Below are 57,671 nucleotides of genomic sequence, written 5' to 3' on the forward strand. Positions count from 1 at the left end.
GCCAACGGGCAATACTCGGTTTTACTGATGTCGCGTACTTTTACTTTGCTCGCTTCATATTTTCCGCCGGCGCCCATACTGCTGATGACTTTTACCTTCTTGCGCTTAGAAGCAATCAATAAGTTGAGTTTAGGCGTTACGCTGTCAATACAATCTAAGACATAATCAAAGTCGGGTGTCACCAATTCATAAGCTCTTTCCGGAGAAAGAAATTCTTCCAATCGGGTTAAGTTTAATTCCGGATTAATATCCATTAACCTATCGCCCACTATGTGAACTTTGGGTTGGCCTACGGTAGAATGCAAAGCCGGTAACTGACGGTTTACATTGGTAATATCTACCACATCGCCATCAACTATAGTCATATTGCCCACACCGGCACGTGCCAAAAACTCAGCCGCAAACGAGCCTACGCCACCAAGTCCTACGACCAGTACATTGGCATTCTTTAAATTGTTTAATCCTTCTTCTTTAAATAAAAGCGCTGCTCTTTCTTGCCACTTTGCCATTTTAGATTATTAAATTGTTAGATTATTAGACTAAAAATAAGGTGCAAAAATAAGCAAAAAGGAATAGGTATTTGTTAAGTTTTGTGACTCGTACTTACTGCACTTTTACATAACGTTACCATGACGTTACCATGACGTTAATATGACGTATATATGACGTTACTATGACGCAGTAGTTTTTAAAAGGTCTTGCATAACCTTATCATGGCTTACCATAACTTATCTATGGCTTATCTATGGCTTTAGTATGGCTTATCTATGACTTATCTATGACTTAGTAGGCATTAAAATTGGCGGTTAAAATGTATTTATAAGAATTTTATGTTAATAACTTGGCTACAATTCCCTATTGATGGGATTGGTTGGCAGGAAGAAATTTGGTAGATTTGGAAAGAGTGATTTTGATAAAAGACGTTAAAATGAGTTTTGTTACAATTCATCAGAACGTAGCCACATTGGCAATAAAACTGTATAAAGATTAAAAATGAATGTACTAGCTGAAATAGGAAAGAAAAATACAATACTAATCTCAATCAGTATTGTATTGGTTTCAATTCACACCATATATTTTTATCATTCGGTAAGACCGGAAATAGAAACAGAAAAATTAATCCAACAATTAGTAAGGCTTTTATTGACTATTGGTCTTTTAATAGCGGTTTATAAAGGAAAGAATTGGGCTAGAATTTTATCAATTGTTTTATTTTCTATAGCTCTTTTAGGAGCTTTAATTGGTTTAGGAACATTCGCAACACCTTTTATAAATAAAATTCCACTTTTGGTTATGATTTTTGTTTATTCAATGGCTATTTATCATTTTGGTTTTGCTAAAAGTTTTAAAGAGTTTTTTGAACATCAAAATGCTGATACTACATTTAAAGAGTCTGTTCAAGATTCTAAACAATTAATGGTAGCTGAAGAATTTTGGAGAATAATTGAAATGAGTAAATCAAAAAGTTTGGGAGATTACGACAAACAGCAAACTGAACTCAAAAAAGAATTGCAAAAACTTAGTGCAAAAGAAGTTTTAGAATTTGATAACAGGTTTAGAACATTAAGAGGAGAAATTTACGATTGGGATTTTTGGGCAGCAGCTTATATCATAAATGGAGGATGTTCTGATGATTGTTTTTCTGATTTTCGAGGTTGGTTAATTGGACAAGGAAAAACTATTTATGAAAATGCTGTAAATAATATTGAAACACTTTCTAATCTAACCGAAACCAACGATGGAGATTGGGAAGGCTTGAGCTACATTGCTACTGAAGTTTACGAAAGTAAAACAGGAAACGATATGCCACAAGGAATTCAAGAAAATTTTGAAATTACTGGTGAAGAATGGGATGAAGATGAAATAGAATTGAAAAATAAATTTCCTAAATTATGGGAGAAATTTGGTGCTAAAAAATAATAGCTAACACCAACAGCAGTTTGCAACAACTGCCAAGATTGTAGTTTCAACTTTAGAACAATCATCGATTAATTGTCTAAACTTACACAAATCGAGGCATATTAATGATAATCATCAGAAAATGAAAAATGTTTTCTCCATAACCTTTATTTTATTATTCATTGTTGGTTGTAAACAACTAGATGAAAAAATTACTGCTGTTTATAACAAAGGTGAATTTTATTCTGCAATTGACAATAGTGATATGATTGCATTTCGAATCAATAAAAATAATATGAGTAAAGGGGTACGCCAAGATTCTGCATTTACATCCAAACCCGAATATATTGCGGATAAGGAAGATGAAATACAAGAATTCAGAAACTTATTTAAAAGCGCTAAATCAACCGGTTATTGTTGTTGTCCAAATTCTGATTTAAAAATTGAATTTCGCAATAAGGATAAGATATACGACTATTTTTTTCTTGACGCTACCAGTTTAGCGGATTCCGTGATTGTCTTTCAAAAAAGTTATCAGTCCTCGAAAAGGATTACCAAAACATCTTGGAATGAATATTTGACAAGTCTAACAAAATAAAACTACCACTAACAACAGCTCATAATCTACTACCCAGACAGATGACTTTGCGGGTTATAAAGCATTAACAAATAAAGCTTAAACCAATCTTGATATCACAATCTTAACCCAAAATCAAATCTTTACTTTAAAAAGGGCTTACCTTTAAGAAAAAGTAAATTATGTCAGATAAAAACAAAAAACAGTTTGGTGTTTGGATGGATTCCCACACCGCAACAATCGTAGGAAAAGAAGAAGTTAATAATGGTGATTTTATAGTTATCGGGCATGTAAAAAACGTTGGCACTGATGCTAACTCAAATGAAAAGACCTCAAACAATCAAGAAATTACTTTAATACAAAAGTACTTCAAAGAAATCGCCCACACGATGCCCAATATTGATGAAATTCACCTCACAGGCACCGGGCAAATTCAGGAACAATTCATGAAGTTTTTGGCAGATACGCCCCAATATAAAAACGCGCTTACTACTGAAAGTACTTCGAATAGAATGAGTGATGAAAATCTAGCCCAGTATATTGCAAAATATTTCAATTAGAAAACGTGGTTTAAAAACCAAGTTCTTATGTAGCTAAAAAATCCGTCAGCTTTATCAAATCGGCTTCTGAATTAAAATTAATCTTATTTTGTTTTAGAAAAGTTTCTATTGCTTCTTTTCGATCCGGATAGCGTTTAAGCAACCCTTTTTTGTTGGTTGGAAACTCAAATATGTCTTGGTCTTTACCTTTTAGGTAAAAAACATCGGCAGCTATTGTATATTCTGCCGGTAAATCTTCGGCATAAGATGAAACAGCCGGTCTGGCTGATGCATAATTTATTTTTTGTTTCTTGTAAAGGATAAAGTCATTCTTTTGATGAAGTTGGATTAAATATCCCTTAGTTGGTTTATCATTTTTATCGGTATAATTTACCAGACGGTAATTTATCTTTGAACCCGTAAATATGATATCACTATAGGCCTCAGTTTTACTTAGTACTAAAGTATCATTCTTTTGGCTTATAAATTCAAAAGCATCATCATAGGCATTGTATCGTAAAAATACATTATCAGCGGCATTCACTACTTTGCCGGGTGCAAAAACCTTATTGATATAAGGCGAACCTTTAACATCTGAAGGTTGTTTAGAATACTGTCTTCCAAGCATTGATACATCTGAATAATCAAGCGAAGTTACACGCGGAACTTGGGCATAAACAAAAGCGGAGATAAATAATGAGAATAAACTTAATTTAAATTCGTGTTTCATAGGTTTAATTTTTAAAAAAAGCGAAACTACGTTATTTTTAAATTACTTTAATTGATTAATGAAATTTTAACTTTCATTAAAGATTTTAGCTTTCACCTACTGCATTAAACTTTAAAAACACGATAGTACAGAGATTTTTAATCCGTGTCCACAAAACGGTTAACACTGACAATTCCATTTTTGCCAATCATTAAAAAAATAAAACTATATTTAATCTCTAAAAAATACAAAATGGCAAAAATAAATCCTCACCTGCTTTTCAAAGGCAATACAGAAGTCGCTTTTGGTTTTTATCAATCGGTTTTTGGCGGCGAATTTACCACGCTTATGCGCATGAAAGATTTACCCGGTGATCCTGATAACCCACTTACAGAAAGCGTGGCCAACAAAATAGTATTCATTGCCCTGCCGATAGGAAATTCAGATTCACTTATAGGTAGTGATGTAGGAGAACAATTTATGGATGAAGAACTGGTAACCGGCAACCGATATACGATTTCTATAACCGCTGAAAGCAAAGAAGAGGCCAGTAAACTGTTCAACGGTCTATCGGCCGGCGGAGCAATAGAAATGCCTTTAGAAGAAAGCTTTGGAGGTTCTTATTTTGGCATGTTTGCCGATCAATTCGGTATTCAATGGATGATAAGTTTTGACCCAAAATAGAAGTCATTCTACCATTTGCAGGATACCTCTTCAACGTCTTTTTGCTTGACTTCTTTTTCAAAGCGATAAAATTCGACTAATGCTTTTTAAAATAAAAAATAACCCATTTAATTTAAAAGTGGGGAATTAACACTGCACAGTTACCTTTAAAAAAGTAGCCGGTATCTTTGCCGTGTTAGGAACAGTACTTTGGTTTTGACTGTTGAATAAATCTTCTAATTCCATTTGAAGTCCCGAAGCTTTTCCGTTGGCTTCAGCAGCAGCAAAAGCGTTCATTGTCGGACCATAGTAATCCCTGAAAACGTTGACCAATTGGGTTGGTGCATAAGGTGCATTAAAAACAAAAGTCTCTCGGGCAAAGGCTATATTTTCCTTCGGAATACCGGCGTTTTCAAAACGCTCAATAACGTTGCTTTCAACACCCCAAAGCATCGGACTGATAAATCCTTCCGGCGGCGGTGGCGTATAAGCAGAACTTATTTTCAAAATTTGAGCAACTAAAGTCGGATCACCCGGAATCCAATTACCCATCACTACTCTTCCGCCCGGACGAGCCACACGAACCATTTCTTGGGCTACTTCAAACGGTTTTGGTGCAAACATAGCCCCGAATATACTCATCACTAAATCAAAAGAAGCGTCATTCAGCCCTTGTAAATCGGTAGCGTCACCTTCTTGAAAGGTACAATTTGTAAGACCTTCAGCCTTGGCTCTTAGATTACCAGCGGCTACAAGATTACTGGCAATGTCTACCCCTAAAACGTTAGCTCCTGCTTTGGCTGCCGGAATGGCGGTAGTTCCGTCACCACAACCAAGATCGAGTACATCAAGCCCTTTGGTGATTTGCAACGAGGCAACCAATGCTGCTCCGCTTTCACGCATATTGGCGGCTATGCGTGTAAAATCTCCTTTTTCCCATAATGCTTTGTTAGGATTCATTTGTTTGATTTTTAGCCTATAAAGTTAACCTAAAAACAACTATAAAAGTATTTTTTTTAGTTTAAAATTTATGCTAAAGCCTTAATAATCAACAAAAACCCGCTTCCAATTGGTCCCAACTTGCTCTTGAAGGGCTTCCATCGATATTCCTTTGTATTGAGCTGCCAGAGAGTAAACTTCCTCCAAGGTTTCTTCAATAGTATCAGTTTCCAAAAAGAATCGGTCATTGGGAACGGAAAGAAACACTTGTTTCAATTCAGGATTTCTTAAAAGATATTTGCCAAATGACAAATAGAAACCATTGTCAATCATTTGCTTGGCAGTTTGCTCATTCTTTGAAAACCCGTGGAGTATTATAGGCACCGAAATATTCAATCGGTTTTTGATTTCCACCAATTCCTGATAAGCCGCTACTAAATGTAATACTAAAGGCTTCTGATATTTTTCTGCTAAGGCAATTTGCTTTTCAAAGACTGCTGTTTGCAAAGCCATCGGTATGTCGATTCGCTTGTCTAAACCACATTCGCCCAATGCCAAACATTCGGGCTGTTGTAGTTTGGTTTCAATGAATTGCAAATCAATTTCCAAACGACTTTCATTGATATACCAAGGATGAATCCCTATGGAATACCTCGGAATATCATTGATGAATTCCCATGGATATTGGTTGACTAATTCAATAGTATTGGCGTCATTGGTGAATTTGTGTGTATGTAAATTGTAAAAAGACATCAGTCGTGAAACTTCTTAACTCCGGCTAGGATTTCAATGTTCAAATCGTTTTCCAAAGGTACAATCGGGCAAGAATATTTGTGGTTATAAGCACAATAAGGATTATAAGCTTTGTTGAAATCAATAGTGACCGTATTTCCTTTGGGAATACGCATATCAATATAACGTCCGCCAATGTAACTTTCTTTGCCGCAAGTCAAATCGGAAAATGGCAAGAACAAATAATCTTCATAGCCTTCTTTCTTAGTCAAATCGATATTTTGGTACAGGTTTAATTTGAATGCTTTTCCCTCAATGCTAAAAGCCAATTCACCATATTTTACATATTCCGGTAATCGTGCGGTTGAAGTTTTCATCTTAAACACTTTCTCCTTTGGCGTTCGGGTAAACTTTGCTTCTACTATAAACTTTTCATTGATGGGAAAAAAGTCCAAGCCTTTGAATACTTTAAAATCTTCTTCCGTCAGTGGACTTTCCTCGCGCGTTCCGTATTCTTTATTGAGGGTATCTTGAAATTCTTTTGAGGTCTCTTGAGCGTTCAGCAGCAAAACATGGAGTAATAACAAAAGAGAAAGTATTTTTTTCATGGGTGACTTTTTAACAAAAATACTTTAAAAGTGGCAAAGTTTCAAATTAGCAGAGTGGCAAAGTCAAAAAAAAAGAAAATGAAAATCCCAACTTAACTTTGTAACTTTGAGACTTTGAAACTTTGCAACTTTCTCCATGCTCAAAACCGCATCCCAACGCTATATTGACAACTTTAAAGGCTTTTCCAGAGAAATTTGGATACTCACTATTATTACCTTTATCAATCGAGCGGGCACCATGGTTTTGCCTTTTTTATCAAAATATTTAAAAGAAGATTTGGGTTTCAGTTATAGTCAAGTCGGATGGATTATGGTTTGTTTTGGTATTGGCTCCATGCTTGGTTCCTGGCTTGGCGGAAAACTTTCGGATAAAATCGGCTTTTACCGAATCATGATTTTTAGTTTGCTTACAAGCGGTTTAATGTTCTTTGTTATCCAATACATCACAAGTTTTATTGGGCTCTGCATCAGTATGTTTGCCATCATGACGGTGGCCGACATGTATCGCCCGGCCATGTTTGTGTCGATTGCGGCCTACGCCAAACCCGAAAACAGAAGGCGCGCCTTAACTTTAGTCCGAATGGCCATTAACCTTGGTTTTGCAGCGGGTCCGGCAATGGGCGGTTTAATCATCATGTATGTTGGTTATCAAGGTTTGTTTTGGGCGGATGGTATAACTTGCATCGTAGCGATTCTTATTTTTTGGATTAAAGTGAAAGAAAAGAAAAAATCGGCTTTTACTGATAAAGAACATCCGGGCGAAGTCTTAACCCATTCCGTTTTTAAAGACAAGCCGTTTTGGCTTTTTCAAGTTACCTGTTTGGTTTCCGGTGTGTTATTCTTTCAAATGTTTACCACTATTCCTTTATACCATAGAGAGCAATTTAATTTGACTGAATTTCAAACAGGATTACTACTCACTATGAACGGCATATTGGTTTTCTTCTGTGAAATGCCCATTGTAAGCTATGCCGAACGCAAGAAAATCAATAAAGTTAAAATTGTTTACTTAGGCTGTCTCATGATGGCTATCAGTATGTTTTTGATGCTGATTAATACTTGGGCCGGTATATTAGTCATTATGATGTTGTTTATGACATTTGCCGAAATGTTTGCCTTTCCTTTTTCTAATGCCGTTGCGTTAAGTCGGGCTCCAAAAGGTCACGAAGGTCGCTACATGGCTATTTATGCTATGAGTTTTAGTTTGGCGCACATCCTCAGTGCCAAAGTGGGTATGGAAATCATAGAATATTATAAAAAAGACGGCTATCAAATGAATTGGCTTTACATGGGATTACTCGGACTCATCGGAACCATTTGTGGTTATTGGGTTTATAAACTGATTCAAAAAGAGCATAAACTGCAGTAAATTAAAAACTTACACCTTTCTTCTGTTTTCCATTACTTAAAATTTAGTTAAATAACTATAAATGTAGTTGCGTAACTAGAAAAATAGTTATACGTTTGTTTTGTCAATTCAGATAAACAGTTTAAAAGAGATCAACATGCAAAAGTTAACCAATAAGGAAGAAGAGATTATGCAAATCTTGTGGAAGCTCAAAAAAGCTTTCGTCAAAGAAGTTTTAGCCGAAATCACTGAAGACCAACCGCACTACAACACCCTTTCGACCATCATCAGAAATTTGGAGGAAAAAGGATTTGTGGGTCACAATGCCTTTGGAAACACGCACCAATACTTCCCTATTGTTAAAATGGAAGACTATAGAAAGCGCTTTATGAATACGGCGATTGAGAATTATTTCAATAGTTCGTATAAAAATTTGGTATCCTTTTTTGCCGAAGAAGAGAAAATTTCGGCTAAGGAATTGAGAGAGATTTTAGCCATCATTGAGAAAAAGGAGTAATATGGAAACGCTTTTCATTTATCTTTTAAAATCGAGCGGATTAATCGCTATGTTATATTTGGCCTATCATTTTTTGGTTCGCAAAGAAACATTCTTCAACAGTAACCGTTGGTTTTTAATCACAGGATTGTTCACTTCACTCCTATTGCCTTTGTTTTTTATTAAGAAAATTGTGTATGTAGAAAGACCTAAAATCAATTTGCAAGATTTGGTTGCCTACACTAACAACGCTTCTGTTCCACAAGAAGTTCCGGTGGCGGAAACCTTTGATTGGATGCAAATTATTTGGATGGGTTATATCCTAATTGCGCTTTTTTTATTGACTAAGATTATCATTAATTTTATTTCGCTTTTTCAAATGCTTTATCAGCAACAAAAAGTTAAAAATGAAAGCTTTACGCTAGTTGACTTAAACCATGACATTGCTCCATTCTCGTTCTTTAACTATATTGTTTTTAATTCATCTTTGTATACCCAAGAAGAGTTGCAAAGCATCCTTTTACATGAAAAAGTGCACAGCCAAGAGAAACATTCTTTTGACGTAATGGTGGCCAAAATTTTCTGTATCTTATTTTGGTTCAATCCGTTTGTTTGGTTGTACAAAAAAGCCATTATTCAAAACTTAGAATACATCGCCGACCAAAAAGCGGTGCAACAACTACAAGACCCAAAAGTGTATCAAAGAGCACTTTTAAAAGCAATTTCTCATCAAAACTGCTTATCCATCACTAATAATTTTTATCAATCATTAATCAAAAAACGAATCGTTATGTTAAACACAAATCAATCCCAAAAAAGAAATTCTTGGAAGTATGCTTTAGTAATTCCGGCCTTAATCGGTTTTGTAGTGCTATTCCAAATCAAAACCATTGCTCAAGAAAAAGAATCCAATGCACAATTGGCCAAATCATTACAACACCGCGAAGAAATTCGGTTAGTAATCGATAAAAATGCCACAGAAGCCGAATTAAAAGAAGAAGCCAAAAGATTAAAGGAAAAGCATGGTATCACCTTAAAATGTACCAAAATCAAGCGAAATGCCAATGGTGAAATCACTGCAATCAAAGTCGAATACAAAGACAAGAACGGTAACAAAGGCGTTTCACAAGTTGACGGTAAAGAACCGATTGCACCAATACATTTCTACAAAAACAAAGAATCTATTGGGTTTGGCAAACCTAAAAACGTTAGTATTTACGCCAACGCACCCGGTATTCAAATGGCTGACGATGCTTTTGTTTTTAATTTCAATGACAGTTTGCCGGACATGAAGGATTTCCACTTTGATTTCGATTTTGACATGGAAGCACCGGAGTTGCCTGAAGTGCCCGAAGCACCCGAAGCTCCGGAAATGAATTGGAACAATTTACAAGAATCAAAGATTGTCATCAAAAAAGGAGATAAAAAACCTATGGTGATCATTAACGGAAAAGTATTGTCTGATGATGTTGAAATTGAAAAAGCTTTAAAAGAGGCCGGTTCCAAAGGACAATACAGCATCACTGTTGACAGTGAAGACGGTAAAGAAAGTCGCGTGATGATTAACGGTAAAGATGTTGGCCAATTCAGAGCAGATGCCATGGCCAATGTCAAAGTGCAAATGGGGAAACAAAAAGAAATCCTCAAAAAAGAAATGGCACGTGCCAAAGACGAAATGCAAAGAGCCAGACCTCAAATAGAACGCGCTAAAAGAGAAATGGAGTTCTCAAAACCTGAAATTGAAAGAGCCAAAGCCGAAATGGAACAAGCCAAAGCTGAAATGATTAAGGCTAAAGAAGAAATGCAAAAAGCCAAAGCCGAACTGGATAAAGCCAGAGAAGAACTAAAAAAAACAAAGTAAAAGTTAAAAAATTGTAAATCAATCTTGTCAAAAAAGAGAACTTCTTAAGTTTGACAGACCATTTGTATAACCTTAATTTTTAAATTTTGTATCATGAAAAAAGAATTGAGTTTAGTAATTAGCCTATTGTTACTTTGCCCTGTTTTTAATTTTGCCCAAACCAGTAACAAATCATTTTCTTGGAACCCCAAAAGTCCAAAAGACAATGTTGTAATGACCTGGAACAAAAACACTCCTGAGCAAGAAATGAAAGACGACATCAAAGCTTTGAGTGAGTATGGTGTAACGATTAAATACAACAATGTTAAACGTAATGCTAAAAACGAAATCACCGCTATTAATGTCTCTTTTGAAGACAAAAACGGTAACAAAGGTTCTTTGAGTTATGACAATAAAAATCCAATTTCTACCATTAAATTTTTCAAAAATGGTGATGAAGTTGGATTTGGTAATGCCGGTAATTCATTTGACGGAAATCCATTTATCACCGATTTTCCCGGGAATGAAAATTTTCTAAAAGAATACAATTTCAATTTTGACCAAGACAGTTTATCGACCGATAAATTCGAGTTTAAGCTTCCGAACGCACAATCTTTCGGACAATCCAAATCAAAGATTATCATCAAGAAAGACGGTAAAAAACCTTTGGTGATTGAAGATGGTGAGGTTGTCGAAGGCGGTGAAGATTATTCGTTGGAGGAAATTGAAGAGATTAAGAAAAATAACCCAACAAAACGCTTTAACAATGATGACATTTATAACTTCCGTTTCAATGGCAATAGCGACTTGGCTGAGCAAATGAAAAAAATGCAACAACAAATTGATCAATTGATGCAACAAAGCCAATCAGGCAACAAATCATCAATCGATAAAGATTTGGAAGATTCTAAGAAAGAATTAGAAGAAGCAAAAGAAGAACTCGAGAAGGCCAAAAAGGAACTCCAAAAAACAAAAAAGGGTTTGAAAACCCAAAAAGCATAAAAAGAAAAAACCGCTGAAATGCGGTTTTTTTTTATCTTTACCATAAAGTAAACACATGTACAAACTTTTGGCAAAACTCAACAAGCTCCTACTACCAAGCTTCACCAAGCGTGGCTTAGATTTGGCAAAAGCCAAAAAATGGCAACTGGCCATCATTGCATGGCGTTATTATGTTACTACAAAAGCTTTAGATTAATAAGTCAGTGCGGCAAAGAGTTCTTTTCCGGTCAACTTTTCCCGACCATTTAAAAAAGACAATTCCATTAAAAAATTGACCTGTACAATTTCACCACCCAATCTTTCGACCAATTCACAAACTGCCTTAGCCGTTCCTCCGGTAGCCAGAACGTCATCGTGAATTAAAACCTTATCCCCTTTCTGTATGGCGTCAATATGAATTTCCAATGCATCGGAACCATATTCCAAATCATACGAAGCGGAAATAGTATGATAAGGCAATTTCTTGGGCTTGCGCACGGGAATAAAACCAACATTCAAGGCCTCCGCCAATAAAATCCCAAAGAAAAAACCACGGCTTTCTACCCCAATTACTTTGTCAATTCTTTTATCCTTAACAGAGGACAGCAAAATGGTCAAACATTCCTTTCTGGCTTCCGAATCTAATAACAAAGGCGTGATGTCTTTAAATCCAATTCCTTCTTTTGGAAAATCCTGTACCTCACGTATATACTTTTCTAATGACATTTTTTTTGAGTTTTAAATGAATTTTGGTTTGCAAGTTATACAAATATAACTATATTTGCACCCACAAAAAGGCCTCGTGGCGCAACTGAATAGCGCATCTGATTACGGCTCAGAAGGTTACTGGTTTGAATCCAGTCGAGGTCACGAATGAATTCTATAAAACAAAAAAAATGACAAGTTTACTTGATCATTTTTTTTGTTTCATAGAATTATCAAAGCGGAGCTTTGAAGGATGCACGTAGTGAATCCAATATATTTGAAAACACATGAAATGACAAGTTTACTTGATCATTTTTTTTGCTTTATAGAATTATCAAAGCGGAGCTTTGAAGGATGCACGTAGTGAATCCAATATATTTGAAAACACATGAAATGACAAGTTTACTTGATCATTTTTTTTGTTTTATAGAATTATCAAAGCGGAGCTTTGAAGGATGCACTCAGTGAATCCATTCCTGTCAAAGCGAAGCCAGACCCTATTAAACCTCCACTGTCTTCCACTTCCCTTTTTTGAAATAATAAAATGCCAATAAGGCTAAAACCGTCTCCGCTGAAGGGATTGCAATAAAAGCGCCTAAAGGTCCGAGTTCCATATAAACGGCCAAGAACCAGGCCAGCGGAATTTGAATCATCCAAAAACAAACGACATTAATCCAAGTTGGTGTTTTGGTATCACCGGCACCATTGAGTGATTGTATCATCACCATACCGATACCGTAAAAGATATAACCGAACCCGATGATTCTTAGTGCCTGACTTCCATAAGCTAAAATCACTTTATCCGCTGTGTAAAAACTGATGATTACTTCGGAGAAACAAACAAACAATAAGGTTACAAAACTCATAAAAATCACATTGTATTTGGTCGTCAATAAAACACTTTGCTGGGCACGTTCAGGTTGTTTGGCACCTAAATTTTGCCCAACTAAAGTCGCCGCCGCATTACTCAATCCCCAAGCCGGCAAAATAAAGAAGACCACATTTCTAATCGCAATTTGATAACCGGCACTCGCATCCGTACTTCCGGTTATCGAAACTATATAAGTTAAGACAATCCAACTGCCGCTTTGAATAAAAAACTGCAACATCGCGGGTGTGGAAATATTTAACAACGATTTGATAATCTCTAAGTTGGGTTTAAAGTAACGGTTGTAAATTTTGATGGTTCTACTTTTGGTAAATAAATGATAACATTGGTACAAAACTCCAATTGTTCGGCCAATTGTTGTTGCAATAGCAGCGCCAACCAAACCCAGTTCCGGAAAAGGTCCGTAACCGTAAATGAGTAGCGGACACAGAATGATATTGATGATACTGGCAATCCAAAGACTTCGCATGGCCATAGCAGCATCGCCTGCACCACGGAATATTCCGTTGATCATAAACAATAAAATAATCGATGGACTACTGGCAAAAATGATCTGGGCAAAAGCAGTACCTTCCTGAATTACTTCGGGTTGTGCGCCCATTAACCTTAAAATATCTGAGGCAAAACAAACACCTAAAATGGCGACAAGAACAGCCACTACCAAAGAAACCGCAATGGCTTGCGCTCCCGATTTAGAAGCTTCTACAAAATCCTTTTCTCCAACACGTCGGGCCACTATGGCTGTAGCTCCAACGCTTAAACCTATTCCGATAGTATAAACCAAAGAGATTACGGCTTCGGTCAAACCAACGGTTGCAACCGCTACATCAGCATTGGGCAAGTGACCTACAAAATACATATCAACCACAGCAAAGACCGATTCCAAACTCAATTCCAATATCATCGGAATCGACAGTAAAAGAATAGCCGTTTTAACGTTGCCTTGAGTGTAATCGCGTTCTTCGCCTTTCAAGGATTGCTTAATTAAACTAAAAAGCGTTGTGATTTTATTTTGATTGGATGACATTCTGAAAGAATTAGCTGATTCAAAAATAACATTTTTTAGTACAGAAAAACCAATCAAAACAGGTTATTCCGAAAGATAGCGTTCCTGAATCACTTTTCGGATGGATACAAACCCAATGGCCTGCAAATTAATTTGGTCTCTTCTTATCCAAATCAGGTCTTTGATTTCATCTTTGGCGGCGACTTCAATCAATTCATCAGACAACGGACATTCATAAAAAATATCCATAGTTCTGTAAGCCACGTTTTTGTACAAATAATTATTAGGAGAAGTGGTGATATACTTCAACTCTTGTGATGCAATGGCTAACCCTAACTCTTCCTTAATCTCTCGACAAGCTGCTTGTTCCGCAGTTTCATCCGGATCAATAAATCCGCCGGGTAAATCGAGTTTTCCTTTGTCGGGTTCAACATTTCTCACGGTAAACAAAATTTTATCTTGGTGTGTAAAAACAATCGCTACAGCAGCAGCTATGTTATGGTACAATACAAAATCACAAGTGTGACAACTGAATTTAAAATTATTGGTATAAACAAAATCTTGCGAACCGCAATGGGGACAAAATTTGAAAAAAGTAGTACCTTCTGTCATGATTATAATTTTCCGAAAACGGTGTTTTCTTGCTCGGTCACTCTGATAAAAGTAGTTCGTTTGGTGAGTTCTTTCAATTTGGAGGCTCCAACATAAGTACAAGTGCTTCTTATGCCTCCCAGAATATCATGAAGCGTTTCAATCACATCGCCTTTAAAAGGAACTTTGACTGTTTTTCCTTCACTAGCTCTATATTCTGCCACGCCTCCCACATGTTTTTTCATCGCGGTCTCTGAACTCATACCATAGAATTGTTTGAACTTTTCGCCATTAACTTCGATTAACTTTCCGCCACTTTCTTTATGTCCGGCCAACATGCCGCCGAGCATTACAAAATCAGAACCGGCACCAAAAGCTTTGGCCACATCGCCCGGAATAGCGCAACCACCATCACTGATAATATGTCCGCCTAAACCATGAGCCGCATCGGCACATTCAATAATGGCAGATAACTGCGGGTAACCTACTCCGGTTTTTACTCTGGTAGTACAAACCGAACCCGGACCAATGCCCACTTTGACAATATCGGCGCCTTCTAAGAGCAATTCTTCCACCATTTCACCTGTGACTACATTTCCGGCAATGATGACCTTGTCGGGAAATCTTTTGCGTGCTTGTCTGAGAAACTCCACAAAGTGCTCCGAATACCCATTGGCCACATCAATGCAGAGAAATTTAAGTGTCGGATTTTGAGAACAGATTTCCTCCATTTTTTTGAAGTCATGCTTTCCTGTTCCTGTGCTTACGGCTATGTAATCTGTAATATCACTTGGAGCAGTTTTAAGGAAATCATTCCATTGTGCTGTTGTATAATGTTTGTGAATGGCGGTAAACAGTTTTTCTTTGGCCAAAGCCAATGCCATTTCGAAAGTGCCCACTGTATCCATATTGGCCGCCATAATCGGAACTCCGGTCCAAACATGAGAACTGTGCAAAAATTTAAATTCTCTTTCCAATGACACTTGCGCTCTACTGTTTAAAGTAGATCTTTTTGGTCGTATCATCACATCTTTAAAGCCCAGTTTTAGGTCGGTTTCGATTCTCATAAGTCAAAAATTTCAATACAATCAAATGTATCGTTTTTCCGCCTTAGCCAAGGATAAAAAGTCATTTTCAATGTTTAAAATTTATCAACAATTGTTAGTAAGCTATTGCGATTTAATTTAGTAGTTTTACGCACCAATAAATCACTTATGCACTCAGATTACATTACAGACCAAGAATTCAGAGATGACGTTTTTAACGATGTCAATACTAAATTCAAAGAGTTTGACAACTGTACGTTTTACAACATCGACTTCACCGATTGTACGTTTCAAACCGTGACTTTTGTCGATTGCAATTTCTTTGACTGTAATTTTAAAGACACCAAAATCAATTATGTTTCGCTGCGCGGGGTTTGGTTTACCAAGTGTAATTTCACCAATGTTAATTTTGCTATGACCGACCAAGTGATTTTTGAGTTTCACTTCAAGGATTGTTTGTTGGATTATGCCAAATTTTACGCTTTGAAAATGCGAAAGATGCAATTCATCAACTGCAGCATGATAGCGGTCGATTTTATGGCGAGTGATTTAACCGAAGTGTTATTTGATAATTGCAATCTACGGAGAGCGGTTTTCATAGACACTATCGCCAACAAAGCTGATTTTTCAACCAGTTACGATTACGCTTTTGACCCGGAAAAGAATAAAATCAAGAAAGCAATTTTCTCTGTCGATGGTTTAAAAGGATTATTGGAAAAGTACGATATCGTAGTTAAATAATCATGCCGTCTTCCATGGTGATGGTTCTTTGCGTTCTTGAAGCAAAATCACTGTCGTGGGTAACCACCAAAAGGGTTTGATTGTGGTCTTGGGTCAAATGATTGAAAATATCGAAAACAATATCACTGTTTTTCTTGTCGAGATTTCCCGTAGGCTCATCGCCCATGATAATTAGCGGATTATTGATAAGTGCTCTTGCTATCGCCACCCGTTGTTTTTGGCCACCACTTAATTGATTCGGCATTTTTAAGGCTTGCTCGTGCATGTCCAATGTTTTCAAATGCTCCATAGCGTTGTGCTCGATTTCTTCTTCAGAAAATTTATTGAGTTTCATTCCCGGTAACATGACATTTTTCAAGACATTGTATTCGGAAAGCAAGTAGTGAAACTGAAACACGAAGCCTATTTTTTCATTGCGGAGTTGGGCCAACTCTTGATCTGATTTTCCGGTAATCAATTCTTCATTGATGAACAACTGTCCTTCATAATCGGTATCCATCGTTGAAAGTAAATACAACAAAGTCGATTTTCCGCAACCGGATTTCCCTACAATCGAAACAAATTCACCGTGATTGATGCTCATGTTGATGGCCTTTAAAACCTGAAACTGAATCGGGTCGTAAAAGTACTTGGTCAAACCTTTGGTTTCTAAAACTTTGTTGCTCATACTATATTTTTATAAATTTTAGCCACGAAAATTTATGCATACTTGTGTTTTCATGGCTATAATTATTTTCCTCTAATAATTTCTACCGGATCAATTTTGCTGGCTTTGAGTGCCGGAAACAAACCGGCGATAAAAGTGGTTACCAAAGCAAAGGCAATTCCGATGACATAAAACATCGGGTTGTAATTGATGGGATACGTTTTAATGGTTGGCAAAGCCGCGGTATTGAATGGCACAACATCAATAATGTTAGAAAAAACATAGCCGAAAAACAAGCCGAAAAGACCTCCGGTTATCCCAATAATCATAGACAGTGAGATGAATATCCACTTGACATCATTCCCCGAAAATCCGGTTGCTTTGAGAATGGCTATGCTGTCCATTTTTTCAAAAATCATCATATTTAGAATGTTGTAAATTCCAAATCCGGCGACTATCAGTAACACAATCCCAACAGCATATGATATTATACTTCGGATGGAACTACCGGTTTCAAATTGGGAATTGGTGGTTTGGTAATCAATAGTATCCAAATCGTAATTGATAGCAAATTCTTTGGCCAAAGCCGGTGCGGTTGTAATATCATACGTTTTCACTTGAATATCGGTAATGTAATTGGTGGGTTCGCCCAAGATTTTTTGAGCGGTAACCAATGATGTATAACTCATAACATCATCTATTTCGGAGATGCCAACCTGAGAAATCCCTACAATCTTCAAGGTAGCCAAATTGCCTTTGGAAGTAGTCACTTTGATGACATCACCTTTCTCTAAGAGCATTTTATCGGCCAATCCTTTACCGATAATAATGCTGTTGTTTTGGAGCAAATCGGGCACTTCGCCTTCAATGATGTACTCACTGATTTTGAACAACTTTTCTTCTGCCAAAACATCTATTCCATTAATAACACCCGAAATTTCAATGGTTCCCGAATTAAAGAATACCGGCGCAGTTACTTTTGGCGCCACATCAATAATGCGTTTGTCCTGTTTTAAATCGTGCATAATCGACTTGCAATTGTAGATGGCTTTGCCTCTGTCTTTGGGTTTAACCGAAGCAATAAAATTAGTGTTGTCTTTGTGTTTTTCTGAATAAGAAATAGGTTGATTTTCAGACGGTTTGATTTCGTTATATAAACGAACATGTGGTGTTCTGTTGAGCATTAAACCATCGAGTAAATCATTCATTCCGTTCATAAAACTGACCAGAGTAATAAACATAGCTATTCCGAAAGTAACGCCGACAGCCGCCACAATTGTTTGCTTTAGCCGCGCTCGCAACAAATGAATAGCAATATTTAAAATAAGCTTGAAGTTCATTACTTAGGTTTATAGATGGTTTCTCCAGCGGTCAATCCATCCAAAATTTCAACATGTCGGTAATCGCTTAGGCCTACTTTAACCTGACGTTTTTCATCTTTATTGACCAAAACATATTTGTTATCAATCAAATAGCTTTTAGGAATCGTCAAAGCTTCTTTTTTGATTTGAATAATAATATTGGCTTCTGCCGTGAGATTTGGATACAACTTTGTTGGCGGATTGGTAAAATGAGCTTCGATTTTAAAGGTTCGGGAACGCACATCCATTATCGGATAGATTTTATCCACAGTAGCTTCAAAAACTTGCCCTTTGTAACTGTCCATGGTTACGGCTAATTTTTGACCCAATTTTACCCGAACCATATCATTTTCATCCACATCCAATTCGAGTACATAAGTGTTTTTCTCCCCGATTATGGCCAAAGGCGTTTGCGGATTTATCAAAGTACCTTCTTTGACCAAGACATCAAATAATTCTCCGCTGATAGCGCTTTTCACCGTAAAATCACTTTGGGATTTTTCATTGAGTTTAAGATTGATATTGCTTCTGCTCTGTTCGTTTTTAAGTTGGGATTTCAATTGAGACAACTGTTTTACAGCGGCTTCGTAATTGGATTTCGAATTTTTATACGCCAATTCAACGCGCTCATACTCTACTTCCGAAATGACGTTGTATTGTTTGATGTTTTTGTTTCTGTTGTAAACCGATTGGTCTAAAGCCAATTTGTCTTTGGCCGCTTGAACTTTGGTTTCCATTTCGGCAATCTTATCCTGAATGTAGCGGTTGTTTTCATTGCTCAATTGGTAAGCCAATCGGGCATTTTCGGTATTCAACGCTGCTTTGTCACTTTCTATTTGAAACAAAGATTGTCCTTGAACAATTGTTTGCCCTGCCGTGACATTGATTTTTTGCAACACACCACTGACCGTAGCATAAACCGTATATTGATTTTCAGATTTCACGACGCCCGAGGCATAAACGCTTTCGGTAATACTGCCTTTGGTGGGTTGGATTTCACCATTGTCTTTTTGGGAACAAGAAACAATAAGGAAGATGTAGGATAAACAGAGAACTTTCAGCAATTTCATTAAACTTGGTATTTATGAATTTTGTCTTTCAAATTTACAACAATTGAGGAGGAGAAAGCCTAACAATTATCATAAAAAAACCTCCAAAAGCGAACTCTTGAAGGTTTGATTTTTATCAACATTGGAAGGAATTAATAAACAAAAATTGCTCTTTCGCTCATCATATCGTTTACTTCTTCTGCAATTTCTTCTAATAACTCATCGTTAGTAGCATTTGTCAATACTCTGTCAATTAAATCCACTATCGTTTCCATGTCACTTTCTACTAAACCACGAGTAGTAATGGCTGGCGTTCCCACACGAATACCTGAAGTTATAAACGGTGATTTGTCATCAAAAGGCACCATGTTTTTATTTACGGTGATTTCGGCTTTACCTAAAGCAATTTCGGCGTCTTTACCGGAAATGTTTTTGTTTCTCAAGTCGATTAACATCATGTGGTTGTCCGTTCCGCCTGAGATTAAGTGGTATCCTCTTTTTACGAAAGCTTCCGCCATGGCTTTGGCATTTTTTTGAACCTGCATCGCATAAGCAAAAAACTCATCAGATAAAGCTTCCCCAAACGCTACAGCTTTGGCTGCGATAATATGCTCTAATGGACCACCTTGATTTCCCGGGAAAACCGACATATCCAATACATGTGACATCATTCTGATTTCTCCTTTTGGCGTAGTCAATCCCCAAGGATTAGGGAAATCTTTCCCCATCATGATCATACCACCTCTTGGTCCTCGTAAAGTTTTATGTGTTGTAGTTGTAACTATATGACAATGCGGAATCGGATCATTCATTAATCCTTTCGCAATTAGTCCTGCAGGATGTGAAATATCAGCCAATAACAAAGCGCCAACACTGTCGGCTATTTCTCTGAAACGCTTGAAGTCCATATCACGAGAATAGGCTGAAGCACCTGCTATTATCATTTTAGGTTGCTCTTTAGTCGCTATTTCTTGAATCTTATCATAGTTCAACACACCGGTTTCTTGTTCAACACCATAAAAACTTGGCGTATACAATTTCCCTGAAAAATTTACGGGAGAACCATGCGTTAAATGTCCGCCGTGAGACAAGTCGAAACCTAAAATTTTATCCCCCGGTTTTAAACAAGCCGCAAAAACCGCTGTATTGGCTTGAGAGCCTGAATGTGGTTGCACGTTAACATATTCGGCACCAAACAAAGCTTTGGCTCTGTCGATAGCGATTTGCTCAATCACATCTACTACTTCACAGCCACCGTAATATCGTTTTCCGGGATAGCCTTCAGCATATTTGTTAGTCAATACCGAACCGGCTGCTTCCATCACTTGATCACTTACAAAGTTCTCAGAAGCAATTAGTTCTATTCCTTGGATTTGTCTTTCTTGTTCTTCAAGAATTAAGTCAAAAATTTGTTCGTCGCGTTGCATTTGAAATTATTTCGTTAAATTGAGGTCAAAATTACGAAAATCGTTTGTTAAATTAATAGTTAATGATATATTTGATTGCTAAATTTTCAACAACTAAATCAACACCATCATGCCCATTACAACTAATAATCCTAATCGCAAATCTTGGCTTACTGTCCCCGAAAACAGTGACTTCCCAATTCAAAATATTCCATTTGGCGTTTTCTTAACCAAAGAAGATGTCATCACTATCGGAACCAGAATTGGCGATTATGCGATAGATTTAGGCGCATTACAACAGCTTAATTATTTTGAAGGGATTGATTTGACCGACGATATGTTTATGCAGGACACGCTAAATGATTTTATTTCCGATGGAAAAAAAACGTGGCGTTTGGTCAGAAATCGCATAGGAGATATTTTCGACAGCAACAATCCAAAATTAAGAGACAATCCAGAACACCGTGAAATAGTGATTTTTAAAATGGAAGAAGTAGAAATGCAACTTCCGGTTTTAATTGGCGATTATACCGATTTTTATTCGAGCAAAGAGCACGCTACTAATGTAGGCAAAATGTTCCGCGACCCGGCAAATGCTTTGTTGCCTAACTGGCTGCACATTCCGGTGGGTTATCATGGAAGAAGTTCGACTATCATTCCATCGGGAATTCCGATTCACAGACCCATGGGACAAACATTGCCGAACGGTGAAAACACGCCTGTCTTTGGTCCGTCTCGCTTAGTTGATTTCGAATTGGAAACCGCCTTCATCACTACCGATGCCAATATCATGGGCGAAAATATTCCTGTGACTGAAGCTGAAGATTATATTTTCGGTATGGTTTTGTTGAATGATTGGAGTGCCCGTGATATTCAAAAATGGGAATATGTCCCGCTCGGACCATTCTTAGCCAAAAACTTTGCTTCATCAATTTCTCCGTGGATTGTTACCATGGACGCTTTAGAACCTTTCAGATGTAAAGGACCAAACCAAGAGCCGATGCCTCTTCCTTATTTACAACAAAAAGGGAAAAATGCTTTCGATATTAATTTAGAAGTCTACATCGAACCTGAAAATGTAGAACCAACATTGGTCTCTAAATCGAATTTCAAATATATGTATTGGTCCATGTCACAGCAGTTGGCGCATCATACCTCAAATGGTTGTCGCGTGAATTCGGGAGACATGATGGGTTCAGGAACGATTTCAGGGCCGACACCGGATAGTTTTGGCTCCATGCTCGAATTAACTTGGGGCGGAAAAAACCCAATCATTATGAAAGACGGTACCGAACGTAAGTTCATCAATGATAACGATACTGTAATTATGAAAGGTTATTGCCAAAATAGTTCGGTTCGAATTGGTTTTGGAGAAGTAGAAACTAAACTTTTACCACCATTCGTGAGAAAATAAAAATTAACCGCAGATTCGCGGATTAAAACTAATAAAATAAATAATTAAACTGCTAATTCGGAAATCAAATTAGATAATCTGCGAATCTGCGGTCAAAAAAAAAACAAAATGAAAAACACAGCTTTAACACACATTCATGAAAGTTTAGGGGCCAAAATGGTACCATTTGCCGGATACAACATGCCGGTACAATATGAAGGTGTGAATGCCGAACATGAAACGGTGAGAAATGGCGTGGGCGTTTTTGACGTGTCACACATGGGAGAATTTTTATTGACCGGAGAAAAGGCGCTGGCTCTAATTCAAAAAGTAACTTCTAATGACGCTTCGGTACTTGAAATCGGGCGTGCACAATATTCTTGTTTGCCTAACAATGATGGCGGAATTGTAGATGATTTAATTGTTTACCGCATGAAAGAAGACCAATATTTATTGGTGGTAAACGCTTCTAACATCGACAAAGACTGGAACTGGATTTCATCACACAACGATTTAGGTGTTGATATGAAAAACATTTCGGAAGACTATTCTTTGTTGGCCATTCAAGGTCCAAAAGCGGTGGAAGCCATGCAATCCTTGACATCCGTTGATTTATCGGCTATCAAATATTACCATTTTGAAGTAGGTCCGTTTGCCGGAATTGAAAACGTAATTATTTCTGCTACAGGATATACCGGTTCAGGCGGATTTGAGATCTATTGCAAGAATGAGGATGCTGAGCAAGTTTGGAACAAAGTATTCGAAGCCGGATCAACCTTTGGCATCAAACCTATCGGATTGGCAGCACGTGATACGTTAAGATTAGAAATGGGATTCTGTTTGTACGGAAACGACATCAATGACACTACTTCTCCTTTAGAAGCCGGTTTGGGTTGGATTACCAAATTCACCAAAACTTTTACCAATTCAGAGAATCTTTTAAAACAAAAAGAAGCCGGTGTTAGTCGCAAACTGATAGGTTTCGAATTGGTAGAAAGAGGTATTCCTCGTCATGACTACGAAATTGTAGACGCAAATGGCAACAACATTGGAATTGTAACTTCGGGAACTATGGCACCATCTTTGGGAAAAGGTATTGGAATGGGTTATGTAAAAACCGAATTTGCAGCGGTTGACAGCGATATCTACATCCAAATCAGAAACAATAAAGTAAAAGCAAAAGTGGTGAAACTACCTTTTTATAAAAAACAATAGATGTGAACAAATTACTTGTTTTAGCGAGCTTATTTCCTTTCCTTCTTTTTGGCCAAGCTGAAAAGAATCCTTGTGAAACTTTATCAAAAATCAACTCGCTCATTCAAGAGAATCACTACAAGCCAAAACCGGTAGACGATAGTTTATCGGTTTATGTTTTTAAAACATTCCTCAGTCAATTAGACGATGAAAACCGATTGTTTATTGAACCCGAAATCAAAGCACTTCAAAAACACGAGCTCAAGATTGATGACTATCTCAAAACAAACAACTGTCAATTTTTAGACGAATTTTATACCGCCTACTCTAAAACCATTGCGAGATACAAAGTCTTGTTGGCAGCCATCAAGAACGAACCTTTTCCGTTGAGCAGTTCCGAGAAAGTGGTCTTTTCAAAACAAGCTTTTCCCTATGCCAAAGAAGAGAAAGAGTTAAAGCATTTGTACAAAAAAAGATTGCTTTACAATATACTTCGCGATGTGGCGGAATTGAGTACCAACAAAGATTCACTTACCGCAAATTTTGAAACCATAGCTGCGGCCAGTAAAGTCAAGATTTTTGAAAAGAGTGAATGTAAAATCCAAACTTACGAAATGAGCAAAGCCGAGTTTAATTCGGTTTTCTTTACGGTCTTTTGCTCCTATTTTGATCCACACACCGAATATTTTTCAGAAAACGAAAAGTCGTCCTTTTACTCCACGGTGAGCTCAGACAACCTTACTTTTGGGCTTTATATTTCGATGACCGAGAAGGACGAAATGACCGTAGACGATATCATTCCCGGAAGTTCGGCTTATTTTACTGAGAAAATCGACAAAGGGGACACGCTTTTAAAAGTCAAATACCAAAATGAAGAATATGAGATTGCCTGTTCCTCTGTAAAGAAAATAGACGAAATCATTACATCTAACGAATACAAAACTGCCGATTTCACCTTCAGAAAAAAAAGTGGTGAAGTATACAGCGTTCGACTCAGCAAAAAAATAATGAAAGATTACCAGAATAATGTTTTCAGTTTTAAGTTGAAAAAAGAGAACGGTACTTTTGGATACATCAGAATTCCGAGCTTCTACGCTACTTTTGAAAATGGAAAATCGAGTGTCAGTGGTGATGTAGCCAAGGAAATTTACAAACTGCAACAAGACCAAATCGACGGGCTAATCATCGATATAGAAAACAATGGCGGTGGTTCAATGGAAGAAGCTATTCGTCTTTCGGGCTTGTTTATTGATGCCGGTCCGTTGGCCGTAATGAATGACAACAAAAACAAAAAGCAAATCTTAAAAGACATGAATCGCGGCACCATCTATAATGGTCCGATGATCGTCATGATCAACGGTTTTTCGGCTTCTGCCAGTGAGTTTTTTGCCAATGCCATGCAAGATTACAGTCGGGCCCTAATCATTGGCAACCGTTCTTTGGGGAAAGCTTCCATGCAGCGAATATTTCCGCTTAATACAGAAAACAATGAATTTTTAAAACTGACACTGGAGAAATTTTATCGCGTAACCGGAAAAAGCAATCAATACAACGGTATCATTCCGGATGTGGAAATTCCCTTGTTGTTTGACAAGCAAATGCCAAGAGAAGACAGTAACAAAACCGCCTTAAAAAATGATGAAATCGGGATCAATGTTAAATACCATCGATTGGCCAACGAGCGCATTAAAACCAACGCCATCTCTTTGAGCCAATATCGCATTGACAATGACAAATTAGCAAGTGATATCAAACTGCTGAATGCCAAAATCAATCCGCTCTACGATAATGATTTGCCACCGGTACTGTTGCAATTTTCGGCCGTCTTTGATGATGTGGCTAAGATAAACAAGCTTTGGAAAGAAATCCAATCCACCAGCGAAAGAATTTATCCGATAACTGTTGAGCAAAATTCTACCGATAATGAATACCAAAAATATGATGACTATTTGAAAAGCTGTAATATAGAAAGAATCAAAGAAATCAAACAAAACTACCATATTTTGGAAGCCTTAAACATCTTAAACGATGTTAAAAATTTTAAACCATAACTTTATGAAAATCAAATTATTATTGACTATCACATTTTTTGTTTGTTTAAATTTAAAAGCCCAAGAATTCAAAACACCGGTCGACTATTTGAGTTATATTGGTAAAGAACAAGAGAACATTTCAAAAAGCATGTGGAAGTACACTTCTGCTGTCGCCCATTCTAAAAGCGCACGCCGCATTGACAACACAAGAAAGCTTTTGGTAAAAAGCATACAAACCGCCAACAAAAAAGTCAGCGCACTAAAAGACGGCTACAAAGGCGATGTAGAATATCGAAATCAAGTGATTGAATTCTTAAACATTTCTGAAAAAAACATCAACGAAGAATACGATAAAATCATCAACATGCAAGAAGTTGCTGAGCAATCTTATGACTTGATGGAAGCATTCATCATGACTCGTGATTTGGTCAATAAGAAAATCGATGCCGAATATGAAAAAGTGAGTTTGGCCCAAAAAACTTTCGCCGCCAAATACAATATAAACCTATCTGAAGACACGAGCGAATTGGGCAAAAAGATGAAAATTTCTGCAGAAGTTTTTGATTACCACACCCAATTGTACCTGATATTCTTCAAAACCAATATCACCGATTTGTTTTTGTCGCAAGCCATCGAAAAGAAAGACATTGGCGCCATTCAACAAAACAGCAGTGCCTTGATACAGTATGCTGACGAAGGGTTGGAAAAACTAAAAGCCATTAAACCTTACAATGGCGATAACACTATGGTTTTGGTGACCAAAAAAGCTTTGGAATACTATAAAAAAGAAGCTTTGCAATACGCTCCCAAAGTGGTCGACTTCTTAATGTTCAATGAAAAATTTGATACCGCCAGAAAATCATTGGAATCCAAATCAGACAAAGACAGAACCAAAGAGGAAATTGACAACTACAATGGCATGGTCAAACAAATCAACAAGGAAATCGACAATTTCAACAAGATTAACAACGCCAATTTACAAGAAAAAAACACCATAATCGGCAATTGGAATACTACCGGAGATAATTTTATTTCAGGTCATGTTCCCGTTGGTTAATTTGTTTGCAATAATCGAATAAACCCTTATTTTTGCACAAAAATAAATAACATTCTATCAGAAATGGGAAGAGCATTTGAATTTAGAAAAGGAAGAAAAATGAAGCGTTGGGCTGCGATGGCCAAAGCCTTTACACGCATTGGAAAAGATATCGTTATGGCGGTAAAAGAAGGCGGACCAAACCCCGAAGCCAATGCCCGTTTGAGAGCCGTAATCCAAAACGCTAAATCGGCCAACATGCCGAAAGAAAACGTAGAACGTGCCATCAAAAAAGCCACCGACAAAGATACGGCCAACTATAAAGAGGTTTTATTTGAAGGTTACGCACCACACGGAATTGCTATTTTAATTGAAACGGCAACCGACAATAACAACAGAACTGTAGCCAACATCAGAAGCTATTTTAATAAATGCAACGGTACTTTGGGCACACAAGGTTCGGTAGAATTTATGTTTGACCACACTTGCAACTTCAGAATTCCGAATACCAACATCGATATTGAAGAAATGGAATTGGAATTCATCGATTTTGGTGCCGAAGAAATCTTTGCCGATGAAGACGGTATCTTAATCTATGCCCCATTCGGAAGTTATGGCGCCATTCAAAAAGAATTAGAGAATCGTGGTATCGAAATCCTATCCTCAGGATTTGAACGCATTCCGCAAATCACCAAGCAACTAACAGAAGCCGAAATGGCCGACGTGGAAAAACTAATCGAAAAAATCGAAGAAGATGATGACGTGATGAACGTGTATCATACGATGGAAGAGTAATATCAGATATTAAATTTCACATAGTAGATATAAACGCCGGGCATTTGCTTGGCGTTTTTGTTTTTAGGAGCAGAACGTTTTGGATTTCTTAGAACACTGCTCCCGCTATCCACACTACATGCCTGCCGACAGGCAGGGTAGCTTGCTCCACACGAGCCTAGCGACTACCGAAGGAATCGGGGCTAGAAGTAGTAATCTGCAACCCATTAAAACTAAAAACGCCAAGCAAATGCTCGGCGTTTTTTTATATCTTCATCTTCGGCTTCCGCCATCCAACTTATTTGATAAATTCTATTTTCTGTGCTTCTTCTGCATTAATACTGTCAAAGAAACCTTGCTCGTTCATCCAGTCGTCGCTGTATACTTTGCTCATGTAGCGCGAACCATGGTCAGGGAAAATGGCGATTACGTTGCTGTTTTCGTCAAACTCCCCTTCTTCGGCATATTGTTTAATCGCTTGCATCACAGCTCCCGAAGTGTAGCCAACAAATAAACCTTCTTTTTTGGCAATTTCTCTGGTCGTATGTGCACTTTCTTCATCGGTAACTTTCATAAAATGATCGATAGCGTCGAAGTCGGTAGCCGTTGGGATTAAATTTTTCCCTAACCCTTCTATTCTGTATGGGTAAATTTCATCCGCATCAAACTCTTTGGTTTCGTGGTATTTTTTCAATACCGAACCAAAAGCATCGACACCTAAAATTCTAATGTTCGGATTTTGTTCTTTTAAATATTTCGCAGCACCAGAGATTGTTCCTCCTGTTCCGCTACACGCAACCAAATGGGTTATTTTTCCGTTGGTTTGTTCCCAAATTTCCGGACCCGTTGATTTGTAATGTGCATCAATATTTAATTGGTTAAAATACTGATTGATATAAATAGAACCTTTGGTTTCTTCGTGTAAACGCTTGGCCACATTGTAGTAAGAACGCTCGTCATCGGCAGAAACATGTGCCGGACAAACATACACTTTGGCACCCAAACTGCGCAACATGTCTATTTTATCTTTAGAAGATTTAGAACTTACCGCCAAAATACAGCTGTATCCTTTGATGATGCTAACCATGGCCAAACTAAACCCGGTATTACCCGATGTCGTTTCAATAATGGTATCACCAGGAGTTAAAATTCCTTGCCTTTCAGCTTCTTCAATAATATATAATGCAATTCTGTCTTTGGTGGAATGCCCGGGGTTGAAAGCTTCAACCTTAGCATAAAAATTTCCAGGTAAAGATTCTGTGATTTTATTAAGTCTAATTAGTGGAGTATTCCCTATTAAACTTAACACATTATCGTGAGCTTTTATATCTTCTTTCATAAAATAAATTAGTCAAGGCGTATTTATGAAGCCCAAATTACAGACTTCTAAACGTTGCAAATTTAATAAAATATTTTAAACTATCTTTTTATTCCTTCTAAATCTAACAAAAAACTGTATTCTTTGGCGATTTCCTTAATTGCTTCAAACCTTCCCGATGCTCCACCGTGACCTGTATCCATGTTGGTATCCAAATATAACTGATTATTATCAGTTTTCAATACTCTTAATTTGGCGACCCATTTTGCTGGTTCCCAATATTGTACCTGAGAATCGTGTAATCCTGTCGATACATACATATTCGGATAGTCTTGTGCAACTACATTGTCATATGGCGAATACGAAAGCATATAATTGTAATATTTTTTTACATTCGGATTGCCCCATTCGTCATACTCTCCTGTGGTTAGCGGAATGGTATCATCTAACATCGTGGTGACTACATCTACAAATGGTACTTGCGCGATGACTCCATGGAACAAATACGGTGCCATGTTTACCACTGCACCCATCAAAAGTCCGCCAGCCGAACCGCCTTCTGCGTATAAATGTTTTGGTGAAGTATACTTGTTGTCAATTAAAAATTGGGAACAATCAATAAAATCGGTAAACGTATTTTTCTTTTTCAACAACTTGCCGTCTTCATACCATTGTCGACCCAAATCTTCTCCGCCACGAATGTGAGCTATGGCAAAAATAAATCCTCGGTCTAATAAAGTTAATCGCACCGATGAGAAATGACAATCCATAGTTACACCATACGAACCATAGGCATACAAAAGCGTTGGATTATTACCGTCTTTTTGAATACCCTTGCGATATACCATGGAAATAGGCACTTTTGTTCCGTCTTTGGCTGTTGCCCAAAGTCGTTCTTCAGTGTAATTGTTTTTGTCGAATTGTCCGCCTAAAACTTCCTGTTCTTTTAAAACCGTTTTGGTTTTGGTCTTCATATTGAAATCAATTACTGAAGACGGTGTCGCCAAAGATTGAAAGCTATAACGTAAGATTTGAGTATCAAAATCAACATTTGTCGTTGTGTAAGCCATGTAGGTTTCACTTTCAAACGGCAAATAATAGTCTCCTTTTCCACTCCACGGCATAATTCGAATTTGATTCAAACCATTGAAACGCTCGGTCACGACCAAATAGTCTTTGAAAATATCAATATCTTCCAACAAAACTTCCTCGCGATGGGGAATCACATCTACCCAATTTTCTTTAGTGGTAGCCTTCTCAGGCGTTTTCATCAACTTAAAGTTGGTAGCCTTGTCTTTGTTGGTTACGATGTAAAAATGGTCTCCAAAATGCGACATCGAATATTCTAATCCGCGCGATCGCTTTTGAAAAATAGTAAACTTAGCGTCAGGCGTAGCCGACAAAACGGTTCTGTATTCCGTAGTTAGCGTACTATTAGAATTGATGATAATGTATTTCTTCGATTTTGATTTGTACACAGAAACATCAAAGGTTTCATCTTTTTCAAAATAAACCAGTTTATCTTTATCGGAAGCTGTACCTATTTTATGTTTGTAAATCTTATCGGGACGTAAGGTTTGTTCATCCTTGCGCGAGTAAAATAAGGTTTGGTTATCACTCGCCCAAGTCGCGCCACCGGTGGTATTTTCAATCTTTACAGGAAGTATTTCTCCGGTAACTAAATTCTTAATTTGTATGGTATATTGTCGTCTCGAAACCGTATCGGTTCCAAAACTGGCCCAAACATTATCTTCACTCACACTCAATCCGGCCAAGTTGAAATAGGCATGTCCTTTTGCCATTTCATTACAGTCGAACATAATTTCTTCTTGGGCATCCAAACTGCCTTTTTTGCGGGAATGAATCGGATAATCTTTGCCCTTTTCAAAACGCGTGATGTAGTAATAGCCATTGTAAAAATAAGGAACCGATTCATCATCTTCCTTAATACGGGCTTTCATTTCTTCGAATAAATCCTTTTGAAAATTTTTGGTATGCGCGGTAGATTGTTGGTAATATTCGTTCTCCTGATTGAGATATTCAATGACTTCCGGTTTTTCTCTTTGGTTTAACCAATAGTAATTATCGGTGCGAACATGACCATGCTTTTCCATCGTGTGTGGAATAATCGTAGCTTTTGGCGGTAATAGTATAGTTTCGGGCATGGAGTTGTTTATTATCAACTACAAAAATAACTATTATGCCCGCATAATTATTGACCAGTACAGGAAGTTATAAACTTAAAAATTAACAGTTTTGAACTTAGAATTCAATCTTTGCTAAGGCTTCTAGTACATACTCATGCATTACTTGACGGTAGTCTAAGTGTGTAACCATACGCAATTTACCTTGTCCCATAGAGCTGATAAGAATGCCTTTGGTTTTTAGTTTTTCAATAACCGCTTTTTCGTTTAGAGTTTTTTTGACTTCAAAAATTAAAATATTGGTTTCCGACGGTTCTACTTTATCCACCCAAGACAATTGCTGCAAAGCTTGGCCTAATTCCTTAGCTCTTCTGTGGTCGTCGGTTAGTCGATTGATGTTATTTTGCAAAGCGTAAATACCGGCTGCCGCCAAATAACCGGATTGTCTCAAGTTACCACCAAAAATTTTTCGAATACGCAAAGCCTTATGCATCGTCTCGGCATCAGAAATTAAAACCGAACCAATTGGCGCACCTAATCCTTTAGAAAAACAAACGGAAATCGTATCGAACAATTCCCCAAATTGCTTTGGATGTTGCTTTTTCTCGACAATGGCATTCCACAAACGCGCGCCGTCTAAGTGGTATTTTAAGTTATTATCGACACAAACTTGCTTGATTTTTTTCAATTCTTCCAAATCATAACAAGCGCCGCCACCTTTATTAGTGGTGTTTTCAATCCCGACCATTTTCGATAAGGGCGCGTGATAAAACTCGGGGTCATTAATGCCGGCTTTGACTTGTTCGGCTGTAATCATACCTCTATTGCCATCCAATAAATTAAAATTAACGCCACTGTTGAATGACGCTCCACCCGCTTCGTACAAGTGAATGTGCGACCATTTATCACAAATAATTTGGTCACCGGGATTGGTATTTAATTTAATCGCCGTTTGATTCGCCATAGTTCCCGAAGGAAAAAATAACGCGGCTTCTTTGCCAAATAAATCGGCTACCATTTTTTCAAAAGCATTTACGGTTGGGTCTTGCTTAAACACGTCATCACCTACTTTGGCGTTGAACATGGCTTGCAACATTTCGGGAGAAGGTTTGGTTACGGTATCGCTGATTAAATTAATTTCCATATTTTATGAAGATAGCTTACTTTCGCATTATATTTATTAGAAGCTAATCCCGCTATTCGCTACAATCTTTTTGTTTTGTCACCCTGAGCACAGTCGAAGGGCATTTTTCTAAAACAAAAAGGATTTTCACTACTATCGGGGCTAGGGTTCAATAGTAAACCACAAAACTACATTATTTATGACAAATACCGAACAAATAAAAGGTATTGTAGAACGCCTTGGTGCGTTGAGGAGGTATCTTTGACATTGATGCCAAGCTTATAGAAATTACCAACGAAGAAGAAAAAACCTTCGCGCCCGACTTTTGGAACAACGCCAAAGAAGCCGAAATCATTGTCAGAAACTTGCGTTCCAAGAAAAAATGGGTCGAAGATTTTGAGAAAGGCAATGCTATGGCGGAAGAACTTCAAATGGTGTACGAATTTTTCAAAGACGGCGATGCCACCGAAGCAGAGCTTGATGAGCAGTACGAAATTACAAATGCGCACATCGAAAATTTAGAATTCAAAAATATGCTTTCGGATGAAGGCGATAGTTTGAGTGCGGTACTGCAAATTACAGCCGGTGCTGGCGGAACAGAGAGTTGTGATTGGGCGTCGATGTTAATGCGTATGTATTTGATGTGGGCCGAAAATCAAGGCTATAAAGTCAAAGAGTTGAACTTTCAAGAAGGCGATGTAGCCGGAATCAAAACCGTGACTTTAGAAATCGAAGGTGATTATGCTTTTGGGTACCTGAAAGGCGAAAACGGGGTGCATCGTTTGGTGAGAATTTCGCCTTTTGACAGTAATGCCAAACGCCATACATCTTTTGCTTCGGTTTATGTGTATCCATTAGTGGATGATACTATTGAAATTGAAATCAATCCGGCCGATATCGAAATTATCACTTCTCGCTCAAGTGGAGCCGGTGGACAAAATGTTAACAAGGTAGAAACCAAAGTACAGTTATTCCACAAGCCAACCGGAATTCAAATCCAATGTTCAGAAACGCGTTCGCAACAAGACAACCGCCAACGGGCGATGCAAATGTTGAAATCGCAATTGTATGAAATAGAGTTAAAAAAACAACAAGCCCAACGCAGTGACATCGAGGCCGGAAAAATGAAAATCGAATGGGGTTCTCAAATTCGGAACTATGTGATGCATCCTTACAAATTGGTAAAAGACGTGCGTTCGGGTTACGAAACCAGCGATGTTGAAGGCGTCATGAACGGCAATATCGATGAATTCCTGAAAGCCTATTTGATGATGATGGGTCAAAAAGAGGATGAATAAAGTCAATTTCTGTTTTGGATTATTAGGATATTCAAATCTGTTTTCAGTTATTTGAAATCTATAACCAACCAAAACCACCATGAGTTCTTTCTCAATTCAAGAAATCAACAATGTATTACTAGGAGAAATCGTAGGTCATACATCGCATAAAATCACAGCAGCAGAGCAATTAGAATCTGCTGCTGAAACAGAAATATCTTTTATTGGCAACAAAAAATATGAAAAGCTTTGGGCAACTTCCAAAGCTTGTGTTGCCGTTGTAAACCAAGACATTAGTATAGAACCCGGTGACAATCGTGCGTTTATCAAAGTCAAAAATGCCGACTTAGCCATGTCACAAGTGTTGGAACTCTTTGCTCCTGCTCCACCGGTATTTTCAGTTGACATTCATCCCACAGCGGTAATCGATGATTCTGTTGCCATAGGAAACGGTGTCCGAATTGGCGCCGGATGTTATATTGGACCAAATGTTACTATCGGTGAAAATACCACTATCTATCCTAATGTGACTATTTTAGACGAATGTACAATTGGAAAAAACACCATCATTTGGTCGGGCACTGTCATCAGAGAACGTTGTCATGTAGGCAGTCATTGTATTTTGCATCCGAATTGTACTATAGGCGCAGACGGTTTTGGTTTCAGACCTTGTCCGGAAAGAGGCTTGGTTAAAATTCCGCAAATTGGAAATGTAATTTTAGGAAACGGTGTTGAAATTGGCGCCAACTCTTGTGTTGACAGAGGCAAATTTAGCTCAACTGTCTTAGGCGATGGTTGTAAAATTGACAATTTAGTACAAATTGGGCACAATTCTAAGTTGGGCAAATTCTGCATCATGGCCGGGAATTCCGGTTTAGCCGGTTCCGTAACTTTAGGGAACGGTGTAATTATTGGCGGAAGCGCTTCGATTAAAGACCACACTACTATTGGCGATGGTGCTATTATTGGTGCCGGTTCGGGAGTAGCTTGTGATATTGAAGCCGGAAAAACAGTTTTGGGTTATCCTGCCATTGACGCTCGCGATGCTTTAAAACAATGGGCCATTTTGAAAAGAATGGTAAGAGACTCTAATAAATAATTACGAATTTGAAATTACGAATTACGAAGAGATAAATAATTTGTAATTTATAATTCGTAATTCGTTATTAAGCTTTATATTTGCCACGAGGATTCCGTAAAGGAAGTTACACCTCACCGCAATTGTCGATCGCTCCAGATCGACTTTTGTATTTTATAGAACTAACGAAGCCCAAAGTAGATGACTATTTTGGGCTTTTTTATTAAACTGGAATCAATTTATAAAACCTCTTTTAAAAAATCTTTAAGAGCAATCCACGAACGTTTGTCGGCCAATTCATTATAGGCTGCGCCTTTGCTGTTATCGCTTCCGGCATCTTTATGAGTAAAAGCGTGAACCGAATTAGCATAATAAACCATTTGCCAATCGGCACCGGAAGCTCTCATTTCGGTTTGGAAAGCATCAACTTCTTCCTTAGGCACAAAAGGATCATCGGCGCCATGAAGCACTAAAACTTTTGGGTTAATTTTTCCTATCGGTCTTGATATGTCCTTCCCTAAACCACCGTGAAAAGAAACTACACCTTGCACTTTTAAATTGGCTCTCGCTGCTTCAATTGCTCCGGTTCCGCCAAAGCAATACCCCATGACTACAATTTTATCCGGATTCGCACCCAGTTTTACGAGTTGGTCTAATGCCAATTGAATTCTCTTTTGGTATTCGTCATAATTCTTTTTGTAATAACCGGCATTTTTTCCGGCTTCGGCACTGTTTTTCGGACGGTTGTCTTTTCCGTAAATATCGGCAACGAAAGAATAGTAACCCAGTTCGGCTAATTTCTCTGCACTTTCTTTAGAATGGCCGTCAATGCCAAACCAAGCCGGCAGAAGCAATACACCCGGTTTGTCTTTTGACACACTTTTTGGCTTAATCCCAAAGCCGCTTAACACTTGTTCACCGTCTTTGTAGTCGACAGCAGTGAGTTGGGCAAAACTGTTGAATGACAATGACAGTACTATCGCCATGATGATTTTTTTTAGTTTCATAGTAGTTAAATTAGTTAGCCCAAAATTAACTATTAAATGGTAAAACAAAAGTTAATACCATACTAAATAAAAAAAGTCTCCGAAGAGACTTTAGTATTAGATTCCGATTTCGACTTGAAAGCGCAAGTACCAATTGTTTTTAGAACTGCCGTCGAAATATTTCAAAGTGTCATAATTCAACTCGGCCTGCAATTTGAAAGTGTGTTCCCAAATGTATTTGGTCAAACCAACCGAATATTCACGGGTATTTGGTGTCAAGGTTTCAATATCTTTACCCACATTCTGAGTCGAATATCGGGCAATGAATTCATAATTAGACTTAGTGATATAACTGGCTTGGTAGTCAAATCCGTTACCAACAAACACATAATTGCTTTCGGTAATATCATCGGGATTGAAAGTTAACGCATTTTCGTTCGTGGTTCTCGACATGTAGCTCATCATGGCTGCCCAACCGTTGTATTTGAACATGGCATCTAATAAAACAGACTTCATGGTTCTTCTTTCGAATAAATCATTACCCAATTGCCCTTGCGTACGCTGTGCGTGATTGTTTTGGTGAAAAGCACCGGATAACAATAATTTTGGTTTCTTTTCACGGATTACATCGCCTTCAAAATAAGTCCCGTCTTTGGTAAAAGCACCAAAAGGCATTAACTCTAATTTTCCTGTCACCGCAATTCCATCATCGGCTTTACCGGTTTGGTTTCTTCCTTCACCACTTGAAAGTGCTGTTTTTATGTTATAAGAGAATTTGTCTTTGAATTCGTTCATGTCATGGACTTGAAAACCAAAATCCCTATCAATAGTAAACTTGGCATTGTTAATGGTTCTATCGGTTAGTTGCAAACCTCCGGAAGAATTAACACGTTGTCGGTTTCCGGGTAATTTGGTTTGACCAAAACTAATGTTCCAATTTTTAGTAGGACGATAAAATACTACCGCATCTCTGATGATGTTAATGTTTTCGCCTTCTTTGACTTCACCCACATCTCCCGGTGCAAATGACAATTGAATAGCATATAAGAATTTTGGATTACCAACATAACCGTCAAATCGCAAACGCAAACGACGCACTTGACCGTCATAAGCCCCATTTTCACCATCGTTCTCAATATAAGAAACGCGATTTTGCATTCGGAAACGGATGTTCATTTGGAACAAACTATCCGGTGATGTTATTCCGATTCCTTTACCAAAACTGTAATAAGGCAAGGCCGATAGTTTGATATCGTTGTCATGCTTGGTCTGCTCAATAGTAACCTGAGCCGAGATTGATATTGATACCAGTAAAGTAGCAATGAGTAATACTTTTTTCATGTTTAGTTGTGTGTGTTGTTGTTTAGTCTTAATGATAAATTGATGTTTAGTAAATGATTTAATAACAAATAAGGATTAGTTATAAAAAAAGCCAACCATTACAGTTGGCTTTTTTGCATATAAATTTTTTAGATAAATATTTTTAATAAATAGTAAACCAAAGCCGCTAAAACTGCAGAAACCGGAATAGTTAAAATCCAAGCCCACAATAGTTTTACAGTTACACCCCAACGAACGGCTGAAACCCTTTTAGTCACTCCTACTCCAATGATAGAACCTGTAATGGTATGTGTAGTCGATACAGGGATTTTAAAGTGTTCTGTAGAGAATAAAGTTAACGCACCCGCTGATTCGGCAACTACGCCTTCAAAAGCGGTTACTTTAGTAATTTTGGAACCCATGGTTTTTACAATTTTCCAACCACCACTTAAAGTTCCTAAAGCGATTACGGTATAACAAGTCAACGGAATCCATTCCGGCATTACACCGTCAATTTTCACACCGTCTTTTTCAGAAGGTAAAACCACATTCAGGTCTAACCAACCGGCAGACATATCGATATTCGGATTAGATTTGATGTAAACTGCTACTGCAGCTGCAATGATTCCCATTACTTTTTGAGAGTCGTTTCCACCGTGGCCTAAACTGAAAGCGGCTGAAGACAACAACTGCATTCGCTTTAATACTCTTTCGGCTTTGGCAGTAGAGAAACTACTAAAGACCAAGTTAAAAATAGCCAAACTGTAAAAAATGATAGCTACTAAAAACCATTTGATATTGGATGGTTCGCTAATGAAATACCAAAATTTGTTATGGAATAATGCTTTTTTAGGTTCGACATCAAATTTTAATACAGAAACAAAAAACCAAAGCGCTAATAACATTAAAACCACAGTCAATACTTTTGGCCAAACATTCTTTTTAGAAGAATACATTAACCATAGAGAAATGAAATAGGAAATAATCATTCCCAACAAAGGAGCAAAAACAATAAACAAGATTACTATAACAACTCCAGAAGGCAATAGTTCTCCTTCTTTAGCATCTTTTAACCAGTTTACAATTTTAAATCCGGCGTGCTCGGGATCAGTTACATCACGGAACCCGTGAGCAATAGCTGCTCCGGCGAATCCACCAATTAAAGTATGTGACGATGAAGATGGAATTCCTTTCCACCAAGTGATTAAGTTCCAAATAATAGCCGCAATAACTCCGGCTAAAATCACCGTCAAGTCAATACTGCTGGTATGGGCTGTTTTGGCTACGGTATCGGCTACACCGAATCCGAAAACCCAATACGCCAAGAAGTTAAAAAGCGCTGCCCAAAGTACGGCCTGAAAAGGTGTTAAAACCTTTGTCGCTACAATCGTTGCAATTGAGTTGGCTGCATCGTGAAAACCATTGATGTAGTCAAAAACTAAAGCAAGAAAGATGATAATTAATAATAAAGTAAAATCCATAAAAGTTGGTTTTTATTATAACTGTTTATGAATGTTTTACTGAAATTTGTTCCATTACGTTGGAAACACTTTTACATTTGTCTGAAGCTGACTCCAAAGCAGAAAGTACTTCTTTGTATTTGATGATGTTTTTTACATCAGTCTCATTTTCAAAGATATCCGCTACCGCTTTATCAAATACTGAATCGGCTTTGCTTTCTAATTTATTGATTTTTTTACAAGTATCTTTTATCGCTTTGTGGTCTTTCATGTCTTTCAATTCTTTGATACCCACATTAATCAACTGACAAGCTTCTAAATTAATTTCGGTTAATTTACGAATCGATTTGGTGATTTTTTCCACTTGGTACAAACGCATTCTACTCGCTGCACCGTGCATATAATCTGCCACATTATCAATCGCTTTAATTAAGGAGTGAATGTCTTCTCTATCAAAAGGAGTGATAAAGTTTCTACTCAATTCCAAGTGTGTTTTATGAGTAATCTCTTCGATAGTTGCTTCCAACTCTTCGATTTTTCTGAAATAATCTTCACGTTCTGTTTTTGGAGCATTTACGGCTTCGTGCAAGGTTTCCGCTAATAAAACTAAATTTGAAGAGGCTTGTTCAAAAAGAGGAAAGAATTTTTTATCTTTTGGAACTAAAAACTGGAAAATACTGTTTATTGACATAGTGTTAAAATTTGATGCAAATGTATTACTCTAATGTTAAGTGAATATTAAATATACTATTACTATTTCTATCGGATTTTACAATTTGTTAACATAAAAAAACAGCTGCGAATTCTACCCTGATTTCTCTTATTGAAAACGTTTTCGTAGCTTAGCATCCGAATAAAACAAACACCATTATATGGACATCAACTTCAATAAAAACGAAGATCACAACAAACTTTTACTCACCGATTTAAAACAACGTTTCGCCAAAGTAAGGGTTGGCGGCGGCGAAAAGCGCATAGAAAAACTACATTCCGAAGGCAAAATGACCGCTCGCGAGCGCATCGATTATTTGCTTGACGCTAAAGCCAACAGCATTGAAATCGGTGCTTTTGTAGGCGATGGTATGTATGCGGAACACGGAGGTTGTCCTTCCGGTGGCGTGGTGGTTAAAATGGGTTATATCAAAGGCAAACAATGTATAGTAGTAGCCAATGATGCTACCGTAAAAGCCGGAGCTTGGTTTCCGATTACCGCTAAAAAAAATCTACGTGCTCAAGAAATTGCCATGGAAAATCGCTTGCCGATTATTTATTTGGTCGATTCTGCCGGTGTGTATTTACCTATGCAAGACGAAATTTTCCCTGATAAAGAACATTTTGGACGCATCTTCAGAAACAACGCCATCATGAGCAGCTTGGGCATTACCCAAATTGCAGCCGTTATGGGAAGTTGCGTTGCCGGTGGTGCCTATCTTCCGATTATGAGTGATGAAGCCATGATAGTAGATAAAACAGGAAGCATTTTCTTGGCCGGAAGTTATTTGGTAAAAGCAGCCATTGGCGAAAACATCGATAACGAAACGCTTGGCGGCGCTACAACGCACTGCGAAATCTCTGGTGTGACCGATTATAAAGCCAAAGACGATAAAGACGCTTTAGATAGAATTAAAAGTATAGTAGGTAAAATAGGCGATTATGATAAAGCAGGTTTTAATAGAGAAAAAGCAATAAAACCAGCCTTAGACGAAAAAGAAATTTATGGTATTTTACCCAAATCGAGAGCCGAACAATACGATATGATGGAAATCATCAAACGTTTGGTCGACAATTCCGAAATGGACATGTACAAACCCGATTACGGTAAATCAATCATCACTTGTTATGCCCGAATTGACGGTTGGGCTGTCGGTATTGTTGCCAATCAAAGAACGGTTTCTAAAACCAAAAAAGGCGAAATCCAATTTGGTGGTGTAATTTATTCGGATTCGGCTGATAAAGCCACTCGTTTTATTGCCAATTGCAACCAAAAGAAAATTCCGTTAGTTTTCGTGCAAGATGTAACCGGATTTATGGTTGGTTCCAAAAGTGAACACGGTGGCATCATTAAAGACGGAGCCAAAATGGTGAATGCGGTTTCCAATTCGGTTGTACCCAAATTTACTGTGGTAGTTGGTAACTCTTATGGTGCCGGAAACTACGCCATGTGTGGCAAAGCCTATGATCCTAGATTAATTTTCGCCTGGCCAAGTGCAGAGTTAGCCGTAATGGGCGGAACGCAAGCCGCCAAAGTATTAGCCCAAATTGAAGCATCATCATTAAAAGCCAAAGGCGAAACCGTAGACGAAAAAACAGAACAAGAATTATTCGATAAAATCAAAGCGCGATACGATGCGCAAGTTTCTCCTTATTATGCTGCAGCAAGATTGTGGACAGATGCGATAATTGACCCGTTAGAAACGCGTACTTGGATTTCTATGGGAATCGAAGCTGCCAATCATGCGCCGATTGAGAAAAAGTTTAATTTAGGAGTAATACAAGTTTAAAGTATATCAGTATGAAACGACTGCTCATTATTTTGCTATTGATAACAAGCTTCAGCACTATTGCTCAAACGGAAGAGGATTGTTCTGGAAGCTATTATTTTTTGATTGAAGCAAAAGATGGTCATATCCTGGATTATAAAATGCAACTCAATCCCGATAAGACATTTGTTTACACTAGTTTCAACAGAGTTGTTGACATGCGTGGCAATCACGACACGACGAAGAAAGGAAAAGGTACTTGGAAAGTGGAAAATAAAATTATAAAATTCACCACAGAATTGAAGGATTTAGATCAAGATCATACGCTAAACTTCACCGGAACGACCGCTCGAATTGTCAAAAAATCGCCTCGTGACACTTCAGATAAAGTAGTGCCAACCGCACTGCAATTCTATAAATCTGAAATTCGTACTATAGAAAATTTGAAATTTTTGTTAAAAGTATAGTCTTGACTAAAATTCATGTCAATATATTATCTTTCTTTTTGTCACTTCCAATTTTCATAGGTGTCGTAATTTTAACCGGTTTTATTTTTTTTACAGATGATGGGAATTGTATCGAATACCGATTCAAAGGATTGGGATTAATTTTGGATTTGTTCTATGATGGATATCATTATGATGCCAATTTTCTCTGTTTTGCACTTATCTTTGTCTTGAGTTTTTGCATTGCAAAATCAATTATTAAATACTTGATTAAACTCAAAATTTTAAGATAATCCAATGTCTTCCACCCTTTTTCAAATTTTCAATCATGATATTTCAGGTATTTCTTTACCAGAAAAATTCACCTTTCCATTTTATTATGAACCGCACGAGTTAAGTAGAATTGCTGCAAATGAATTGCAAAACTACCTCGAATCCCAAACCGATTTTGAGCACAATTTTGGCTTAGATACTGAAAAAGAAGGCTTAGTCATCGGAAAAATGTTTGGTGTCTTAGTAGTGCAAAATAGCGAAGGTGAATTGGGCTACCTCTGGGCTTTTTCCGGAAAACTGGCTGACCAAAATCATTTACCCTTATTTGTGCCGACCGTTTTTGATATGTTGGAAGAAAATAGTTTTTTTTTAATCGGGATAAAAGAACTCAACGCCATCAATTTAGAAGTCGAAACTTTAGAAAACAATCCCGAATTTCTTCTGTTAACCGAAACATACCAAACAGAAAAAGCTTTGGCTTCAGCGAAATTAGAAGCCGAAAAAATCAAAATGAGCGAAGCCAAAAAGGCCCGCAAACTACAACGCAAAAAAGCCCAGACTGAAATCACGGATAAAGCTGATTTAGAAATTATCATGGCTGAATTGGTGCGGGAAAGTTTAAAAGACAAGTTTCTATTTCGTGAACTGACCGAATATTTGGAAAATCAGCTTGCTGAAACCAAAGAAAAACTAAGTCGGTTTACCGATAAAATCAACCAACTCAAAGAAGAGCGCAGTCTGAAATCGGCAGCCCTACAACAGCAAATTTTTGCGGAATATTCCTTTCTAAACCAGTACAAAGAATTAAAAAGCTTGGCCGAAATCTTTAACGGCAATCCACCCGCAGGCGCAGGAGAATGTGCGGCACCAAAATTGTTGCATTATGCTTTTCAACACCATTTAAAACCGATAGCGATGGCGGAGTTTTGGTGGGGACAATCGCCAAAGTCTGAAGTTAGAAAGCATGGCCAATTTTATCCTGCGTGCACCGGAAAATGTGAACCCATTTTAGCACACATGCTTAAAGATATCCCTATGGACGATAACCCATTCGGCATAAACCCGGCTGAAGGAAAAGAACTAGAGGTAGTTTTTGAAGATGATTATTTGGCCATAGTAAACAAACCGGCTGAATTCCTTTCAGTTCCGGGAAAACAAGTTAAAGATTCTGTTTCGGCCCGTGTTGCATCACTATATCCTAATGCGACCGGTCCATTGATAGTCCATCGCTTAGACATGGCAACTTCCGGTTTGCTTTTGATAGCTAAAAACATAGAAATACACAAAGAATTACAGTCTCAATTTATTAAAAGAAAAGTCAAAAAGCGTTACGTGGCTTTACTTGATGGCTTATTAAAAGAAGATAGCGGCTTGATTGATTTGCCTTTGCGTGTAGATTTGGACAATCGCCCGAATCAGATGGTTTGCTATGAACACGGAAAAACGGCTCAGACAAAATGGGAAGTGATTGAACGCAGAAATAATCAAACCTTAGTCTACTTCTACCCGATTACCGGCAGAACGCACCAACTTCGAGTACATGCTGCACATAATTTGGGCCTTAATACCCCAATAGTAGGTGACGATTTATATGGAACCAAAGCGAATCGTTTGCATTTGCATGCAGAAAGTATTACTTTTAGTCATCCCATTTCAAAAGAAACCGTTACAGTTACTGTAGCTGCTGCATTTTAGATTCGTAACAAATCGTGAGTTTTGAGACTCATTGAAAAACACTTTCCATATGAAAAAATTGATAGGTTGTTCCTTATTACTGTTGGGTTTTCAATCATTAACGGCTCAAAAAGTATTTACTCGAAAAGATACGCTGCAAGGTGGATTGCGCCCGGAACGAACATCTTTTGATGTATTGCGCTATGATTTGAATATTAAAATTGACCCCAAAGCTAAAACAATCGTCGGTTACAATGAGATAACTTTTAAACCGGTAGAAAATACCACAGCCATTCAAATCGATTTGTTTGAGAACATGAAAGTTGACAGTATCGTTTACAACAAGCGAAGACTAAGCTATGAAAGAGAATTTGATGCTGTTTTTATCAATTTCCCAACACCTTTATTAAGAGATATGCCGGAACAGTCGATTAAATTTTACTATTCCGGAAAACCTATTATTGCGCGTCGTGCACCTTGGGACGGCGGTTTTGTCTTTTCACAAGACTCCAACGGTAAAGATTGGATTGGCGTTGCTGTTCAAGGAACCGGTGCGAGTTTGTGGTATCCGGTAAAAGATTCTCAAAGTGACGAACCGGACAGAGGTGCAAGCATCAAAGTAGCTGTTCCCAATGGTTTGATGAATGTTTCTAACGGTAGATTCTTGGGTTCAGAAGATTTGAAAAATGGCTACACGCGTTGGGATTGGGAAGTTAAAAATCCTATCAATACCTATGACATCACAGTGAATATTGCCGATTATGTTCACCTACACGATAACTACAAAGGATTGGACTTGGATTACTATGTACTGCGAGAAAACGAAGCCAAAGCCAAAGCCCATTTTGAAGAGGTAAAACCGATGATGGATTGTTTCCAAAGTAAATTTGGAGAGTATCCGTTTAAAGACGACGGCTATAAATTAGTTGAAACTTCTTATTTAGGTATGGAACACCAAAGTGCTGTAGCTTATGGCAATAAATATTTTAAAGGCTATCTCGGAATGGATTTATCCGGGACAGGCATAGGGCTAACTTTTGATTATATTACCATACACGAAAGTGGTCATGAATGGTTTGGAAACAGCATCACATCGAAAGATATTGCTGATATGTGGATACACGAAGGCTTCACCCAATATACAGAAATTGTTTATGTTGAATGCACATTAGGTTATGAAAAAGCGATGCAATACGCCAACGGTTTGCGCATGAATGTTCAAAACGACCGACCAATCATTGGTCATTATGGTGTAAACAATGAAGGCTCGGGTGATATGTATCCCAAAGGAGCTTTGTTGCTCAATACCTTACGACATGTTGTGAATGATGATGCCAAATGGTGGAAAATGATTTTGGATTATTCTAATACTTTCAGACATAAAATCATTGATAACGAAACCGTTATTGCTTTTTTCAATAAAGAGAGCGGGATGAATTTGACTCCGATTTTTAACCAGTATTTAAACAAAACTACTATCCCTAAACTAGAATTAAAGACAACCAATAACAAGTTAGAAGCGCGCTGGACTAATGTAGAAGCCGACTTTGAAATGCCTGTTGATCTTGTTTTAGATAGCAAAACCATCAGAATTTACCCTAAAAACAATTGGGTTGCTACAGACTTAAAAGTCAAAGAAATCAGTCAAGTTAAGATATTAGCCAATAAATTTTTCATCTTGACGCGATAACACAACTAAAAAAAGAATGATTTTTTTTCGTATCTAATTAATAAATAGTAACTTAGATTAAACTTTAAACTTACTTATTATGGATACTTCAGTAAAAGGTTTGAACAAATGGGCGAATGCTCATTCGACAATTTGGTTTGATACGCTCAGAATTCTTCTAGGTGTATTTTTGATTTATAAAGGCGCTTATTTTATCAGTAATAGTAGGGATTTTGAAGACTTAATTGCTCCGGTTAGTAATTTTCTCGGCGGCATGTTGACTTTCCACTACATTGCTTCGGCTCATATTATGGGCGGGATTATGATTATTTTCGGGTTATTGACACGCTGGGCTTTGATTGCCCAATTACCGATTCTGTTGGGTGCGGTTTTAATCAATTTCATTGGCGAAATGAATGCGATGAATTTACTGGTAGCCACAGTTACCTTGGCACTCAGTGTTTTTTACACTATTTACGGAAGCGGTAAACATTCGGCAGACTACTATTTCAAAATGCAAAAATAAATGTTGTAATTCCCATAACAACAAAAAAAACGCACTAAGGTTTGATTACTCTAGTGCGTTTTTGATTTATTGCATGGTTTCTTTCCTAATGACTTTTCCACTACCGGTTTCTTTGAATTTGGCAATAAAAATCAACTCTTTAGGCTTTTCATATTTGTCTAAGTCTTCATAAATATCATCTCCTAAATCGTGTTTCTCACCTTCAATAACCAAAACTACTTTTTCACCCAACTCAGCATCAGGTTTAGAAGTAATAAAGAAACGCTGGTGTATTTTGTGTGCTAACTTCTCCTCTATTTGCTCCGGAATTAATTTTATCCCGCCACTGTTAATCACGTTATCCATTCGACCTAAAAACACAAATTGATTTTCGTTGACCAATTCTACAATATCGTTGGTTACAATAACATCATCGGAAATTCGAGGAGCATGTATTACCAAACAATTTCTGTCGTCATACGAAATCGTAACACCCGGTAAAACTGTGAAGGCCTTTTCTCCCAACTTACGGGCGGCTATATGTGTGATTGTCTCGGTCATACCATAGGTTTCAAAAACTTGGGTAGGCAGTTTCAACAATTGCTTCTCCAAATTTTTATTAATGGCTGCACCACCAACAATCATTTTCTTTACTTTCTTCAATTCGGGTAATGAGTTTTGAGCTTGTAACGGTACCATGGCCACAAAATCAAAATCAATTTCGTTGTGACGCATTGGATGCGAGCTTGGTGCTACAAATTCTAAATCCAAACCGAGAATCATGGCGCGAACCAACATCATTTTTCCGGCCACATATTTTACCGGTAAACATTGCAGCGCCTTATTTCCGGGTTGTAATTCAAAAAAATCTCCGGTTGCCAGAGCCGATTCGACCATGGCTTGTTTACTTACACTTATTGTTTTAGGTGTTCCGGTCGTACCCGAAGTTTGCATTTCAATATAATCTTTGCTGTCAAACCAATCTAAAAGAAAATCACCTACCGGTTTCTCAAAATCTTCTCCTTCTTTAATAAAACTGTAGGCCACACGACATAAATCTTCTCGATTGAGATGAAATCCATTCAATTTAAATTGATTGTGTACGTTTTCGTATGTTGGACTATTCATGACTTTCGCTGTTTTGGGTGGATTCTTCGCTGACAATATTTCCGGTTAGTTTTTCTCTCCAGTTGGTCCAATTGTATTTTTTACTAAAGATAAATAATAGTAACGGAAAAATAATAATGATTGGTGTCAAAATTTCAAATCCTACCGAAGGTGTCGATACATCTTTCAGCACAGAATCGGTTTGGAAAGCTGACCAATCAGAAGTAACGAGTAAAGCCGTAACCAAATTATTGGCCGCATGAAAACCTAAAGCCAACTCCATGCCTTCATCCATCAAGGTAATAACGCCAAGGAAAAGTCCGGTACCGATATAATAAACCAAAACAACATAACCCATTTTTTCGACTTCGGGATTTGCAATGTGCATGGTTCCGAATATTACTGAGGTCATCACCAATGGAAACCATCTGTTCTTGGCCAAAACGGCAAAGCCTTGCATTAAATATCCTCTAAATACATATTCCTCGGTACTGGTTTGAATGGGAATCAGCAGAATTCCTATAATGGCCAATATCATAAACGGAAAGGGTTTAAAATTCCAAGTGAAATTTTCCGGTGTAGAATAATATAGGGCAACCGTTGAACCTACCGTAAAAATTGCCCAAACAAAAAAAGCAAAAAAGATTCTTCCCCAATCAACTTTGGCTCGAGAAGTAGTGACCGATAAAAGTGTTTGTTTGTGAAAAAATCTGACCACCAAAATAATCGCCGCAAACCCAAAAGCAAATGACAAAAGCAACAAAAACAAAGTAAGATTGGGCGATAAAAATTTCATTACCGCTTCGTTAGTGGTTGGATAGGTTTCCCCAGAAGAAAAAGCTTTCACCGCTACTGCAACGGCAAAAGGTATCTGTCCGATTGTTGACGCGAGAATTATTAATATTGAACCTAGTATGTATTTCCAAAATTTATTTTCCGGAAAAAACCCGTTTTCTATAAACATGATTTAGCAATTTTTGTTTCGCCTAAATTAAGTTTTTTCTATTAATATCTATTACTTTGCCAAAAAAAAGATGTTACAAATACTCCACAATCCAAGATGCGGAAAATCAAGAAATTGCTTGGCTTTCCTTGAAAATTCAAAAGTCGAATACGAAATCAGAAACTATTTGCAAAACCCGCTTTCTGAAAGTGAGTTAAATGAATTGATTACTAAATTAAACCTCAAACCCATTGTGTTGGTTCGTCAAAAAGAAACCGTATGGATTGAAAATTTCAAAGGCAAAACATTGACCGACAAGCAAATTATCAAGGCATTAGCAGAATATCCTATCTTGATAGAAAGACCAATTGTAATCAATGGTCCTAAAGCCATCATTGGTAGAGATCTTGAAAAACTCGAAAAATTCCTCTGAAATAGGCAGTTTATTTTTAACAAAGATTTGGGAATTGTCGCTTAAACCAAAGTGTACTTTTGCATTCTTAAGCAAGAATCAAAACATTTTAGATGAAAAAAATTAAGATTATCTCAACACTCCTATTATTTTGTTGCTCTTTTTTAGCATTAGCACAACAAAATCCTGCGCGGACTAAAATAGTTGTCACAGGAAATGTGATTGAAAAAACAAGCAAGATTCCTTTAGAATACGCTACCATTACTTTAAAAAACACTAAAAATCCTAAACAAATTTTTGGCGCAATTACAGACAATAAAGGTAGTTTTTCGGTAGATGCTGCGGCAGGTGAATTTGATATCATAGTCGAATTTATTTCGTTTAAACCAACCGAAATCAAAGCAAAAAAACTTTCAGGTAATACTAATTTGGGTACCATTTCTTTAGAAGAAGACGCCACCCAGTTAAACGAAGTAGTCGTAAGAGCCGAAAAAACAACTGTTGAAATAAAACTGGATAAAAAAGTATACAATGTTGGGAACGATTTAATGGTCAAAGGCGGAACCGTTAGCGACGTATTAGACAATATCCCTTCAGTTTCTGTGGATGTAGAAGGAAATGTGAGTTTGCGAGGTAATGAAAACGTGAGAATCTTAATTGACGGCCGACCATCAAATGCCATAAATATTACTGAAGCATTGCGTTTAATACCCGCTGATGCTATAGATAAAGTGGAAGTAATCACCAATCCATCAGCGCGTTATGATGCTGAAGGCGGCGGCGGATTATTAAACATCATTCTGAAAAAAGGAAAAAACCAAGGCATCAACGGAACATTCATCGGTGGCATTGGAGATCCAAAAAACAATAGTTTGAGCGGAACACTAAACTACAAAGAAGAAAATTTTAACTTGTTTACCACTCAAGGTTACAGCAATCGAAACAGTCCCGGAAAAGCTTTAACAAACTCGAGGTATTTAAACGGTGATAATTCAACCAGAAACTATTTGTTCGAAACCCGTGAAAATGATCGTTTGAATGAATCTTACAATGGAAATTTTGGTTTCGACTGGTTCTTAACTAAATCATTCACTTGGACAAACATTGTCAATTTCAGAAGAAGCATGGGTGACAATATCGATAATGTGTTGCAAAACTATTACGATGCCAACCGTGTTTATGATTACACCAGAAATCGTATAAACTACGAAGACAGTAAAAGTAAGAATGTAGAATACTCAACCAACTTTACTAAAAACTTCAAGAAAGAAGGCCACAAACTAACCGTTGACGGTTCATTTTCTTCCAATACTGACACAAACCTAGCTTTGATTTCTGATACTGCAACCAATACCAGTGTTATCGGCTTAGATGAAACCACCAACAATCAAAAACAAAGCAGAAATTTATTTCAAGCAGACTATGTTTATCCTATTGGAAAAGGAAGCCAATTCGAATTCGGTTACAAAGGTGATTATTCAAAAAACACTACCAACTATAGTGTAATCAATGACGGTATTCCGGAGCCACAATTCACCAATACTCTAGAATACAAAGAATATGTGAGTGCATTTTACTCAAGTTATGGTTTTAAAGTTAAAAAATTCTCTTTCCTTTTTGGTGCGCGTTGGGAAGATTCCAATATTCATGTTAACCAATTAGCAACCGATGATTTCAATAACAAAAAGTACGATAATTTCTTTCCGAGTGCTTTTTTCACCTATGAAATTGGAGAACAAACCAGTGCTTCCATTAGTTATAGTAGAAGAATTCAAAGACCAAGAGGAAGAATGTTAAATCCGTTTAATAACTTATCCAGCAACGTAAATATCTTTATAGGTAATCCCGATTTAAATCCGGCTTTTACCGATGCAATCGATTTAGGATTCATCAAACGTTGGAACAAATTAACTTTCAACACTTCGCTTTACGGTAACAAAACAAACGATTCATTTCAATGGGTAAGAAGACCAAGTGGTGAATTACAAAACAATATTCCGGTAATCATTACTACGCCAATAAATTTGGCTACACAATACAGAGTTGGATTTGAATTTACCTTAAATTATTCACCTTACAAATGGTGGAAATTAAACAGTAATTTCAACTTCTTCTACAACGAAACGGATGGAGATTACACTTATACCGATTTTAATGACAATCTAGTATCCCAAAATTTTGATTTTAGTGCCACTTCTTGGTTTACCCGACTAACCTCAAAAATAACCTTGCCTTATAAAATAGATTGGCAAACCAATGCAACTTACAACGGTGAACAAAAACAAGCCCAAGGAAAAAGTTTAGGCAATTTTAGTATGAACCTTGGTTTCAGCAAAGATATTTTAAAAGACAAAGGAACCGTTTCACTAAATGTAAGCGATGTATTCAATTCCAGAAAAAGAATTTCTGAAACTTATATTCCCGGACAAGTAGACTCTTATGGCGAAATGCAATGGAGAGTTCGACAAATCAACTTCTCGTTTACCTACCGATTCAACGTACAGAAAAATGAAAAAGAGAGAAAACCGCGTAACGGTCAACAAGATGATGGCGGAGATTTCCCCGGATAAACAATTAAAAAAGCCCCGAATTTCGGGGCTTTTTTATGAACATCTAGTTAAAAACTAGGCTGTTTGCTCGGCTTCTTTTTGGGCTTTTCTTTCCGCTAATAATTCTTTCACACCACCAAAAATCCAATAAGGAACAATGAAAGTGATTAAGAAAATCATCAACCAAAAACCAATCGTAAGAATGGTTAAGAAAGCCAAGAAACCTAAATACTGTTGAAATTCAAACATGTTTTCCGGAATTTTTTTGAATTATACGCAAATGTAAGCGTAATATTTGGGCTAACCAAAAAACAAAACATTTTTTATTAAATAGTTTATCCACAATTTTTGACGTAATTTTAAGGAGCTATTTCCCGCTTTCCGCGCTACACGGTAGCCAGCTGCAATCGGGGCTAAACTATAAAACTGCACAATATGGAATTTAGATTAGAAAAAGATACCATGGGCGAAGTAAAAGTACCCGCCGATAAATATTGGGGCGCCCAAACCGAACGTTCTCGCAACAATTTCAAAATAGGCCCAAGCGCTTCCATGCCTTTCACCATCATAGAAGGTTTTGCCTATCTGAAAAAAGCCGCTGCTTTTACCAACTGCGACTTAGGGGTTTTATCGGTCGAAAAACGCGATGCCATAGCCCAAGTTTGCGAGGAAATCCTAACCGGTAAATTAAACGACCAATTTCCGTTAGTCATTTGGCAAACCGGTTCGGGTACACAAAGCAATATGAATGTCAACGAAGTCATCGCCAATCGGGCGCAAGTCTTGGCCGGTTTCAAAATTGGGGAAGGTGAGCAATTGGTAAAGGCCAATGATGATGTCAACAAATCCCAATCGTCTAACGACACTTTTCCAACGGCCATGCACATTGCAGCCTATAAAGCTGTCATTGAAATTACTATTCCGGGAATTGAAAAACTTCTCGTTACTTTAGACCTCAAGGCCAAAGAATTTAAAAATACCGTCAAAATCGGGAGAACGCATTTGATGGATGCCACGCCATTAACCTTAGGACAAGAACTTTCCGGTTATGTAGCCCAACTAAATTACGGTTTAAAAGCGCTAAAAAATACTTTGCCTCATTTGTCCGAAATAGCCTTAGGCGGAACCGCTGTAGGAACAGGTTTGAACGCACCCAACGGTTATGATACCAAAGTGGCTGACTATATAGCTCAGTTCACCGGTCATCCATTTGTAACAGCGCCCAATAAATTTGAAGCTTTGGCCTCACACGATGCCATAGTGGAAACACACAGTGCTCTGAAACAACTGGCGGTTTCCTTAAATAAAATCGCAAACGATATCAGACTGTTGGCTTCCGGTCCACGCTCTGGAATCGGTGAAATCCTTATCCCTGAAAATGAACCGGGTTCTTCTATCATGCCGGGAAAAGTGAACCCAACCCAGTGCGAAGCGCTGACCATGGTTTGTGCTCAAGTATTAGGAAATGATGTAGCCATTTCAATTGGCGGCATGCAAGGTCATTTTGAGTTGAATGTTTTTAAACCTGTTATAGCGGCCAATTTTTTACAATCGGCAACACTAATCGGCGAAGCTTGTATTTCTTTTGATGAACATTGCGCCCAAGGAATTCAACCGAATCAAAAACGCATCAAGGAATTGCTTGACAATTCTCTAATGCTGGTCACGGCTTTAAATACCAAAATAGGCTATTACAAAGCCGCTGAAATTGCACAATACGCCCATAAAAACGGAACAACTCTAAAAGAAGAAGCGATTCGATTGGGTTATGTGTCTGCGGAAGATTTTGAGGCTTGGGTAAAACCTGAAGACATGATATAAAACAAAAAAACCCGCTTGGGGAAACGGGTTTTTAGCGATCTGTCAAAATCAAACAAAACAATAATCAAACTATTTTTTTATAAACATGTTGGTGTAATATTTTCTTCCGGTGTCCGGATTGGTTGTAACTGATATTCCTAAGTGCGTGTAATCACCTTCAATGTTGTCTTTGTGTCCTGGGCTGCTTAACCAAGCTGCAAATGCACTTTCAGCCGTTTGGTAATTGTAGGCAATATTCTCGCCCACTTTTTCAGCGCCTAAAACTCTGATTAAATTATCAGAACGTTGTTGAAAGTAATCGTGGTTAAATACATTGTTATCAATCATATAATAATTATGCTCTTCCGATTTGTAAGAGATATGATTGATCACTTCTAAGGTATTAAGGCCAAGACTTGCGCGATAATCATTAATTAGTACGACTAATTTTGATTCGGTTTCGTTGTAATTATAGGTAGTTACAACTTTTTTGTCTGTTGTTGCTTCTTCTGAATCAGAAGAACAAGATACCATAGTGAACACGATTGCTAACGGCAACAATGCTCTAAACATTTTTGCTTTCATAGTAGTAGGTTAAGTTTTTTTAATAAAGTAGATGTGGGGCAAACACTTTATTTCGATTAATGTTGACAGATTATAATAAAGTAGATGTGGGGCAAACACTTTATAGAATATTTTAAGAACGTATTGTTTGATTTGGTTGAGCAATATTAGTACAAACATCGATTAAAACACAAATAAAATCGATGAAATGCATCTTTTTTATTTTTTAATAAGATATATTCTTACTTATTTATGCGTTTCAACAGTTTGTTATACCATATTGACAAAACTAAAAAACCACTCCGATGAGTGGTTTATATAATTTTCAGGATTTTTTATATGATTTAAGGTGAAAGTCTATCAATTTGCCAATTATAGTCGGCTAACAAACGGTATCTGATTCTGTCGTGTAGCCTGTTGGGCCTTCCCTGCCAAAACTCAACTTCAACGGGACGCACTAAAAATCCGCCCCAATAATCGGGTCTTGGAATGGGTTGGCCTTCGAATTCTTTTTCGAGTTCCTTTAGTTTATTATCTAAGTATTCTCGTGACGGAATGGTTTCGCTTTGCGAAGAAACAATGGCGCCCAGTTTACTTCCGTCGGGTCTGGAATCAAAATAATTATCGGAAATGATATCGGTTGTTTTCTCAGCGATTCCCTTTATGATAACTTGTCGCTCTTGACTGTGCCAAAAGAAAGACAAACAAACCTTAGGATTGTTGAGTATGGCTTTTCCTTTTTCGGAATTGTAATTGGTGTAGAAAATAAAACCTTCTTCATTGAATTTTTTGAGCAGCACTACTCTACTCTTAGGGAATCCGTCTAAGCCTATGGTAGCAACCGTCATGGCGTTAACCTCTTCTATTCCTCCATATTCTTCAGTTTCGTAAAACCATTTGTGAAAAAGATTGATAGGATCTTCGGGAATGTTGGTTTCCAAAAGTTCGCTCTTTTCATAGGATTTTCTGTAGTTGCTTAAGTCTTTCATTGTATAATGTGCTTGTATGTGGTAAAGTTACTAAGTTTTCAGAATATAAAACGGATAACTTTTTAGCCCTGATGGCAGTGGAAATCCTTTTGGATTATCCTGAAGCGAAGCGAAAGGAAAATACAATAAGATTGCAACGGACAGCAGGAATTGCCATTACCGATAAATCCCTAGCCCTTCGCTCCTGAATTCGACAAACTCAGCCTGACATTATCCAAAATCGAATACCTTGCCGTCGTCGCCCAACAATACATTAGGAAATATCGTTTCGGCTTCTTCTTTAAACAACTCAATGCTGCTGTAGCGTGTACTGTAGTGTCCAAGAAGCAATTGTTTGACGTTGGCCAACTTGGCGATTCTTGCGGCTTCTTTGGCGGTACTGTGCATGGTCTTTTCGGCTTTATCTGCTTCACTTTCCAGGAAAGTAGTTTCGTGGTACAAGACATCAACATCTTGAATCAGCGGAATAATGCTTTCGTCATACATGGTATCGCTGCAAAAGGCATAGCTTTTGGTCGGTTCAGGGTCAAAGGACAATTCGGCATTGGGAATTATTTTTCCGTTGTCGAGTGTAATATCGCCTCCGTATTTTATTTTTCTGAAGTAAGCGGTATCTATTTTATACTTCTCAACCGCTTCGACATTGAGTTTGCGTTCTTTAGGTTTCTCTTGGAACAAATAACCGTTGGTGTACACCCGATGTTTCAACGGAATGGTTTTGACGATAACTTTTTCGTCTTCAAACACCACTTCGCTTTCCTTAGACTCCAGTTCATGGAAATACAGATTGTAACCGGTAAACGAATTGGAATAACGCAATTGCAATAAGATAATTTCTTTGATGCCTTTGGGACCGTAAACGTGCAAATCGGTTTGGCGGTTCAACAACATAAAGGTAGAAATCAATCCCACGAGTCCATAAAAATGATCACCGTGCAAATGTGAAATAAAGATGTGGTTGATTTTGGAAAACTTGAGTTTGTTTTTGCGCAGTTGCACCTGAGTACCTTCACCGCAATCGATAAGAAACATTCGGTTTCGAATTTCTAATATCTGTGAAGTCGGATTGGTTATGGTTCTTGGCGTGGCTGCGTAGCAACCCAATATGGTTAATTTCATGTGGTTTAAAATCCTAAATCGCGCTCAATTTCTTCCATTTCAATAATATCGTGTGCTTCTAAAAGAGTTGGCACCAAGGTAATGCTTTTGGGCACGGCATTAAAATTAACATTATCGGATACAAGCACTATGGATTTCTTTTGCTTTTTGTGCAATTTAATTAGTTCGGCAAACGACTTTACGTCTTCCAGTGATAAATTTTTATCATGGGATAAATCCAATATGAGATTGTTGTTCTTATATGTATTGTGTTCGTGAGTGACTTTCATTAAAAATTCCGCTGTTTGTCCGAGCGTATCTTTAATAATAGTAGTGTGGCCTTTTTGTTCGACTTTCATTTTAGGGTAAATAATTTAATCCGAAGCTAATTTAGGAAGATTTTGCCATTTTTTGGCATTTGCTCAAAGGTTTGTGATTTGGAGTGTGCAGTTCACAGAAATTTTTGGTTTTTCATCGATGAAATGCATGTTTTTTTAACATTTTATAGACTAACTGCACGATAAAAACGCTGAAAACCCCCGAATTCATTGAATTTGTCGATTAAACGACTTTTGGGGTTAGTTATCGAAAAAATTTCAGTGCCGAATAGTCTTGAAGTAGTTTTGACCAAGAATTAAGAACGAAACTAAAACACTCATTATGACAACAACAAATAACACAGTAGCTCAAAAAAATGTAACCAACGTTAGATTATTTGTTTTATTCGTATTATTAGTATTATCAAGCAACGGCGTTTTTGGTCAGGCTAAAGCAGAAGTTACCAAGGTAGCCGCTACAACTGAAGTTTCAGTTTCTAAAAATGATTCTATTGTTATTGCTACCGAAACTACTGTTGCCTCTATGGATTTCGCAGTTTGGTTCATGGGAACTAACAAAACCGCAGGAAGTAAATCAAATGTTAGCTTCAGCAAAAAAGCTTTAATCAATTCCGGTATCAACACTAACAGTGTTTTAATCAGATCAATTTTGAAGAAAGTAAGTTCTCAAGAAAGCAGCGTAGCCTAATTAAATTCTAAGTTAAGTTTAGATTAAATATAATTGGTTAGTTTTAAAAAAAAGTCCCGATATGAGAATCGGGACTTTTTTTATTTTACATTTTGTTTGAAATAAACTTCGGTAGCGCCGGAGCCATATTTCTGGTAATTGGCATCTTGAAAAGAAACATTTTCATATCGGCCCAACATAAAGTCGAGCTCCGATTTTAAAATTCCCTCGCCAACCCCATGTATGAATACAATTTTCGGAATTCGGTTTCTGATGGCAAATTCAATATGATATTTGGCTGTTTCTGTTTGCTTGGTCAGAATATCAAAGTTGCTCATTGATTTGTAGTTTTTGACCAACTTTTCGATATGCAAATCAAACTCGGGAACCGGAAGGTCTTTTTTGGATTTCTTTTCCGTATTGATATAGTTAGGCTTTGGAATTTCTTTCTCGGCTATAACCTGATTTTTATTAAAACTAAAATTCATGTCTCGACTATTGCCAATTTTGATGAGCTCACTGCTTTTAAAAGTCAAATTGAAACCATCGTTAGTTTCAATCGTTACTTCATTGCCTTTTACATCAACCACAACACCATCAATAGCATCGTCAAGCACCGAAACTTTATCACCTTTAGTTATCATCTTCTTCTGCTTCGGTTTCTGAATGTTTGCTAGGTACTTTGGCACTCAATTTCATGATACCATACATAAATACGGCAACAGCAATGACTAAAATATAGACATTGGGTTTGGTCTTAGTTTGCTCATACAACCCTACTATAATGGCCACAATCATAAAAGGAAAGACAAGTTTTTTCATGGAATACTCTTTGACTTCAAAAATAGTAAACTTTATTGGTAAACGACATAAAAAAAGCACCTTCAACAGAAGATGCTTAATCTATTTTACATTACTTGAAAATTATCGCATAGCACTAAATCCGATGACCACAACAACAGCGGCCAAAATATATAAGGAAATAACAACTATAGCTGAAATTCCCAAGAATTTGTGGTGTGATTTTAAATTACTGAAAGCAGTTGTCAATAATTCGGTGTTTTGTGAATTAAGTGCTTTTTTGGTACTATCCGCATATTTGTATAAATAATAAATTGGGAACAAATACAAAATGGCAAGGACCAAATACAGTATCGAAATAAATCCTTTGATGGCTCCGAATGGGCCGGGCATTTCCGGCATCATAGACATGGCCGAGGTCATTAAAATAGCCATAAGCGCCATAAATCCTATTCCGATAAAGCCCAAAATCGCTAAAAACATAGACCATTTGGCACTTTCTCTTAAATAATCCTGAGCAGCTGTTTGCAATTGCAATCCGAAATTTTGATTTTCTTCCATAATAAAAGGGTTGGTTGGTTATTAATTGGTTGAGTGATTACTTTTCAAATTGTTTTAACGTATTGATGATAATTGCCACGCAATCTAACAATTGTACTTCATTCATCACCAATGGCGGTGCAAAACGGATAATATTTCCGTGTGTGGGTTTGGCCAGCAAACCGTTTTCTGCCAATTTCATACAGATATTCCAAGCGGTATCACTGTCTTCCGTATCATTAATCACTACTGCATTCAGCAATCCTTTGCCGCGAACTAAAGTCGCCACATTGGAAGTTTCAATATATTTCGCCAATTCAGCACGGAAAATTTTTCCTAATCTTCGAGCGTTTTGGGCCAAATGTTCTTCACTTACAACATCCAAAGCAGCCATAGCAACCGCTGCAGCTACCGGATTCCCTCCAAAAGTAGAACCGTGTTGTCCCGGTTTGATGACATTCATAATTGTATTGTTGGCCAAAACTGCTGAAACCGGATAAACACCACCGGAAACCGCTTTTCCTAAAATTAAAATATCCGGAGTGACATAGCTGCTTTGTTTCTCACATTGATTTTCACAAGTACAATTGCCACAAACCGCTAATAAAGAACCCGTTCTGGCAATACCGGTTTGCACTTCATCGGCAATGAACAATACATTATTGGCTTCGCACAAAGCTTTGGCTTTTGCCAAATAGTCTTCACTCGGTACATAAACGCCAGCTTCTCCTTGTATGGGTTCGACTAAGAAACCGGCAATATTTTTTGAGGATGTAATGGCTTTTTCCAAAGCGTCTAAATCGTCATAAGCTATTTTGATAAATCCGGCCGTGTATGGACCAAAGTTTTTGCGGGCATTTTCATCATTGGAAAACGAAATAATGGTAGTGGTTCTTCCGTGGAAGTTAC

At 37.5% G+C, this 57,671-nt stretch carries 57 protein-coding genes and 1 tRNA gene (2 of these 58 only partly in view); 27 read left to right on the plus strand and 31 right to left on the minus strand.

The features are described 5' to 3' along the window. A protein-coding gene (locus HA632_RS05080) for a ThiF family adenylyltransferase (RefSeq protein ID WP_176306129.1) crosses the window boundary here: on the minus strand, positions 1-509 show its 5' portion. 214 nt of this gene lie to the left of the window's left edge; 509 of the gene's 723 nt are visible here — the first part of the coding sequence; it begins with the start codon at positions 507-509; the stop codon falls past the left edge of the window. Between the two features lie 484 nt (positions 510-993). Here HA632_RS05080 and HA632_RS05085 point away from each other — a divergent pair, with 484 nt between their 5' ends. From HA632_RS05085 to HA632_RS05095, 3 genes are all read left to right on the plus strand, one after another. After that, positions 994-1,920, plus strand: coding sequence for a DUF4240 domain-containing protein (locus HA632_RS05085; protein ID WP_176306130.1), 927 nt, complete (start codon positions 994-996; stop codon positions 1,918-1,920). 121 nt (positions 1,921-2,041) lie between these two features. Next, positions 2,042-2,497, plus strand: coding sequence for a hypothetical protein (locus tag HA632_RS05090; RefSeq protein ID WP_176306131.1), 456 nt, complete (start codon positions 2,042-2,044; stop codon positions 2,495-2,497). Between the two features lie 161 nt (positions 2,498-2,658). After that, positions 2,659-3,036 (plus strand): hypothetical protein, encoded by a 378-nt coding sequence (locus HA632_RS05095; RefSeq protein ID WP_176306132.1) that lies wholly within the window; start codon positions 2,659-2,661, stop codon positions 3,034-3,036. Positions 3,037-3,061: 25 nt separating this feature from the next. On the opposite strand, the gene HA632_RS05100 is transcribed toward HA632_RS05095, so the two are convergent. Next, positions 3,062-3,745 carry a hypothetical protein gene (locus HA632_RS05100; protein WP_176306133.1) on the minus strand — a complete coding sequence of 228 codons (684 nt, stop codon included), beginning with the start codon at positions 3,743-3,745 and terminating at the stop codon, positions 3,062-3,064. Positions 3,746-3,976: 231 nt separating this feature from the next. Here HA632_RS05100 and HA632_RS05105 point away from each other — a divergent pair, with 231 nt between their 5' ends. After that, a complete protein-coding gene (locus HA632_RS05105) occupies positions 3,977-4,408 on the plus strand; it encodes a VOC family protein (protein WP_176306134.1) in 432 nt (143 codons plus the stop codon). A 126-nt stretch (positions 4,409-4,534) separates the two neighbouring features. Here HA632_RS05105 and HA632_RS05110 read toward each other — a convergent pair whose 3' ends face one another. From HA632_RS05110 to HA632_RS05120, 3 genes are all read right to left on the minus strand, one after another. Beyond that, on the minus strand, positions 4,535-5,347 hold the full coding sequence (locus HA632_RS05110; protein WP_176306135.1) for a class I SAM-dependent methyltransferase: 813 nt from the start codon (positions 5,345-5,347) through the stop codon (positions 4,535-4,537). 81 nt (positions 5,348-5,428) lie between these two features. After that, positions 5,429-6,079 carry a TatD family hydrolase gene (locus HA632_RS05115; protein ID WP_176306136.1) on the minus strand — a complete coding sequence of 217 codons (651 nt, stop codon included), beginning with the start codon at positions 6,077-6,079 and terminating at the stop codon, positions 5,429-5,431. Then, positions 6,079-6,666, minus strand: coding sequence for a DUF1684 domain-containing protein (locus tag HA632_RS05120; RefSeq protein ID WP_176306137.1), 588 nt, complete (start codon positions 6,664-6,666; stop codon positions 6,079-6,081). The genes HA632_RS05115 and HA632_RS05120 overlap by 1 nt, the downstream gene beginning before the upstream one ends. A 136-nt stretch (positions 6,667-6,802) precedes the next feature. Here HA632_RS05120 and HA632_RS05125 point away from each other — a divergent pair, with 136 nt between their 5' ends. The 5 genes from HA632_RS05125 to HA632_RS05145 all read left to right on the plus strand — a co-directional run bounded on the left by HA632_RS05125 (position 6,803) and on the right by HA632_RS05145 (position 11,548). Continuing rightward, positions 6,803-8,035, plus strand: coding sequence for an MFS transporter (locus tag HA632_RS05125; protein WP_176306138.1), 1,233 nt, complete (start codon positions 6,803-6,805; stop codon positions 8,033-8,035). A 136-nt stretch (positions 8,036-8,171) separates the two neighbouring features. Continuing rightward, on the plus strand, positions 8,172-8,531 hold the full coding sequence (locus tag HA632_RS05130) for a BlaI/MecI/CopY family transcriptional regulator (protein ID WP_176306139.1): 360 nt from the start codon (positions 8,172-8,174) through the stop codon (positions 8,529-8,531). Between the two features lies 1 nt (position 8,532). After that, entirely contained in the window at positions 8,533-10,371 is a 1,839-nt protein-coding gene (locus tag HA632_RS05135) for a M56 family metallopeptidase (RefSeq protein WP_176306140.1), read from the plus strand. Between the two features lie 93 nt (positions 10,372-10,464). Further along, positions 10,465-11,352 carry a hypothetical protein gene (locus HA632_RS05140; protein WP_176306141.1) on the plus strand — a complete coding sequence of 296 codons (888 nt, stop codon included), beginning with the start codon at positions 10,465-10,467 and terminating at the stop codon, positions 11,350-11,352. A gap of 55 nt (positions 11,353-11,407) precedes the next feature. After that, positions 11,408-11,548 (plus strand): SsrA-binding protein, encoded by a 141-nt coding sequence (locus HA632_RS05145; protein WP_176306142.1) that lies wholly within the window; start codon positions 11,408-11,410, stop codon positions 11,546-11,548. Here HA632_RS05145 and HA632_RS05150 read toward each other — a convergent pair. Further along, a complete protein-coding gene (locus tag HA632_RS05150) occupies positions 11,545-12,057 on the minus strand; it encodes an adenine phosphoribosyltransferase (protein ID WP_176306143.1) in 513 nt (170 codons plus the stop codon). The genes HA632_RS05145 and HA632_RS05150 overlap by 4 nt on opposite strands. 70 nt (positions 12,058-12,127) lie before the next feature. On the opposite strand from HA632_RS05150, the gene HA632_RS05155 reads away from it, so the two are divergent. Then, a tRNA-Arg gene (locus tag HA632_RS05155) sits at positions 12,128-12,201 on the plus strand. Positions 12,202-12,536: 335 nt separating this feature from the next. Here the strand turns inward: HA632_RS05155 and HA632_RS05160 are convergent. From HA632_RS05160 to HA632_RS05170, 3 genes are all read right to left on the minus strand, one after another. Beyond that, positions 12,537-13,952: an MATE family efflux transporter gene (locus HA632_RS05160; protein ID WP_176306144.1), complete on the minus strand. Its 1,416-nt coding sequence runs from the start codon at positions 13,950-13,952 to the stop codon at positions 12,537-12,539. 63 nt (positions 13,953-14,015) lie between these two features. Further along, positions 14,016-14,543 carry an NUDIX domain-containing protein gene (locus tag HA632_RS05165; protein ID WP_176306145.1) on the minus strand — a complete coding sequence of 176 codons (528 nt, stop codon included), beginning with the start codon at positions 14,541-14,543 and terminating at the stop codon, positions 14,016-14,018. Positions 14,544-14,545: 2 nt separating this feature from the next. Then, positions 14,546-15,589 carry a GMP reductase gene (locus HA632_RS05170; RefSeq protein ID WP_176306146.1) on the minus strand — a complete coding sequence of 348 codons (1,044 nt, stop codon included), beginning with the start codon at positions 15,587-15,589 and terminating at the stop codon, positions 14,546-14,548. Positions 15,590-15,736: 147 nt separating this feature from the next. Here HA632_RS05170 and HA632_RS05175 point away from each other — a divergent pair, with 147 nt between their 5' ends. Continuing rightward, positions 15,737-16,309: a pentapeptide repeat-containing protein gene (locus HA632_RS05175; protein ID WP_176306147.1), complete on the plus strand. Its 573-nt coding sequence runs from the start codon at positions 15,737-15,739 to the stop codon at positions 16,307-16,309. Here the strand turns inward: HA632_RS05175 and HA632_RS05180 are convergent. The 4 genes from HA632_RS05180 to glyA all read right to left on the minus strand — a co-directional run bounded on the left by HA632_RS05180 (position 16,302) and on the right by glyA (position 20,792). Next, entirely contained in the window at positions 16,302-16,976 is a 675-nt protein-coding gene (locus tag HA632_RS05180; RefSeq protein ID WP_176306148.1) for an ABC transporter ATP-binding protein, read from the minus strand. The genes HA632_RS05175 and HA632_RS05180 overlap by 8 nt on opposite strands. A gap of 62 nt (positions 16,977-17,038) precedes the next feature. Then, positions 17,039-18,295, minus strand: coding sequence for an FtsX-like permease family protein (locus HA632_RS05185; protein WP_176306149.1), 1,257 nt, complete (start codon positions 18,293-18,295; stop codon positions 17,039-17,041). Continuing rightward, complete coding sequence (locus HA632_RS05190) at positions 18,295-19,386, minus strand: efflux RND transporter periplasmic adaptor subunit (protein WP_176306150.1); 1,092 nt, start codon at positions 19,384-19,386, stop codon at positions 18,295-18,297. The genes HA632_RS05185 and HA632_RS05190 overlap by 1 nt, the downstream gene beginning before the upstream one ends. Positions 19,387-19,517: 131 nt before the next feature. Then, positions 19,518-20,792, minus strand: a complete 1,275-nt coding sequence (gene glyA, locus HA632_RS05195) for a serine hydroxymethyltransferase (protein ID WP_176306151.1) — start codon at positions 20,790-20,792, stop codon at positions 19,518-19,520. 109 nt (positions 20,793-20,901) lie between these two features. Here glyA and fahA point away from each other — a divergent pair, with 109 nt between their 5' ends. The 5 genes from fahA to HA632_RS05220 all read left to right on the plus strand — a co-directional run bounded on the left by fahA (position 20,902) and on the right by HA632_RS05220 (position 27,222). Next, positions 20,902-22,185, plus strand: coding sequence for a fumarylacetoacetase (gene fahA / locus HA632_RS05200; RefSeq protein ID WP_176306152.1), 1,284 nt, complete (start codon positions 20,902-20,904; stop codon positions 22,183-22,185). Between the two features lie 108 nt (positions 22,186-22,293). Further along, positions 22,294-23,379 (plus strand): glycine cleavage system aminomethyltransferase GcvT, encoded by a 1,086-nt coding sequence (gene gcvT / locus HA632_RS05205; RefSeq protein ID WP_176306153.1) that lies wholly within the window; start codon positions 22,294-22,296, stop codon positions 23,377-23,379. A gap of 2 nt (positions 23,380-23,381) precedes the next feature. Further along, positions 23,382-25,409, plus strand: coding sequence for a S41 family peptidase (locus HA632_RS14070; protein WP_176306154.1), 2,028 nt, complete (start codon positions 23,382-23,384; stop codon positions 25,407-25,409). 4 nt (positions 25,410-25,413) lie between these two features. Then, the gene (locus HA632_RS05215) at positions 25,414-26,448 is read left to right on the plus strand and encodes a hypothetical protein (protein WP_176306155.1); all 1,035 of its coding nucleotides are present in this window, start codon (positions 25,414-25,416) and stop codon (positions 26,446-26,448) included. Positions 26,449-26,511: 63 nt separating this feature from the next. Then, a complete protein-coding gene (locus HA632_RS05220) occupies positions 26,512-27,222 on the plus strand; it encodes a YebC/PmpR family DNA-binding transcriptional regulator (RefSeq protein WP_176306156.1) in 711 nt (236 codons plus the stop codon). 277 nt (positions 27,223-27,499) lie between these two features. On the opposite strand, the gene HA632_RS05225 is transcribed toward HA632_RS05220, so the two are convergent. The 3 genes from HA632_RS05225 to HA632_RS05235 form a co-directional block, all read right to left on the minus strand. Beyond that, complete coding sequence (locus HA632_RS05225; protein WP_176306157.1) at positions 27,500-28,540, minus strand: PLP-dependent cysteine synthase family protein; 1,041 nt, start codon at positions 28,538-28,540, stop codon at positions 27,500-27,502. Positions 28,541-28,620: 80 nt separating this feature from the next. Continuing rightward, positions 28,621-30,684: a S9 family peptidase gene (locus HA632_RS05230; protein ID WP_176306158.1), complete on the minus strand. Its 2,064-nt coding sequence runs from the start codon at positions 30,682-30,684 to the stop codon at positions 28,621-28,623. A gap of 97 nt (positions 30,685-30,781) precedes the next feature. Further along, complete coding sequence (locus HA632_RS05235) at positions 30,782-31,807, minus strand: low specificity L-threonine aldolase (protein WP_176306159.1); 1,026 nt, start codon at positions 31,805-31,807, stop codon at positions 30,782-30,784. Between the two features lie 178 nt (positions 31,808-31,985). On the opposite strand from HA632_RS05235, the gene prfB reads away from it, so the two are divergent. Further along, a protein-coding gene (prfB, locus tag HA632_RS05240; protein ID WP_176306160.1) for a peptide chain release factor 2 occupies positions 31,986-33,084 on the plus strand; the annotation gives its coding sequence in 2 pieces (ribosomal slippage) (positions 31,986-32,048 and positions 32,050-33,084; 1,098 coding nt in all). Between the two features lie 79 nt (positions 33,085-33,163). Then, a complete protein-coding gene (lpxD, locus tag HA632_RS05245; RefSeq protein ID WP_176306161.1) occupies positions 33,164-34,162 on the plus strand; it encodes a UDP-3-O-(3-hydroxymyristoyl)glucosamine N-acyltransferase in 999 nt (332 codons plus the stop codon). A gap of 218 nt (positions 34,163-34,380) precedes the next feature. Here the strand turns inward: lpxD and HA632_RS05250 are convergent, their stop codons facing one another. The 4 genes from HA632_RS05250 to HA632_RS05265 form a co-directional block, all read right to left on the minus strand. After that, positions 34,381-35,148, minus strand: a complete 768-nt coding sequence (locus HA632_RS05250; RefSeq protein WP_176306162.1) for a dienelactone hydrolase family protein — start codon at positions 35,146-35,148, stop codon at positions 34,381-34,383. A gap of 96 nt (positions 35,149-35,244) precedes the next feature. Beyond that, entirely contained in the window at positions 35,245-36,468 is a 1,224-nt protein-coding gene (locus tag HA632_RS05255; RefSeq protein WP_176306163.1) for a porin, read from the minus strand. A 128-nt stretch (positions 36,469-36,596) separates the two neighbouring features. Further along, on the minus strand, positions 36,597-37,928 hold the full coding sequence (locus HA632_RS05260) for an inorganic phosphate transporter (RefSeq protein WP_176306164.1): 1,332 nt from the start codon (positions 37,926-37,928) through the stop codon (positions 36,597-36,599). Between the two features lie 25 nt (positions 37,929-37,953). Continuing rightward, entirely contained in the window at positions 37,954-38,598 is a 645-nt protein-coding gene (locus HA632_RS05265) for a DUF47 domain-containing protein (protein WP_171223217.1), read from the minus strand. Positions 38,599-38,779: 181 nt separating this feature from the next. On the opposite strand from HA632_RS05265, the gene HA632_RS05270 reads away from it, so the two are divergent. The 5 genes from HA632_RS05270 (at position 38,780) to HA632_RS05290 (ending at position 44,975) form a co-directional block, all read left to right on the plus strand. After that, entirely contained in the window at positions 38,780-40,408 is a 1,629-nt protein-coding gene (locus HA632_RS05270; protein ID WP_176306165.1) for an acyl-CoA carboxylase subunit beta, read from the plus strand. 11 nt (positions 40,409-40,419) lie between these two features. Then, on the plus strand, positions 40,420-40,854 hold the full coding sequence (locus HA632_RS05275) for a hypothetical protein (protein ID WP_176306166.1): 435 nt from the start codon (positions 40,420-40,422) through the stop codon (positions 40,852-40,854). Between the two features lie 276 nt (positions 40,855-41,130). Beyond that, complete coding sequence (locus HA632_RS05280) at positions 41,131-42,801, plus strand: RluA family pseudouridine synthase (protein ID WP_176306167.1); 1,671 nt, start codon at positions 41,131-41,133, stop codon at positions 42,799-42,801. A 49-nt stretch (positions 42,802-42,850) separates the two neighbouring features. Then, a complete protein-coding gene (locus HA632_RS05285; RefSeq protein WP_176306168.1) occupies positions 42,851-44,470 on the plus strand; it encodes a M1 family metallopeptidase in 1,620 nt (539 codons plus the stop codon). Positions 44,471-44,549: 79 nt separating this feature from the next. After that, a complete protein-coding gene (locus tag HA632_RS05290) occupies positions 44,550-44,975 on the plus strand; it encodes a DoxX family protein (protein WP_176306169.1) in 426 nt (141 codons plus the stop codon). Between the two features lie 66 nt (positions 44,976-45,041). Here the strand turns inward: HA632_RS05290 and HA632_RS05295 are convergent, their stop codons facing one another. Together HA632_RS05295 and HA632_RS05300 are read right to left on the minus strand one after the other, a co-directional pair. Next, positions 45,042-46,082 (minus strand): AMP-binding protein, encoded by a 1,041-nt coding sequence (locus HA632_RS05295; RefSeq protein ID WP_176306170.1) that lies wholly within the window; start codon positions 46,080-46,082, stop codon positions 45,042-45,044. After that, a complete protein-coding gene (locus HA632_RS05300; protein ID WP_176306171.1) occupies positions 46,075-47,025 on the minus strand; it encodes a CPBP family intramembrane glutamic endopeptidase in 951 nt (316 codons plus the stop codon). Before HA632_RS05300 ends, HA632_RS05295 begins: the two co-directional genes overlap by 8 nt. A 70-nt stretch (positions 47,026-47,095) precedes the next feature. On the opposite strand from HA632_RS05300, the gene HA632_RS05305 reads away from it, so the two are divergent. Then, positions 47,096-47,437, plus strand: coding sequence for an arsenate reductase family protein (locus HA632_RS05305; RefSeq protein WP_176306172.1), 342 nt, complete (start codon positions 47,096-47,098; stop codon positions 47,435-47,437). 92 nt (positions 47,438-47,529) lie between these two features. Further along, positions 47,530-49,986, plus strand: coding sequence for an outer membrane beta-barrel family protein (locus HA632_RS05310; protein WP_176306173.1), 2,457 nt, complete (start codon positions 47,530-47,532; stop codon positions 49,984-49,986). Between the two features lie 54 nt (positions 49,987-50,040). Here the strand turns inward: HA632_RS05310 and HA632_RS05315 are convergent, their stop codons facing one another. Beyond that, entirely contained in the window at positions 50,041-50,214 is a 174-nt protein-coding gene (locus tag HA632_RS05315) for a hypothetical protein (protein WP_171223207.1), read from the minus strand. Positions 50,215-50,400: 186 nt separating this feature from the next. Between HA632_RS05315 and fumC the strand changes: the two genes are divergently transcribed. Further along, positions 50,401-51,786, plus strand: a complete 1,386-nt coding sequence (fumC, locus tag HA632_RS05320; protein WP_176306174.1) for a class II fumarate hydratase — start codon at positions 50,401-50,403, stop codon at positions 51,784-51,786. Positions 51,787-51,855: 69 nt separating this feature from the next. Here the strand turns inward: fumC and HA632_RS05325 are convergent, their stop codons facing one another. From HA632_RS05325 to HA632_RS05340, 4 genes are all read right to left on the minus strand, one after another. Next, a complete protein-coding gene (locus HA632_RS05325; protein ID WP_176306175.1) occupies positions 51,856-52,350 on the minus strand; it encodes a CAP domain-containing protein in 495 nt (164 codons plus the stop codon). A gap of 323 nt (positions 52,351-52,673) precedes the next feature. Further along, entirely contained in the window at positions 52,674-53,318 is a 645-nt protein-coding gene (gene pdxH / locus HA632_RS05330) for a pyridoxamine 5'-phosphate oxidase (protein WP_176306176.1), read from the minus strand. A gap of 210 nt (positions 53,319-53,528) precedes the next feature. Continuing rightward, on the minus strand, positions 53,529-54,437 hold the full coding sequence (locus tag HA632_RS05335; protein WP_176306177.1) for a ribonuclease Z: 909 nt from the start codon (positions 54,435-54,437) through the stop codon (positions 53,529-53,531). A gap of 5 nt (positions 54,438-54,442) precedes the next feature. Continuing rightward, complete coding sequence (locus tag HA632_RS05340) at positions 54,443-54,775, minus strand: ribonuclease Z (protein ID WP_176306178.1); 333 nt, start codon at positions 54,773-54,775, stop codon at positions 54,443-54,445. Between the two features lie 301 nt (positions 54,776-55,076). On the opposite strand from HA632_RS05340, the gene HA632_RS05345 reads away from it, so the two are divergent. Further along, entirely contained in the window at positions 55,077-55,442 is a 366-nt protein-coding gene (locus HA632_RS05345; RefSeq protein WP_176306179.1) for a hypothetical protein, read from the plus strand. Between the two features lie 80 nt (positions 55,443-55,522). Here the strand turns inward: HA632_RS05345 and HA632_RS05350 are convergent, their stop codons facing one another. The 4 genes from HA632_RS05350 to rocD form a co-directional block, all read right to left on the minus strand. After that, a complete protein-coding gene (locus HA632_RS05350; protein WP_176306180.1) occupies positions 55,523-56,065 on the minus strand; it encodes a Smr/MutS family protein in 543 nt (180 codons plus the stop codon). Beyond that, a complete protein-coding gene (locus HA632_RS05355; protein WP_176306181.1) occupies positions 56,055-56,243 on the minus strand; it encodes a hypothetical protein in 189 nt (62 codons plus the stop codon). The genes HA632_RS05350 and HA632_RS05355 overlap by 11 nt, the downstream gene beginning before the upstream one ends. 102 nt (positions 56,244-56,345) lie before the next feature. Continuing rightward, positions 56,346-56,783, minus strand: coding sequence for a DUF5362 family protein (locus HA632_RS05360; protein ID WP_176306182.1), 438 nt, complete (start codon positions 56,781-56,783; stop codon positions 56,346-56,348). A 37-nt stretch (positions 56,784-56,820) separates the two neighbouring features. Then, positions 56,821-57,671 carry the 3' portion of an ornithine--oxo-acid transaminase gene (gene rocD, locus HA632_RS05365; protein ID WP_176306183.1) on the minus strand. Its footprint extends 430 nt past the window's final position, so 851 of the gene's 1,281 nt are visible here — the last part of the coding sequence; its start codon lies off the right edge, out of view; the stop codon is at positions 56,821-56,823.

The sequence above is a fragment of the Flavobacterium sp. J49 genome, from assembly GCF_011742145.1.
In the GTDB taxonomy this organism is placed as follows: domain Bacteria; phylum Bacteroidota; class Bacteroidia; order Flavobacteriales; family Flavobacteriaceae; genus Flavobacterium.

Excerpts from the sequence above, each read along its gene's own strand:
- HA632_RS05170 (WP_176306146.1), bottom strand. The coding sequence starts at position 15,589 with ATGAGAATCGAAACCGACCTAAAACTGGGCTTTAAAGATGTGATGATA.
- fumC (WP_176306174.1), top strand. The coding sequence starts at position 50,401 with ATGGAATTTAGATTAGAAAAAGATACCATGGGCGAAGTAAAAGTACCC.
- HA632_RS05175 (WP_176306147.1), top strand. The coding sequence starts at position 15,737 with ATGCACTCAGATTACATTACAGACCAAGAATTCAGAGATGACGTTTTT.
- HA632_RS05305 (WP_176306172.1), top strand. The coding sequence starts at position 47,096 with ATGTTACAAATACTCCACAATCCAAGATGCGGAAAATCAAGAAATTGC.
- HA632_RS05180 (WP_176306148.1), bottom strand. The coding sequence starts at position 16,976 with ATGAGCAACAAAGTTTTAGAAACCAAAGGTTTGACCAAGTACTTTTAC.
- HA632_RS05165 (WP_176306145.1), bottom strand. The coding sequence starts at position 14,543 with ATGACAGAAGGTACTACTTTTTTCAAATTTTGTCCCCATTGCGGTTCG.
- HA632_RS05350 (WP_176306180.1), bottom strand. The coding sequence starts at position 56,065 with ATGATAACTAAAGGTGATAAAGTTTCGGTGCTTGACGATGCTATTGAT.
- HA632_RS05315 (WP_171223207.1), bottom strand. The coding sequence starts at position 50,214 with ATGTTTGAATTTCAACAGTATTTAGGTTTCTTGGCTTTCTTAACCATT.
- HA632_RS05300 (WP_176306171.1), bottom strand. The coding sequence starts at position 47,025 with ATGTTTATAGAAAACGGGTTTTTTCCGGAAAATAAATTTTGGAAATAC.
- HA632_RS05260 (WP_176306164.1), bottom strand. The coding sequence starts at position 37,928 with ATGGATTTTACTTTATTATTAATTATCATCTTTCTTGCTTTAGTTTTT.
- HA632_RS05255 (WP_176306163.1), bottom strand. The coding sequence starts at position 36,468 with ATGAAAAAAGTATTACTCATTGCTACTTTACTGGTATCAATATCAATC.
- HA632_RS05235 (WP_176306159.1), bottom strand. The coding sequence starts at position 31,807 with ATGGAAATTAATTTAATCAGCGATACCGTAACCAAACCTTCTCCCGAA.
- HA632_RS05265 (WP_171223217.1), bottom strand. The coding sequence starts at position 38,598 with ATGTCAATAAACAGTATTTTCCAGTTTTTAGTTCCAAAAGATAAAAAA.
- HA632_RS05230 (WP_176306158.1), bottom strand. The coding sequence starts at position 30,684 with ATGCCCGAAACTATACTATTACCGCCAAAAGCTACGATTATTCCACAC.
- lpxD (WP_176306161.1), top strand. The coding sequence starts at position 33,164 with ATGAGTTCTTTCTCAATTCAAGAAATCAACAATGTATTACTAGGAGAA.
- HA632_RS05140 (WP_176306141.1), top strand. The coding sequence starts at position 10,465 with ATGAAAAAAGAATTGAGTTTAGTAATTAGCCTATTGTTACTTTGCCCT.
- HA632_RS05310 (WP_176306173.1), top strand. The coding sequence starts at position 47,530 with ATGAAAAAAATTAAGATTATCTCAACACTCCTATTATTTTGTTGCTCT.
- fahA (WP_176306152.1), top strand. The coding sequence starts at position 20,902 with ATGCCCATTACAACTAATAATCCTAATCGCAAATCTTGGCTTACTGTC.
- HA632_RS05115 (WP_176306136.1), bottom strand. The coding sequence starts at position 6,079 with ATGTCTTTTTACAATTTACATACACACAAATTCACCAATGACGCCAAT.
- HA632_RS05095 (WP_176306132.1), top strand. The coding sequence starts at position 2,659 with ATGTCAGATAAAAACAAAAAACAGTTTGGTGTTTGGATGGATTCCCAC.
- HA632_RS05220 (WP_176306156.1), top strand. The coding sequence starts at position 26,512 with ATGGGAAGAGCATTTGAATTTAGAAAAGGAAGAAAAATGAAGCGTTGG.
- HA632_RS05325 (WP_176306175.1), bottom strand. The coding sequence starts at position 52,350 with ATGAAAGCAAAAATGTTTAGAGCATTGTTGCCGTTAGCAATCGTGTTC.
- HA632_RS05150 (WP_176306143.1), bottom strand. The coding sequence starts at position 12,057 with ATGTCATTAGAAAAGTATATACGTGAGGTACAGGATTTTCCAAAAGAA.
- HA632_RS05105 (WP_176306134.1), top strand. The coding sequence starts at position 3,977 with ATGGCAAAAATAAATCCTCACCTGCTTTTCAAAGGCAATACAGAAGTC.
- HA632_RS05250 (WP_176306162.1), bottom strand. The coding sequence starts at position 35,148 with ATGAAACTAAAAAAAATCATCATGGCGATAGTACTGTCATTGTCATTC.
- HA632_RS05360 (WP_176306182.1), bottom strand. The coding sequence starts at position 56,783 with ATGGAAGAAAATCAAAATTTCGGATTGCAATTGCAAACAGCTGCTCAG.
- pdxH (WP_176306176.1), bottom strand. The coding sequence starts at position 53,318 with ATGAAAGACTTAAGCAACTACAGAAAATCCTATGAAAAGAGCGAACTT.
- HA632_RS05135 (WP_176306140.1), top strand. The coding sequence starts at position 8,533 with ATGGAAACGCTTTTCATTTATCTTTTAAAATCGAGCGGATTAATCGCT.
- HA632_RS05295 (WP_176306170.1), bottom strand. The coding sequence starts at position 46,082 with ATGAATAGTCCAACATACGAAAACGTACACAATCAATTTAAATTGAAT.
- HA632_RS05340 (WP_176306178.1), bottom strand. The coding sequence starts at position 54,775 with ATGAAAGTCGAACAAAAAGGCCACACTACTATTATTAAAGATACGCTC.
- HA632_RS05290 (WP_176306169.1), top strand. The coding sequence starts at position 44,550 with ATGGATACTTCAGTAAAAGGTTTGAACAAATGGGCGAATGCTCATTCG.
- HA632_RS05225 (WP_176306157.1), bottom strand. The coding sequence starts at position 28,540 with ATGAAAGAAGATATAAAAGCTCACGATAATGTGTTAAGTTTAATAGGG.
- HA632_RS05145 (WP_176306142.1), top strand. The coding sequence starts at position 11,408 with ATGTACAAACTTTTGGCAAAACTCAACAAGCTCCTACTACCAAGCTTC.
- glyA (WP_176306151.1), bottom strand. The coding sequence starts at position 20,792 with ATGCAACGCGACGAACAAATTTTTGACTTAATTCTTGAAGAACAAGAA.
- HA632_RS05110 (WP_176306135.1), bottom strand. The coding sequence starts at position 5,347 with ATGAATCCTAACAAAGCATTATGGGAAAAAGGAGATTTTACACGCATA.
- HA632_RS05270 (WP_176306165.1), top strand. The coding sequence starts at position 38,780 with ATGGACATCAACTTCAATAAAAACGAAGATCACAACAAACTTTTACTC.
- HA632_RS05100 (WP_176306133.1), bottom strand. The coding sequence starts at position 3,745 with ATGAAACACGAATTTAAATTAAGTTTATTCTCATTATTTATCTCCGCT.
- HA632_RS05190 (WP_176306150.1), bottom strand. The coding sequence starts at position 19,386 with ATGAAATTGCTGAAAGTTCTCTGTTTATCCTACATCTTCCTTATTGTT.
- HA632_RS05345 (WP_176306179.1), top strand. The coding sequence starts at position 55,077 with ATGACAACAACAAATAACACAGTAGCTCAAAAAAATGTAACCAACGTT.
- HA632_RS05185 (WP_176306149.1), bottom strand. The coding sequence starts at position 18,295 with ATGAACTTCAAGCTTATTTTAAATATTGCTATTCATTTGTTGCGAGCG.
- HA632_RS05275 (WP_176306166.1), top strand. The coding sequence starts at position 40,420 with ATGAAACGACTGCTCATTATTTTGCTATTGATAACAAGCTTCAGCACT.
- HA632_RS05285 (WP_176306168.1), top strand. The coding sequence starts at position 42,851 with ATGAAAAAATTGATAGGTTGTTCCTTATTACTGTTGGGTTTTCAATCA.
- HA632_RS05125 (WP_176306138.1), top strand. The coding sequence starts at position 6,803 with ATGCTCAAAACCGCATCCCAACGCTATATTGACAACTTTAAAGGCTTT.
- HA632_RS05215 (WP_176306155.1), top strand. The coding sequence starts at position 25,414 with ATGAAAATCAAATTATTATTGACTATCACATTTTTTGTTTGTTTAAAT.
- gcvT (WP_176306153.1), top strand. The coding sequence starts at position 22,294 with ATGAAAAACACAGCTTTAACACACATTCATGAAAGTTTAGGGGCCAAA.
- HA632_RS05090 (WP_176306131.1), top strand. The coding sequence starts at position 2,042 with ATGAAAAATGTTTTCTCCATAACCTTTATTTTATTATTCATTGTTGGT.
- HA632_RS05120 (WP_176306137.1), bottom strand. The coding sequence starts at position 6,666 with ATGAAAAAAATACTTTCTCTTTTGTTATTACTCCATGTTTTGCTGCTG.
- HA632_RS05160 (WP_176306144.1), bottom strand. The coding sequence starts at position 13,952 with ATGTCATCCAATCAAAATAAAATCACAACGCTTTTTAGTTTAATTAAG.
- HA632_RS05335 (WP_176306177.1), bottom strand. The coding sequence starts at position 54,437 with ATGAAATTAACCATATTGGGTTGCTACGCAGCCACGCCAAGAACCATA.
- HA632_RS05280 (WP_176306167.1), top strand. The coding sequence starts at position 41,131 with ATGTCTTCCACCCTTTTTCAAATTTTCAATCATGATATTTCAGGTATT.
- HA632_RS05355 (WP_176306181.1), bottom strand. The coding sequence starts at position 56,243 with ATGAAAAAACTTGTCTTTCCTTTTATGATTGTGGCCATTATAGTAGGG.
- HA632_RS05085 (WP_176306130.1), top strand. The coding sequence starts at position 994 with ATGAATGTACTAGCTGAAATAGGAAAGAAAAATACAATACTAATCTCA.
- HA632_RS05130 (WP_176306139.1), top strand. The coding sequence starts at position 8,172 with ATGCAAAAGTTAACCAATAAGGAAGAAGAGATTATGCAAATCTTGTGG.